At 57.9% G+C, this 57,671-nt stretch carries 48 protein-coding genes and 1 pseudogene (2 of these 49 cut by a window edge); 36 read left to right on the forward strand and 13 right to left on the reverse strand.

The genetic code is table 11. From position 1 onward, the window contains the following. From aroE to N7220_RS13225, 8 genes are all read left to right on the forward strand, one after another. Positions 1 to 160 carry the 3' end of a shikimate dehydrogenase gene (aroE, locus tag N7220_RS13190; protein WP_283147987.1) on the forward strand. Its footprint begins 662 nt before the window's first position, so the window shows 160 of its 822 coding nt (coding positions 663–822); the start codon falls outside the window, past its left edge; the stop codon is at positions 158 to 160. Between the two features lie 112 nt (positions 161 to 272). Beyond that, complete coding sequence (gene mtgA / locus N7220_RS13195) at positions 273 to 974, forward strand: monofunctional biosynthetic peptidoglycan transglycosylase (protein WP_283147988.1); 702 nt, start codon at positions 273 to 275, stop codon at positions 972 to 974. A 355-nt stretch (positions 975 to 1,329) separates the two neighbouring features. Next, positions 1,330 to 2,154 carry a Stp1/IreP family PP2C-type Ser/Thr phosphatase gene (locus N7220_RS13200; RefSeq protein ID WP_283147989.1) on the forward strand — a complete coding sequence of 275 codons (825 nt, stop codon included), beginning with the start codon at positions 1,330 to 1,332 and terminating at the stop codon, positions 2,152 to 2,154. Positions 2,155 to 2,236: 82 nt separating this feature from the next. Then, entirely contained in the window at positions 2,237 to 2,872 is a 636-nt protein-coding gene (locus tag N7220_RS13205; protein WP_283147990.1) for an FHA domain-containing protein, read from the forward strand. A 60-nt stretch (positions 2,873 to 2,932) separates the two neighbouring features. Then, complete coding sequence (locus N7220_RS13210) at positions 2,933 to 5,137, forward strand: CHASE2 domain-containing protein (RefSeq protein WP_283147991.1); 2,205 nt, start codon at positions 2,933 to 2,935, stop codon at positions 5,135 to 5,137. Positions 5,138 to 5,234: 97 nt separating this feature from the next. After that, positions 5,235 to 6,002 (forward strand): 3',5'-cyclic-nucleotide phosphodiesterase, encoded by a 768-nt coding sequence (locus N7220_RS13215; protein ID WP_283147992.1) that lies wholly within the window; start codon positions 5,235 to 5,237, stop codon positions 6,000 to 6,002. Between the two features lie 388 nt (positions 6,003 to 6,390). After that, positions 6,391 to 8,214, forward strand: coding sequence for a glutamine--fructose-6-phosphate transaminase (isomerizing) (gene glmS / locus N7220_RS13220; protein WP_283147993.1), 1,824 nt, complete (start codon positions 6,391 to 6,393; stop codon positions 8,212 to 8,214). A gap of 856 nt (positions 8,215 to 9,070) precedes the next feature. Further along, positions 9,071 to 10,960 carry a methyl-accepting chemotaxis protein gene (locus N7220_RS13225; protein WP_283147994.1) on the forward strand — a complete coding sequence of 630 codons (1,890 nt, stop codon included), beginning with the start codon at positions 9,071 to 9,073 and terminating at the stop codon, positions 10,958 to 10,960. A 229-nt stretch (positions 10,961 to 11,189) separates the two neighbouring features. On the opposite strand, the gene N7220_RS13230 is transcribed toward N7220_RS13225, so the two are convergent. Beyond that, positions 11,190 to 13,400, reverse strand: coding sequence for an OsmC domain/YcaO domain-containing protein (locus N7220_RS13230; protein WP_283147995.1), 2,211 nt, complete (start codon positions 13,398 to 13,400; stop codon positions 11,190 to 11,192). A gap of 227 nt (positions 13,401 to 13,627) precedes the next feature. Here N7220_RS13230 and N7220_RS13235 point away from each other — a divergent pair, with 227 nt between their 5' ends. Then, the gene (locus tag N7220_RS13235) at positions 13,628 to 15,058 is read left to right on the forward strand and encodes an MFS transporter (protein ID WP_283147996.1); all 1,431 of its coding nucleotides are present in this window, start codon (positions 13,628 to 13,630) and stop codon (positions 15,056 to 15,058) included. Between the two features lie 145 nt (positions 15,059 to 15,203). On the opposite strand, the gene N7220_RS13240 is transcribed toward N7220_RS13235, so the two are convergent. From N7220_RS13240 to N7220_RS13265, 6 genes are all read right to left on the reverse strand, one after another. Next, positions 15,204 to 15,947 (reverse strand): FadR/GntR family transcriptional regulator, encoded by a 744-nt coding sequence (locus N7220_RS13240; RefSeq protein WP_283147997.1) that lies wholly within the window; start codon positions 15,945 to 15,947, stop codon positions 15,204 to 15,206. Between the two features lie 45 nt (positions 15,948 to 15,992). Continuing rightward, complete coding sequence (gene arfA, locus N7220_RS13245) at positions 15,993 to 17,525, reverse strand: arabinosylfuranosidase ArfA (RefSeq protein WP_283147998.1); 1,533 nt, start codon at positions 17,523 to 17,525, stop codon at positions 15,993 to 15,995. 96 nt (positions 17,526 to 17,621) lie between these two features. Then, positions 17,622 to 18,956 (reverse strand): extracellular solute-binding protein, encoded by a 1,335-nt coding sequence (locus tag N7220_RS13250; protein WP_283147999.1) that lies wholly within the window; start codon positions 18,954 to 18,956, stop codon positions 17,622 to 17,624. A 63-nt stretch (positions 18,957 to 19,019) separates the two neighbouring features. Continuing rightward, a complete protein-coding gene (locus N7220_RS13255; protein ID WP_283148000.1) occupies positions 19,020 to 19,862 on the reverse strand; it encodes a carbohydrate ABC transporter permease in 843 nt (280 codons plus the stop codon). Further along, positions 19,859 to 20,779 carry a carbohydrate ABC transporter permease gene (locus N7220_RS13260; protein WP_283148001.1) on the reverse strand — a complete coding sequence of 307 codons (921 nt, stop codon included), beginning with the start codon at positions 20,777 to 20,779 and terminating at the stop codon, positions 19,859 to 19,861. The genes N7220_RS13255 and N7220_RS13260 overlap by 4 nt, the downstream gene beginning before the upstream one ends. Positions 20,780 to 20,790: 11 nt before the next feature. Beyond that, complete coding sequence (locus tag N7220_RS13265; RefSeq protein ID WP_283148002.1) at positions 20,791 to 21,873, reverse strand: ABC transporter ATP-binding protein; 1,083 nt, start codon at positions 21,871 to 21,873, stop codon at positions 20,791 to 20,793. 505 nt (positions 21,874 to 22,378) lie between these two features. Between N7220_RS13265 and N7220_RS13270 the strand changes: the two genes are divergently transcribed. The 3 genes from N7220_RS13270 (at position 22,379) to N7220_RS13280 (ending at position 26,646) form a co-directional block, all read left to right on the forward strand. Further along, complete coding sequence (locus N7220_RS13270) at positions 22,379 to 24,067, forward strand: SulP family inorganic anion transporter (RefSeq protein WP_283148003.1); 1,689 nt, start codon at positions 22,379 to 22,381, stop codon at positions 24,065 to 24,067. Positions 24,068 to 24,173: 106 nt separating this feature from the next. After that, a complete protein-coding gene (locus tag N7220_RS13275; protein ID WP_283148004.1) occupies positions 24,174 to 25,559 on the forward strand; it encodes a GGDEF domain-containing protein in 1,386 nt (461 codons plus the stop codon). A gap of 193 nt (positions 25,560 to 25,752) precedes the next feature. Beyond that, entirely contained in the window at positions 25,753 to 26,646 is an 894-nt protein-coding gene (locus tag N7220_RS13280; RefSeq protein ID WP_283148005.1) for a DMT family transporter, read from the forward strand. Positions 26,647 to 26,737: 91 nt separating this feature from the next. Here N7220_RS13280 and N7220_RS13285 read toward each other — a convergent pair whose 3' ends face one another. Further along, on the reverse strand, positions 26,738 to 28,003 hold the full coding sequence (locus N7220_RS13285) for an MFS transporter (protein ID WP_283148006.1): 1,266 nt from the start codon (positions 28,001 to 28,003) through the stop codon (positions 26,738 to 26,740). Between the two features lie 178 nt (positions 28,004 to 28,181). On the opposite strand from N7220_RS13285, the gene N7220_RS13290 reads away from it, so the two are divergent. Further along, positions 28,182 to 29,066 carry a LysR family transcriptional regulator gene (locus tag N7220_RS13290; protein WP_283148007.1) on the forward strand — a complete coding sequence of 295 codons (885 nt, stop codon included), beginning with the start codon at positions 28,182 to 28,184 and terminating at the stop codon, positions 29,064 to 29,066. A 91-nt stretch (positions 29,067 to 29,157) separates the two neighbouring features. On the opposite strand, the gene N7220_RS13295 is transcribed toward N7220_RS13290, so the two are convergent. After that, the gene (locus tag N7220_RS13295) at positions 29,158 to 30,852 is read right to left on the reverse strand and encodes a chitinase (protein ID WP_283148008.1); all 1,695 of its coding nucleotides are present in this window, start codon (positions 30,850 to 30,852) and stop codon (positions 29,158 to 29,160) included. Positions 30,853 to 31,196: 344 nt separating this feature from the next. Between N7220_RS13295 and N7220_RS13300 the strand changes: the two genes are divergently transcribed. From N7220_RS13300 to N7220_RS13330, 7 genes and pseudogenes are all read left to right on the forward strand, one after another. Next, positions 31,197 to 31,823 carry an MlaC/ttg2D family ABC transporter substrate-binding protein gene (locus N7220_RS13300; RefSeq protein ID WP_283148009.1) on the forward strand — a complete coding sequence of 209 codons (627 nt, stop codon included), beginning with the start codon at positions 31,197 to 31,199 and terminating at the stop codon, positions 31,821 to 31,823. Positions 31,824 to 32,248: 425 nt separating this feature from the next. Then, entirely contained in the window at positions 32,249 to 34,636 is a 2,388-nt protein-coding gene (locus N7220_RS13305) for a HAMP domain-containing protein (RefSeq protein ID WP_283148010.1), read from the forward strand. A 69-nt stretch (positions 34,637 to 34,705) separates the two neighbouring features. Continuing rightward, a complete protein-coding gene (locus tag N7220_RS13310) occupies positions 34,706 to 35,071 on the forward strand; it encodes a response regulator (protein WP_283148011.1) in 366 nt (121 codons plus the stop codon). 579 nt (positions 35,072 to 35,650) lie between these two features. Next, positions 35,651 to 35,917, forward strand: a pseudogene (locus N7220_RS13315) (methyl-accepting chemotaxis protein); the annotation flags it as partial. Between the two features lie 3 nt (positions 35,918 to 35,920). Next, the gene (locus N7220_RS13320) at positions 35,921 to 36,493 is read left to right on the forward strand and encodes a hypothetical protein (RefSeq protein WP_283148012.1); all 573 of its coding nucleotides are present in this window, start codon (positions 35,921 to 35,923) and stop codon (positions 36,491 to 36,493) included. Between the two features lie 335 nt (positions 36,494 to 36,828). Then, positions 36,829 to 36,981 carry a hypothetical protein gene (locus tag N7220_RS13325; protein WP_283148013.1) on the forward strand — a complete coding sequence of 51 codons (153 nt, stop codon included), beginning with the start codon at positions 36,829 to 36,831 and terminating at the stop codon, positions 36,979 to 36,981. A 136-nt stretch (positions 36,982 to 37,117) separates the two neighbouring features. Continuing rightward, positions 37,118 to 37,636, forward strand: a complete 519-nt coding sequence (locus tag N7220_RS13330) for a hypothetical protein (protein ID WP_283148014.1) — start codon at positions 37,118 to 37,120, stop codon at positions 37,634 to 37,636. 103 nt (positions 37,637 to 37,739) lie between these two features. Here the strand turns inward: N7220_RS13330 and N7220_RS13335 are convergent, their stop codons facing one another. From N7220_RS13335 to N7220_RS13345, 3 genes are all read right to left on the reverse strand, one after another. Beyond that, positions 37,740 to 39,008, reverse strand: a complete 1,269-nt coding sequence (locus tag N7220_RS13335) for a cytochrome-c peroxidase (RefSeq protein ID WP_283148015.1) — start codon at positions 39,006 to 39,008, stop codon at positions 37,740 to 37,742. 87 nt (positions 39,009 to 39,095) lie between these two features. After that, positions 39,096 to 40,427, reverse strand: a complete 1,332-nt coding sequence (locus N7220_RS13340; RefSeq protein ID WP_283148016.1) for an alkaline phosphatase family protein — start codon at positions 40,425 to 40,427, stop codon at positions 39,096 to 39,098. A 233-nt stretch (positions 40,428 to 40,660) separates the two neighbouring features. After that, positions 40,661 to 42,055 carry an FAD-containing oxidoreductase gene (locus N7220_RS13345; protein WP_283148017.1) on the reverse strand — a complete coding sequence of 465 codons (1,395 nt, stop codon included), beginning with the start codon at positions 42,053 to 42,055 and terminating at the stop codon, positions 40,661 to 40,663. A gap of 279 nt (positions 42,056 to 42,334) precedes the next feature. Here N7220_RS13345 and N7220_RS13350 point away from each other — a divergent pair, with 279 nt between their 5' ends. The 8 genes from N7220_RS13350 (at position 42,335) to N7220_RS13385 (ending at position 48,353) form a co-directional block, all read left to right on the forward strand. After that, the gene (locus N7220_RS13350) at positions 42,335 to 42,907 is read left to right on the forward strand and encodes a flavodoxin family protein (protein ID WP_283148018.1); all 573 of its coding nucleotides are present in this window, start codon (positions 42,335 to 42,337) and stop codon (positions 42,905 to 42,907) included. Positions 42,908 to 43,025: 118 nt separating this feature from the next. Beyond that, complete coding sequence (gene ypfH / locus N7220_RS13355) at positions 43,026 to 43,646, forward strand: esterase (protein ID WP_283148019.1); 621 nt, start codon at positions 43,026 to 43,028, stop codon at positions 43,644 to 43,646. Positions 43,647 to 43,699: 53 nt separating this feature from the next. Continuing rightward, positions 43,700 to 43,909, forward strand: a complete 210-nt coding sequence (locus tag N7220_RS13360; protein ID WP_283148020.1) for a DUF7661 family protein — start codon at positions 43,700 to 43,702, stop codon at positions 43,907 to 43,909. Between the two features lie 261 nt (positions 43,910 to 44,170). Further along, positions 44,171 to 45,040, forward strand: coding sequence for an HDOD domain-containing protein (locus N7220_RS13365; RefSeq protein ID WP_283148021.1), 870 nt, complete (start codon positions 44,171 to 44,173; stop codon positions 45,038 to 45,040). A gap of 60 nt (positions 45,041 to 45,100) precedes the next feature. Continuing rightward, positions 45,101 to 45,442 (forward strand): FKBP-type peptidyl-prolyl cis-trans isomerase, encoded by a 342-nt coding sequence (locus tag N7220_RS13370; protein ID WP_283148022.1) that lies wholly within the window; start codon positions 45,101 to 45,103, stop codon positions 45,440 to 45,442. Continuing rightward, entirely contained in the window at positions 45,435 to 45,845 is a 411-nt protein-coding gene (locus tag N7220_RS13375) for a nuclear transport factor 2 family protein (protein ID WP_283148023.1), read from the forward strand. Before N7220_RS13370 ends, N7220_RS13375 begins: the two co-directional genes overlap by 8 nt. A 133-nt stretch (positions 45,846 to 45,978) precedes the next feature. Beyond that, the gene (locus N7220_RS13380) at positions 45,979 to 46,512 is read left to right on the forward strand and encodes a GrpB family protein (RefSeq protein ID WP_283148024.1); all 534 of its coding nucleotides are present in this window, start codon (positions 45,979 to 45,981) and stop codon (positions 46,510 to 46,512) included. 221 nt (positions 46,513 to 46,733) lie between these two features. Then, entirely contained in the window at positions 46,734 to 48,353 is a 1,620-nt protein-coding gene (locus N7220_RS13385) for a methyl-accepting chemotaxis protein (protein WP_283148025.1), read from the forward strand. Between the two features lie 41 nt (positions 48,354 to 48,394). Here the strand turns inward: N7220_RS13385 and N7220_RS13390 are convergent, their stop codons facing one another. Next, a complete protein-coding gene (locus tag N7220_RS13390; RefSeq protein WP_283148026.1) occupies positions 48,395 to 49,480 on the reverse strand; it encodes a CAP domain-containing protein in 1,086 nt (361 codons plus the stop codon). A 596-nt stretch (positions 49,481 to 50,076) separates the two neighbouring features. On the opposite strand from N7220_RS13390, the gene N7220_RS13395 reads away from it, so the two are divergent. From N7220_RS13395 to N7220_RS13430, 8 genes are all read left to right on the forward strand, one after another. Further along, positions 50,077 to 51,198 carry a methyl-accepting chemotaxis protein gene (locus N7220_RS13395; protein WP_283148027.1) on the forward strand — a complete coding sequence of 374 codons (1,122 nt, stop codon included), beginning with the start codon at positions 50,077 to 50,079 and terminating at the stop codon, positions 51,196 to 51,198. 69 nt (positions 51,199 to 51,267) lie between these two features. Then, positions 51,268 to 51,636 (forward strand): response regulator, encoded by a 369-nt coding sequence (locus N7220_RS13400; RefSeq protein WP_283148028.1) that lies wholly within the window; start codon positions 51,268 to 51,270, stop codon positions 51,634 to 51,636. A gap of 9 nt (positions 51,637 to 51,645) precedes the next feature. Continuing rightward, positions 51,646 to 51,969 (forward strand): STAS domain-containing protein, encoded by a 324-nt coding sequence (locus tag N7220_RS13405; protein WP_283148029.1) that lies wholly within the window; start codon positions 51,646 to 51,648, stop codon positions 51,967 to 51,969. Positions 51,970 to 51,971: 2 nt separating this feature from the next. Beyond that, entirely contained in the window at positions 51,972 to 54,149 is a 2,178-nt protein-coding gene (locus tag N7220_RS13410) for a chemotaxis protein CheA (protein WP_308446551.1), read from the forward strand. 13 nt (positions 54,150 to 54,162) lie between these two features. Next, on the forward strand, positions 54,163 to 55,800 hold the full coding sequence (locus N7220_RS13415; protein WP_283148030.1) for a methyl-accepting chemotaxis protein: 1,638 nt from the start codon (positions 54,163 to 54,165) through the stop codon (positions 55,798 to 55,800). Positions 55,801 to 55,811: 11 nt separating this feature from the next. Beyond that, positions 55,812 to 56,348: a chemotaxis protein CheW gene (locus N7220_RS13420; RefSeq protein WP_283148031.1), complete on the forward strand. Its 537-nt coding sequence runs from the start codon at positions 55,812 to 55,814 to the stop codon at positions 56,346 to 56,348. Positions 56,349 to 56,473: 125 nt separating this feature from the next. Beyond that, on the forward strand, positions 56,474 to 57,046 hold the full coding sequence (locus N7220_RS13425; protein ID WP_283148032.1) for a chemotaxis protein CheW: 573 nt from the start codon (positions 56,474 to 56,476) through the stop codon (positions 57,044 to 57,046). A gap of 56 nt (positions 57,047 to 57,102) precedes the next feature. After that, positions 57,103 to 57,671, forward strand: partial view of a CheR family methyltransferase gene (locus N7220_RS13430; RefSeq protein ID WP_283148033.1) — the 5' portion only. 256 nt of this gene lie beyond the right edge of the window; only the first 569 of its 825 coding nucleotides appear in the window; its start codon is at positions 57,103 to 57,105; its stop codon lies beyond the right edge, outside the window.

Genomic DNA, 57,671 nt, shown 5'->3' on the forward strand with positions numbered 1-57,671 from the left:
GCCGTTTCTGGCGCAAGCCCGCGAAGCTGGCGTGCCGCTGCGGGTAGATGGCTTGGGTATGCTGGTTGGGCAGGCGGCCGAAGCTTTTCGCTTGTGGACCGGGCATCAGCCGGATGTGGCGCCAGTGCTGGCTGAAATGCGCGCTGGCCTGGCGGCGTAATCAGAACGTCTGGGCAGATCATAAATGTGCGCAAAATCAGGGTTCGCGGTTGCCGCCTTGTAAGGAACGCGCCTAGAATCGCGGCACCTTATTGAGTCAGCCGTAACCCTCTGTGAAAAAACGTTCTTTTGGCTGGTGGTTTGGCCGCATTCTGCTGGCGCTGCTTTTGCTGTTTCTGGCGTGGAATCTGTGGATTTTCGCCCACGTCTGGTGGTGGAAAGACCATAACCCCAGCGACACCGCCTTTATGGAAGAAGGTTTGTCACGTCTGCAAAAAGACGACCCGGAAGCCGAGCTTCGGCACAAATGGGTGTCCTATAGTCAGATTTCCCCGAATCTCAAACGCGCGCTGGTGGCCTCAGAGGACGCCAAGTTCCTCGATCATGATGGCTTTGACTGGGAAGGCATCCAGACTGCCTGGGAAAAGAACCTGAAGAAGGGGCGGATTGTGGCTGGCGGTTCCACCATCAGCCAGCAACTTGCCAAGAATCTGTTTTTATCCAGCCGCCGTACGCCGTGGCGCAAGCTGGAAGAAGCCATCATCACCGTGATGCTGGAGCACATGCTGGACAAGCGCCGCATCTTTGAGCTGTATCTGAACGTCATCGAATGGGGCAACGGCATTTACGGCGCCGAAGCCGCATCGCGCTATTACTACCGCACTGGCGCGGCTAATCTGGGTGTGGCCCAGGCAGCCAAACTGGCGTCAATGGTACCAGATCCGCGTTATTACGATTTGCATCGCAACGACCGGCGCTTGCTGCGCAAAGCCAGCATCATTGCGCGGCGCATGCCTTACGCGGATATCCCCTAAAGCGGTTTGCAGATGGATGCGGGCGGCCACTGCTCAGGTGGGCCGCCCGTTTTGTTTTGTGAGGCCGTGGTGCAGGCCAATTCGCCTGTCCCGCAACAAGGTAAATTCTTTCTGTGACGGTAATGCAACGGTCGTTGCTTATGTCAACGGAATCATTTGGTGTTGCCAGGTCAAACTTCTAGAATGCAAGACCGCATTGAGCGCTCATACTCAAATCACAACAAACAACTCCCGTGCGATAGCCACCGGGCGAAAACAGGGGACGACATGAGTTGGTCGGGAGTAACGCGCGCTGATCGATCCGGCTGGCCTTGCGCTGGGCGGCCGGTGATCAGCCAATTGGCAGAGACAAGGCATGCCTGATTTATCGTTGTCATTGGCGATGGTGGGACAAACCGATACCGGTTTACAGCGCGCGCATAACGAAGATGCGATTGCGTGGGATAGCCGCATCGGTCTGGTCGTGCTGGCTGATGGCATGGGCGGCTACAACGCTGGCGAAGTGGCAAGCGCCATTGCGGTCAAGCATGTGAGCGATTTCATCCATCGCGCCCAAGCCGTGCGCCCGCCCTTGCCACCTGAGCCAGAGCGACTGGCTGCGTTGCTGACCCAGGCGGTCTGGCAAGCCAACGATGCCGTTTACACCGCAGCGAATAGTCATCCGCAATATGCAGGCATGGGCACCACCATTGTTGTGGCCTTCTTCCAGCAAAACCGGCTAGCGGTGGCGCATGTCGGCGATTCGCGGCTTTATCGCTTGCGCGCTGAAACTCTCACACAGCTCACCCACGATCACTCGTTTTTGCAGGAACAGATTGATCTTGGACTGATGACCGAGGCTGAAGCCGATGAGACCGGCCAGCGCAACCTGATCACCCGTGCCGTGGGCATCGGGCCAGAGGTCGAGGTTGAAGTCCATGTTCATGACATTGAGGTCGGCGATCTGTATTTATTGTGCTCAGACGGGCTGACCGACGAAGTTGACGCACCAACCGTTGTGGATGTGCTGACTTCAATGCGCACCAATCTGCCCATGGCTGCCGCATATCTGATCCAGGAGGCAAACAATGGCGGAGGCAAGGACAATATCTCGGTTGTGCTGGCCGACATCAAACGCGCGTTGCCGGGCGAGGGTGGCTGGTGTAGCCGGATTATGGAATGGCTGCGAAAAGACGGCTGAGAACCGCTTGGGCAAGACGTCACGACTTTAGCGCGGGCGGCTCTGTAAAACAGGAAAGCAAGAAGGGGTTTTGGGAAAGAAGATGGCGAAATTGATACTCAGCCTCTCTGGCAACTACATCAACGAGTTCAAGCTCAAGCCAGATGTAACACGCATCGGGCGGCGTCCGCACAACGAAATCCAGGTGGATCACCTGTCGATTTCAGGCGAGCACGCACTGATCCGCCTGATGGGTGGCGAATACATCATTGAAGACCAGCGCAGCACTAACGGGACTTCGGTGAATGGTCAGCGCATCGTGCAGTACAAGCTGAAGGATGGTGACCAGATCCGTATCGGCAAGCATGTGTTCACCTTCCGGGTAAGTGATGCGGTCGCGCGTCCGCCCAGCAACGATGGCTTCGAAGCCACGCAACTGCTGGTGCCTCCCACCAGCGCGGCCCGCCCCGAAGGCAAACGGACTGGCGTGGTGCGAGTGCTGACTGGCACCAGTGCCGGGCGAGAAGTCATTCTGGCCAAAGCCAGCACCACGCTAGGCAAGGCCGGGGTGCAAGTGGCCTCCATTGGCCGACGCAGCGAAGGCTATGCGATTTCTCACGTGGAAGGCCCCAAGCGCCCGCTGGTAAACAACCGCGAAATCGGCAGCACGCCACACCCACTCAAAGAAGAAGACCTGATTGAGCTGGCCGGTGTCAAAATGGCGTTCTTCTATCGCTAGGTAAGTGCTGGACCAGCAGGCGTTGGCGCAGCGCGAAATGGGTGGTTCTTGAGGGCGCTTTTGCTGAGGAAACACTGGCCGCAGATCATTCTGGGTCTGCTTTGCTTCATGCTGCTGGCGGCGCATATCACCAGTGTGTTGCGGCTGCCAGCGGTAGAGCGGCTGGACGCCTATCTCTACGACACGCGCGTGCGCTTCTCCGCCGCCAGCGCTCCCGACCCGCGTATTGCCATTATTGATATCGACGAAAAAAGCCTGGCCGCGCTGGGCCGCTGGCCGTGGCGACGCGACTTGCTGGCGCGACTCGTCGATCAGGTATTCGACCATTACCACGCGCAGGCGCTGGGGTTCGACGTGGTCTTTGCCGAAGCCGACGACAGCACCGGCCTTGCCACGCTGCGCCGCCTGGCCAGTGGCGAACTGGCCGACATCCCCGAATTTGGTGCCACGCTGACCCGTATTGCCCCGCGACTGGATACTGACACCCGGCTGGCTCGCGCCCTGGCCAAACGCAATACCGTCCTGGGCTTCTATTACAGTAGCGATTCGCACGCGGTTTCCGCAGGGGCCTTGCCCGCGCCCGCGCTGGACGCCGGGACACTGGCGCCAGTTGCGGCCAATATCACGCCAGCATCACACTTCGGGGCCAATCTGGCGCAACTGCAAACCGCTGCGGCAGCGGGCGGACATTTTGTGCCGTCGGTGGATCAAGACGGCGTAATTCGGCGGGTGCCACTGCTGGTCAATATTGGCGGCCAGTTCTATCCGGCGTTATCGCTCGCACTGGCACAACTGGCGTTGGGCCACCCACCGCTGGAGCCGGTGATCGAGGTCGGTGGCGGCGTACCGCAACTGGAAGCGCTCAAGCTGGGCAAGCTGACGTTGAGCGTGGACGCCAATGGCCGCGCCACCGTGCCGTATCGCGGACCGGCACGCTCGTTCGCTTATGTGTCGGCAGCGGATGTACTCAAGGGCACGGTTCCTGTCGACCAACTGGCGGGCCGCATCTTGCTGCTGGGGGCCACCACACCGGGTTTGAACGACTTGCGCGTGACTCCGGTCGGAGAGGCTTATCCTGGTGTGGAAATCCATGCCAATTTGTTGTCGGCCATGCTGGATGGTGCCCTGCCGCAACGTCCAGGTTATCTGTTGGGCGCGGAATTGCTGCTGCTGGCGGTGCTCACCCCAATCCTGGTGTGGGTGCTGGCCCGGCGTCCGCCATTTCAGGCCACGGTGACCGTGCTGACTTTGCTGGTGGCGCTGGCGCTGGCGGATATCTGGCTATGGCGGGTGCATCATGTGGACTTCCCGTTTGCCGCCACATTGACGCTGATGGTCGCGCTATATGTGCTGAATATGGCGTGGGGTTATATCTTCGTTACCCGGCGGCAATCCCAATTACGTCAATTGTTTGGCCAGTACGTGGTGCCTGAACTGGTCGATCGTATGAGTGCGGACCCTGGCAAATACACCATGGTGGGTCAAAGCCGCGAGTTGTCGATCCTGTTTACCGATGTGCGCGGCTTTACCTCGATCAGCGAAAGCATGGCGCCAGCCGAACTGACGCAATTCATGAATGCGTTTCTGACCGAAATTTCCACAGTCATCCGCAGTGGCCAGCCCGGCACCATCGATAAATACATCGGTGATTGTGTAATGGCATTCTGGGGTGCGCCGTTGCCCGACACCCTGCATGCCCACAATGCGGTGCTGGCTGCACTCAATATCCACGCCGCCATGCTGCGTTTGAATACCACTTTTGCGGCCCGTAACTGGCCGACGCTGGTGGTTGGCGTGGGCGTGAATTCCGGCGTAGTCACAGTCGGGGACATGGGGTCAAGGTATCGACTCACTTACACAGTGATGGGTGATGCGGTTAATCTCACCAGCCGGATCGAAAGCCTGACCAAGTTCTACGGCGTGCCGATTCTGGTTACTGCGGCCACCCGTGATGCCGCGCCAGGCTTTGTTTACCGCGAGATTGATCGGGTGCGCGTAGCTGGCCGCGAAGACGCGGTGACTTTATATCAGCCGCTCGCGCTAGCGGGCGACGAAGCCGCGACGCGATATGTGGATGCATTCGCGCCTGTGCTGGCGCACTATCGGTTGCGGCAATGGGCGCAAGCGCAACAGCAATTGGCGACGTTATTACAAGCCGAGCCTGATTGCGTGTTGTACCGGGTTTGGCGTGATCGCGTGGCGACCATGCAGGCCAATCCGCCAGCAGCAGATTGGGATGGCGTGCACGTGTTTGTGCGCAAGTGAAGCAGCAACTGAATAAAAACTGAATAAACAATAGAACACACGGGCGGGGCGGCAGCAATATGCCCAAGGCCAGCAAATGGACAGTAAAGAGGGCGGCATGAAATTGCAGGTACTGGGATGCAGTGGTGGCATTGGCGCGGGAAATCGCACCACTTCGCTGCTGCTCAATGACAATCTGCTGATCGACGCCGGTACAGGTGTGGGTGACCTGGGTTTTGACGCGCTGGTGAAAATCGACCACGTATTTCTGACCCACGCCCATCTGGACCATATTGCGTGTTTGCCATTGCTGCTGGATACCGTGGCGGGCAGCCGCAATCGCCCGGTTACGGTTCACGCCACCCAAGCGACTATCGAGGTGCTGCAACGGCACATTTTTAACTGGCAAATCTGGCCAGACTTTTCCACTATTCCCGATTCGGCCAATGCGTTGTTGCGCTACCAGGTTCTGGAAACCGGTGACGAAGTGATATTACCGGGCGTGACAATCCGCGCGCTCCCAGCTTTGCATACCGTCCCGGCTGTGGCTTATCAGCTGGATAGCGGGACGGCCTCGGTCGTTTTTTCTGGCGATACCGACGATTGCACGCCGTTCTGGGAATCCGTCAATGCCATCGCGAACCTGCAAACGCTCATTATCGAAACCGCATTTGCTGATCATGAAGAAACGCTGGCCCGGGCCTCGCGCCATTTCACCCCGCGTCGCTTGCTGGCCGCGCTCGGGCAACTGCGCCATCAGGTCGATATCCGCATCACGCATCTGAAACCGGCAGACCACGAACAAATCATGCTCGAACTGTTGCGTGATAACAGCACAAACTTTGCAATATCGCGCTTGCAAACCGGTCAGATCATCACTTTTTAAGCCAGAAATGGCGCCGGGTGGAGCGAACGCCGCGCCGTTTGGTCGCTTGAACCAGACAAAAATACCCTCGCAATCGGGCAGAAAAATCCACTCGTGCAACCAGGCAAAAGCCAGAGCCGGCAAATGCCCGAAAAAAAGGTATGGCCCGAACGATATAAACCGGGGTACTGACGATGTTAAAAATCTTGTTGGAGATGAGCGGAAAGCCAGGCGGGATAAGGCTTGTACCGGTTTAGGCGGTGCGTTTTGTAATGTAACCATTGCAGCTACATCGGCACAAAGTGGTTTCAGGGTTTTTGTGTAACGACGATACCACTGCCGACGCGTAAATTTCAGGGCTCTTCCATGCCTTGTGCATGGCAACAAATCGCGGAACAGGAACTATCTCATGTGTGGAATCGTTGGTGCAATCTCGGAACGTAATGTCGTGCCCATGTTGCTGGCCGGGCTGCAACGACTGGAATACCGGGGTTACGATTCCAGCGGTCTGGCTTTGGCGCAACGCGGCGAGTTTTCCCGGGTTCGCGTAGCCGGGCGCGTGGCTGATCTGGCTGCCAAAGCGGCGGGACAATCTGCGCTGGCGGGCCTGGCTCACACCCGTTGGGCCACTCACGGTGCGCCCACTGAACTGAACGCTCACCCGCATCTGGGTGGGGACAGCGTCTTGATCGTGCATAACGGCATTATCGAAAACCATGCCGCCCTGCGAACTGAACTGCTGGCGCAGGGATATCAGTTCACTTCGGAAACCGATAGCGAAGTCATCGCGCACCTGGTGCATCACTATCTGGAACGCTCCAACGATCTGCTCTCTGCCGTGCAAGCCACCATTGGCCGTCTCACTGGCGCTTTTGCCATTGGCGTACTGAGCCGGGATTATCCGGACACAATCATCTGCGCTCGTCGCGGTAGCCCGCTAGTGTTGGGTCTGGGTTTTGGTGAACAGTTTTTTGCTTCAGACATTGCGGCGCTGCTGCCAGTCACCCAACGGATGATCTATCTGGAAGAGGGCGATCTGGCCGAACTGCATCGCGGTGAAGTCCGTATTTTCAACGCCGCCGGTGAGCCCGTTACCCGCCAGGCGCGCACAGTGGATGTGGCTGCCGATTCGGCTGATCTGGGCCACTATCGCCACTACATGCAAAAAGAAATCTTCGAGCAGCCAGTGGCAATCACCAACACGCTGCAACGGGTGATCGAGTTGGGGTGCCAGCCCGCGCTGTTTGGCCCAACCGCCGAAGCGCTGTTTGTCGCGGCGCCGGCCATCCGTATCGTGGCTTGTGGTTCCAGCTACCACGCCGGTCTGGTGGCGCGTTACTGGATTGAAGAATGGACTGGACTGCCGGTTAGCGTAGATATCGCCAGCGAATACCGCTATCGCAAAGGACGCGAACAAGATGGCACGCTGATCGTGGCGATCTCCCAGTCTGGCGAAACCGCCGACTTGCTGGCCGCCATGCGCTCCGCTCGTGAACGCGGCGACGTTAAAGTGCTGGCCATCTGTAACGTGCCGCACTCCACCCTTACACGCGAATCAGACCTGCTATTCCTGACTCAGGCCGGGTTGGAAATCGGCGTGGCATCCACCAAAGCATTCACCACCCAACTGGTGGCGCTGTACGTGCTGGCCGCCGCCTTGGCCAGTAGCCGCAAAACGCTCAGCGCTGCCGCCGAGCGCGAGATCAGCGAATCGCTGCATCGTCTGCCGGTGCTGGTGGAAGAAGTGCTGGCCATGGACGGGCAACTGGAAGAGTGGGCGCAAGAACTGGCGCATTATCACAACGCCTTGTTCCTCGGCCGTCACACCTTGTTCCCGATCGCCCTGGAAGGCGCGCTCAAGCTCAAGGAAATCGCCTACATCCACGCGGAAGGCTATGCTGCAGGCGAACTCAAGCACGGCCCGCTGGCGCTGGTGGATGAAGACATGCCCGTCATCGTCTGCGCCGCCCGCGACGAACTGCTGGAAAAACTCGTCTCCAACATGCGCGAAGTGGAAGCGCGTAGTGGCAAAGTATTCTTGCTGGCGGAACCCGGCTGCGAATCTGCCCACCCCGGAGCGCATCGCGTGCTGACGCTCCCCGCCGCCAGCGGCCCACTCGCCCCGGTGGTCATGACACTGCCACTACAAATGCTCTCCTACCACACCGCCTGCCGCAAAGGCACGGATGTTGATAAGCCACGTAACCTGGCAAAATCAGTCACTGTGGAATAAAAAACGGCGCTTCGGCGCCGTTTTTTTATGCAATTAAAGTAGAAAACTACTGCCCCTTGGCGGTGTCGCCGGTTGCGGGAGGCCATTTTGCAAGCTATTCCAGCCTAAAGTCGAACACTCCAAAACTATTGATTCACATTCCGGGTTCGCAAAGCCCTAAACAGCAAAGTACGGCCTTTCAGAATTAGCACTTAAATGCGATATCGGGGATTCCAATATCACGCGCTACCCGGCGCGGGTTGAAGGCGGAATCTACACAGAATGGTTTGTGATTTTTATCAAATTTTCCCGAGCTTTCATGTTTTGCTCAGATTTGCTCAGGAATGTTGCCCTCATACTAACCGGCCCGGCGTTGGGAGTTATCGTGCTGATATGGGGCCTTCGCGATTGAAGTTCGTCTTGTGGCCTTGGTGGAGTTGCAGCATTCCGCTGAGAGAGATTACTAAGGAATCAGTAAACGCGCCCAATGGGCATGCCAGTCCGCGTGTCCGGATCCAGACCCAGAATTGCTTTTGCTGAGACCGGGACAGTTGCCCTCGCATAGCCCGTGGGTCTCTCGGCCCCACGACTGGCCAAAAATTATATACAGTGCCAAACCCCGGAGTCTATTTACTATTTTTCACGCGCCCAGCCAAAGGTTGGCTTGGGACTTGGCAAGCTGGTTGCGTTGCGCCGGGTTGCTGGGTCCTGTCGTGGCATGGGTAATTGCGGATATGCCGTGTAGCCCATTGGGCAAGATAATTCAGGCGGTTCGAGCATCGCTAGCAGACCAAAACCAGACAAAACTCCGGCGGCGACGGTGTCGCGCTTAAACCACCTCGCAGTAGAGATAATATTCAAAAGAGTGAGCTAGCCCGTGTATTTACGAAGTCTACAAAGCAAGCTGGTGCTTGCTGTCAGTGTGATCGTCATTGTGACCGGTGTGGTTGTTGCCGGTGCCGGATATCAGTTCTCGGCAAAACAGCAGGAAGAAGAGTCCAGAGCCCAAATCAGTACCGTGGGCAGTGTGCTAGGCGTTCATATTGGCAACTGGATTGGCAGCCGGGCCCACGTGCTCAATGCCTTCAAGCCGGTTCCCCACGATGCCGGGCTCGTACCAATGATGGGGTACGTGCGCGATGCAGGCGGATTCGCCAACGTGTTTCTGGCCTATCCGGATGGCACGCAACAGAACGCCAACAATGTCGTATTGCCGCCGGATAATAATGATCCTCGCAAATGGCACTGGTGGGGCCGCGCAGAAGCCGAGCAGACCGGCACCTTTGTCGAAATGCCTTCTGTTGCCGCCGCGACTGGCGCGGCTGTTTCCAGCTTTGCGCATGCTGTAGTCAGCAATGGGCAGGTCGTGGGCGTGCTGGGCGCGGATGTCGAAATCTCGGTCATCATGCAGGAACTCAAGCGCACCCAACTCCCGGGCGAGGGTTATGCCTTTATCGTCAACAAAGATGGCCAAATCTTTGCGCATGGTGACCCTGCTCGCCTGAATCAACCTGCTTCCGCACTGGGGGCCACGCTGACACCGGCGCTGCTGGAATCCACCTTCAATGGCAAGGTTTTTTCCGAAGTAGACATCGATGGTCGAACCAAAATGGTTGCGGTGTTCCCGGTGCAAGGGACGGAATTCCGTCTGGTTGTGGTCAGCGACAAATCCGCATTGCAGAGCGCCAATCGCGAGTCGCTGTTGAGAAATGCCGAGTTCCTGGCTGTGCTGCTGGTATTGATCATCGGTACAAGTGTGTTCTATTTGCGCTGGCGTCTACGACCTTTGCTGAATATTCGCGATGCGATGCGTGAGATTTCTCAGGGCGATGCGGATCTCTCGCGCCGTCTGCCCGTACTGGCCAACGATGAAGTCAGCCAGACCAGCGAAGCGTTCAACCAGTTCATTGGTCAGTTGGGCGGGACGATTGCCGCCGTGCGTCAGCGCAGCCAGCAACTGGTTACCGGAGTCGAGAATGCCCGTAACGAAATCCAGCGTATTGCGGGCGATGCTAACTCGATTTCCGATTTTGCCGGCCAGAACGCCGCGGCCATCGAGCAGGTGACAGTCAGTGTTTCGGAAGTGGCATCGTCCGCCCAGGAAGCGGACACCTTGGCGACTGAGACTGCCGAGCAAAGCAATCATAGCGCACGCGATCTGGAGCAGATTACCAAGGAAAGCGGGCACACCCTGCAAACGGTGCAGGCCGTCTCCGGCATGCTCGACACTCTGGCGCAACGTGCCAGTGAGATCCGTTCCATCACGACAGTGATCGGCGAGATTGCCGGACAAACCAATTTGCTGGCGCTGAATGCGGCCATCGAAGCGGCTCGTGCCGGGGAACAGGGACGCGGGTTTGCGGTAGTGGCAGATGAGGTTCGTAAACTGGCGGAACGGACTAGTTCAGCGACCCACGAAATCACCGAAATGCTTGAGTCGATCAGTACCGAAAGTGCGCATGCGGCAAGCAGCATGCAAGGCACGGTGGATAGTGTGAATGCGAGTGTGGGCCTCACCAATACTGCCAGTCAGCGCATGTTGGCGGTTTCGGGCAGCATCCAGGATATGGTAGGGCGCGTGGGTCACATTGCCGATGCGACCTTGGAGCAACGCAATGCTACCAATGCGATGAGTGAAAGCACCGAGCGGATCAACCAGCGCATTGCAAAGACCGATGCGGAGTTGCAGGCTACTTCTCGCAATCTGTCCGATCTGGAGCAACTGGCCCAAGCCATCAACGCGGACTTCGAACGGTTTCGCTTGTAAGCCCCGTATTGCCAGGAAACCGAACCGCTGAGCCGGTTCAGTTTCCTGGCATCCAATGCAGAGCTGATCCCCGGTGTTTGCGCGGGTTACCCGTCTAGCAATTTGCTCCCACCGCTGCGAAAGCCATCGCCATGCTCCGCGCGAATCGTACTTGTCGGGCAGTTGGCTATTTGACTCGCCCCGGTTTTCCTGAAGACCGGGACGGTCCAAACAAGCCCGACAATAACTCCTAACCTTGACTGGAAATAGCCGCCGCCGTGGCCCGTGCTACGTGCAGTTTCTTGTAGCTGTCGATCAGGCGGTGGTGGCGGTCAAGCCCTTCCAGTTTCATGCTCGTTGGCGTCAAACCAAAGAAGCGTACGCTCCCATCCACGGACCCAAGCACTGCGTCCATGCGTTCATTACCAAACATCCGGCGGAAATTGGCGACGTAATTGTCCAGTTCCAGCTCGTCGTCCAGCAGCACTTCCAGCACCACATTCAAGGCCTGATAAAACAAGCCGCGCTCGAGTGTGTTGTCGTTGTACTGCAAGAAGGTGCCCACCAGCTCTTGCGCGTCTTCAAATTGTTTCAAGGCCAGATTAATCAACAGCTTCAGTTCCAGAATGGTGAGCTGGCCCCAAGCCGTATTCTCGTCAAATTCAATACCGATCAATGTGGCGATGTCGGAGTACTCATCGCGCTCACTGTTATCCAGGCGTGCCAGCAATCGTTGCAGGCTGGCATCGTCCAGGCGATGCAGGTTCAGGATGTCTTCGCGGAACCACAGCGCAATGTTGGTGTTGTCCCAGACCAGATCGTCGACCGGATAAACCTCTGAATAACCCGGCACCAGAATGCGGCAGGCCGTGGCGCCTAGCTGGTCGTACACCGCCACGTACGCCTCTTTACTCATGTCTTGCAGGATGCCGAACAAGGTTGCGGCTTCCTCTGCATTGGAGTTTTCACCGTGGCCGGAGAAATCCCACTCCACAAATGGGTAGTCCGCTTTGGCGCTGAAAAAGCGCCAGGACACCACACCGCTGGAATCGATGAAATGCTCAACAAAGTTATTCGGCTCAGTCACGGCGTTGCTTTCAAAGGTGGGCTGAGGCAAATCATTCAGGCCTTCAAAACTGCGACCCTGCAGCAGTTCGGTCAGACTGCGTTCCAGCGCCACCTCCAGGCTTGGGTGCGCGCCAAACGAGGCAAACACGCCGCCAGTTCGCGGGTTCATCAAGGTGACGCACATCAATGGGTACACGCCACCTAGCGATGCATCTTTCACCAGCACCGGAAAGCCTTGTTCTTCAAGGCCTTTAATGCCAGCCACAATGCCGGGATATTTGGCCAGCACTTCTTGCGGCACATCCGGCAAGGCGATTTCACCTTCAATAATTTCGCGTTTTACCGCGCGCTCGAAGATTTCCGACAGGCATTGCACCTGCGCTTCGGCCAGCGTATTCCCGGCACTCATGCCATTGCTGACGTACAGGTTTTCAATCAGATTGGATGGAAAATACACCACCTCGCCATCCGACTGGCGCACATACGGCAACGAACAGATACCGCGCTCGACATTGCCGGAGTTGGTGTCGATCAGGTGCGAGCCACGTAACTCGCCATCCGGGTTGTAGATGTCCAGACAATATTCATCGAGGATTTCAACCGGCAGTGCATCTTTGGGGCCAGGCTTGAACCAGCGCTCGTTCGGGTAATGCACAAAGGCCGCGTTGGCGATGTCTTCGCCCCAATAAGAACCGGCGTAGAAATGGTTGTTGCTGAGGCGCTCGATATATTCGCCCAACGCCGACGCCAACGCGCTTTCTTTGGTCGCGCCCTTGCCATTGGTAAAACACATTGGCGAGTGCGCGTCGCGGATATGCAGCGACCAGACATTGGGAACAATATTGCGCCATGAGGCGATTTCAATCTTGATACCCAAGCCCGCCAAAAGGCCCGACATATTGGCGATGGTTTGCTCTAGCGGCAGGTCCTTGCCTGGAATAAAGGTGCGGGCATCGGAGTCGGAATTGAGAGTCAGCAATGCCTGGGCATCGGCATCCAGGTTTTCGACCTCTTCAATCACAAACTCGGGCCCGGCTTGCACCACTTTTTTCACGGTACAACGGTCGATGGAGCGCAAAATGCCCTGGCGATCTTTGTCGGAGATGTCCGCTGGCAATTCGACCTGAATCTTGAAAATCTGCTGGTAACGGTTTTCCGGATCAACAATGTTGTTCTGCGACAGGCGGATATTCTCGGTCGGGATATTGCGGGTGTCGCAGTACAACTTCACAAAGTAAGCCGCGCACAAAGCCGATGAGGCCAGAAAGTAGTCGAACGGGCCGGGAGCCGAACCATCGCCTTTGTAGCGAATGGGCTGATCGGCAATGACCGTAAAATCATCGAATTTGGCTTCAAGACGAAGCTTGTCGAGAAAGTTGACCTTGATTTCCATGGGGCGAATTCCAGAATAATGCGCAAAATGATTTGGCCGCTATTATCCGGGTTTTTTCCGCCCTGAACCTGGGCTTCGCAGTAATGGCTGCTGACCGGGTCCACGCCCGCTCTGCGCAGCAAGCAAAGTACGCTCTCGCGCGGATACGAAATTCGGCTTATGGGTGCCATGGTCTGGACGCGTTAGTATCGATATGAAACCCGGCAGTGCTATCAGGTAAGAAACAGATGTCTACGAATTCACAAGCCCTCACCGCAGCAAGCCATCGGGGTGTGGTCTGGTTGGTGGCGGGCGCATTTTTTATGGAGTTGCTCGACTCCACCGTCATCACCACCGCACTGCCACAGATGGCGCAGAGTTTTCATACGCAACCCATTCATCTATCCATCGGCGTCAGCGCTTATATGCTGGCGCTGGCGGTGTTCATTCCTTTAAGTGGCTGGATGGCTGACCGGTTTGGACCACGCGCAGTGTTTGGTGGGGCTCTGCTTTTGTTTACGCTGGCTTCGCTGCTCTGCAGCGTCAGTACCAGTCTCTGGTTTTTTACCGGCGCGCGTATTTTGCAAGGATTGGGCGGGGCGATGATGGTGCCCGTCGGGCGCATGGTGGTGCTGCGTAATACGCCTAAAGAAAAGCTTGTGCATGCCATCGCCACGCTGACCTGGCCCGCACTAGGGGCGCCGGTACTCGGGCCGCCATTGGGTGGTTTCATTACCAGCCACTGGAGCTGGCACTGGATTTTCCTGTTGAATCTTCCGTTTGGTTTGATCGGTTTCGGGTTGGCGCTGTGGCTGATCAAGGGCGAGCCGGGCGGACGACGGCCATTCGATATCGTGGGTTTTCTGCTGAGTGGCCTCGGCTGTTGCGGGTTGATGTACGCGTGTGATCTGGCCAGCCACGCACCATTTGATCCGCTACAGATCGGTGTATCTGCCAGTGCTGGTTTGGCGGGGCTGGTCGGGGCGGTCCGTCATTTGCAGCGCACGCCTCACCCCCTGGTCGATCTGGCGGCCTTGCGTATTCCGACGTTTGCCGCAGCCATGCGCGGGGGCTCGTTTTTCCGCATGGCAATCAACAGTGCGCCGTTTCTGATGCCGTTAATGTTCCAGCTTGCCTTCGGCATGGATGCCGTCACCTCCGGCCTGCTACTGCTGGCACTGTTCGCCGGCAACATCTGCATGAAACCGGCGACCACTCCCTTGATGCGAGCCTGGGGTTTTCGCACTGTTTTGCTGATCAACGGGATCATGGTGGCACTGGGCTTTCTGCTGTGTGTGGGTTTGACGGCGCATACGCCTGCCTGGCTGATCATGCTGGTGCTGTTCTTTACCGGGCTGAGCCGCTCCATGCAGTTCACCGGCCTGAGCACGTTCAGCTTTTGCGATATCCCGAACGAGCGCATGAGCGGCGCCTCTACGTTGAGCAGCATTCTGGTACAGATGAGCGCCGGTCTGGGTGTGGCATTGGCCGCAATTGCGCTGCGGCTGGCTTCGATCTGGTTTCCAGCGCCCGGGCAGACTTTGTCGGTGGCGGCTTTCCAGATCACTTTCGTGGTGATGGCCTTGCTTTCGGTAGCGGGCCTGCCCGATCTGTACCGCTTGCATGCAAATGCGGGCGCGCAAGTCAGCGGGCATCGCCCGGTTGCCCAGGCGGTGTAACCCCGCCATCCAGTGTTGTGATGCTGGTGGATATCGAGCGCTGGTTATGCAGATAGTCTTACCTGCCAATCACCGTTGGTATGGCCACATCCGCTATTTGATTCAACGAGATTAATGGCCAGTCCAGGTCTCGAAAGATGCCAAATCAAGGCTGATGATGCCCGCCAAGTCGTTGTTCATCACCCACGGCCAAGGGCAAAACTCTGGCGTGTGAGACCGTCAGCAACTTCACCATGGCTTCGGCGGCGACTGCGGGCGAGCGGGCGGCGATGGCTTCATGTACACCCAGGTAATACGGAAGATCTTCGCCCGGATTTGAGCCGTGCCGGTGCAGCATGCCGGAAGAAACCCGCAACGCCGCTTTGATGGCGCCGCCAATGGTAATGAACATGCCATTGCGTGAGGCGTTGATGATGGCCATGTGAAAGTCCAGATCGGCCTGCGCCGCCATACGGACGTTGGTGCCCGCGTTGGCCAGCTCGCCATAGCCGCGGGCAATCAGACGCAGGTCATCAGGCGTGCCATGCAACGCGGCCAGATGGCTGGCGCGTGGCTCAAAGCACAGCCGCATTTCGAAGATGTCCTCGACGATGTCGCGGTCAAACTGGGCGTCGAGCCGCCATGCCAGCACGTCGCGGTCCAGCAGGTTCCAGTCGGTAAACGGCAATACCCGCGTACCGATTTTGGGCGATACCTCGATCAGCCGCTTGCCCGCCAGGCTTTTGATGGCCTCACGGATCACAGTGCGGCTGACACCGTAAGCGGCGCACAGATCAGCCTCGACCGGCAGCACCTCGCCGGGGCGAAACTCACCCCCGACCACGCGCATGCCCAGGATGCGGGCCACTTGCGAGCTCATGGTGCCGACCAGCTTTTCACGTTCGAACACGGTGGTCTCCTCGCGACGCACGGCAAGCGGCCCGTTGCCCGGGGTTCAGGACGTTGCGCCGCAACGGTCAGCAGCGCGGGTCACGATCACGTTCCATGAGCCCGGCTTGAGGCGCGCGATCAGCGTTTCGCCATCGGCGCGGACATCCGGGTTGATGGCCGGAGCCACGGTGTCGGGCGCTTCCTGGGTGTTGGTGGCTTTCATATTGGCGTGATGCAGCTCCAGCGCCGTTTCAATATGCCGGTCACGCCCAAGCCCGCGCAGTTCAATCTTCAGCTCCATGTCTTCTGACAAGTGCCGGTTCAGGGCAAAGATCACGGTCTGGCCGGTCGCCTCGTCGTCGACCACGCTGGCACACAGGTAGGGGATTTCTGCGAATGACTTAGCACTGTAGCTGGGCGATTCCACGACTGAGCGCAGCACCCGGCCATGGGCGAACTTCGAGGCTTGGGCAAACGGGTAGAAAATGGTTTGCCGCCACGCCGCACCGCCCGGCTCGGTCATGATCGGGCCGATCACGTTCACCAGTTGCGCCAGGCACGCCGTTTTGACGCGGTCGCAATTGTTCATCATGACGATCAGCGCGCCGCCGTTCACCAGCGCATCTTCAAAGTTGTACACCTCTTCGATGAGCCGTGGCGCTTGCGGCCAGCCGGGCTTGCGCAGGTCGTCGATGCTACGGGCTTTGTACCAGACATTCCATTCGTCAAACGACAGCATGATGCGTTTGCGCGAATGCTTGCGTGCCGCCACGCCATCGGCCACGGCCACGATCTCTTTGATGAACTGGTCGGTCTGTTCGATGTTGCCGAAAAACTCCTCGGTGGAGTCATAGCGGTTGGTGAAATAGGTATGCAGCGAGATGAAGTCCACTTCGTCAAAACAGTGGTCGAGTACGGTGTGTTCCCACTCGCCATAAGTGGGCATATCCCATTGGGATGATCCACATGCCGCCAAGGTAATGGTCGGATCAACCTGGCGCATGACCTTGGCGGTTTCCAGCGCAATGCGCCCGTATTCCTCTGGCGTTTTGCGGCAGATTTGCCACGGCCCGTCCATTTCATTGCCCAGACACCAGAACTTGATGTCATGCGGCTTTTCAACGCCATGTTCACGGCGCAAGTCGCTCAGCGCGGTGCCGCCGGGGTGATTGCAGTACTCCAGAAAGTGCCGGGCTTCATCCGGTCCGCGCGTGCCCAGATTGACCCCAAACATGGGCTCGATATCCGCCTTGGCCGCCCAACGCATGAATTCGTTGGTGCCAAACTGGTTGGTTTCGGTGGAATACCACGCCAAGTCGAGGCGCACCGGGCGTTTTTCTTTCGGGCCAACGCCGTCTTCCCAGTTGTAGCCCGACATGAAGTTGCCGCCGGGATAACGCACGATGGTTGGACCGAGTTCGCGCGTGAGTTCCAGCACGTCCTGGCGAAACCCGTCCTCATCGGCAGTGGGGTGGCCCGGCTCGAAAATACCGGTGTAGACGCAGCGGCCCATATGCTCGACAAATGTGCCAAACAAACGACGGTCCAGGTCGGCAATTACAAAATCGCTGTCGACGATGAGGCGCGAACTGATCATGGCAAAACGTTCCTGAAAGAAAATATCCGGTTTCGGAAAGGGCCGTGGCCGGGAAGCCACGGCATAACCGACGGGTAGATGGGCGATGGCTGCGCGTTACTTCACACTGGCCAGCAGCGTATTGACGCGTTGTTCAATGGCATCCTGCACGGCGGGAACGGCTTTGCCGGACAGCATCATGCTGGAGATTTCTTCACCGATAATCGCTTCAATGGCGCGCTGACGCGGCACATTGCTAGGCGTGGTGATACCGATCTGCGTGATTTCCAGGATGTTCTTGCGGAACGGCAACGCCTGGTACTGCGCGCTCTGCGCCACCTTGTTGTTGGCAGGCAGATGGCCGGTGCGTGACCAGTCATAGTCGTGTTCCCACAGGAACTTCATGAAGCTCAGCGCGGCCTTTTTCTCGGCCTCGTTGTGCGTGCCACCCTTGATCATTACCCAGCTATGACCGTCGGCGAACACGGCTTTCTTGCTGTAAAGGTTGGGGAACGGCACCACGTCGTAGCCGTTATGCAGCGGCGAATCCGCTTTGTCGGCAGCGGTCATGAAGTCGTCAATGGTCCAGTTGCCGACCACATCCACGGCCACATCACCGTTGGTGAACGCTTGCTGGGTCGCGCCGTAATCCAGGCCCTTTTTGATGTAGCCGTCGGTCCACAATTTGTTCATCAGATTGAGGGCATTGGTGGCAGCAGGCGTGTGCACGTTGATCTTGCGGCCATCTGCACTGAATACCTGCGCATTTTGCTCATACAGCAGCGTCAGAAAGGTGCGGGTTGGTGCGGCAGTTTCATTGGCGGTGGTCCAGGAGAAATACGGCTTGCCGGTGGCGTCCTTGATCTTTTTGGCCTGTGCCAGCAATTCGTCGGGCGACTTGGGCAGAATCGGCGTGCCGTCGGCGCTGGTCAGGCCGGCTTTCTTGAAGTCATTGACGTTGATGTGCCACAGCCACGACCACGTATCAAACGGCAACGCATAAGTTTTGCCGCCAATGATCACGCCACGGCGTGCTTGCGGTGTGAAGTCGGCAGTGTTGATGCCCACGCTCTTGAAGCTGTCGTCGAGTGGATCAACCAGCTTGCGCGAGACAAAATCGCCCAGCACGGATTGGTGCATGACCGCGATGGTAGGCGTGTTGTGAGCGACGATGCGCGAGGTCAGCTGATCGTAGTAAGGCCCCCATTCGGCCACTTCGGGCTTCACCACCACGCCATCCTTGTTGGTGGCGTTGTATTGGTTGACCAGCGAAGTGATGATGCCGCACTCGCCCTTGGCCTTGCTCACGTCGGTTACCTTGCCGTAATCGGCCTCGCACGCGCCGAAAAAGCGCGCCAGAGTGATTTCCGTAGCGCCATGTGCGGTGGTCAGCGTTGCGCCCAACAGCAGTGCAAGCCACGGTTTGATCTTGTTGATTCCTGCAGTTTTCATGGGTTCTCCTCTGAAGCTTATGTAAGAGCGCCGGGCGGGCAGCTTGGCAGCGCTGCCGCGCAATTAGCGCACGGTGGTACCGGCCACGGCCGAAACGATATGTTTCTGGAAAAACAGGTAAATGATGAAAATCGGTAACCCGGCAAATACCGCCTGCGCCATCAGGTAACCAATACCTTCAGACTGGGCAAAGTTGCTTTGGGTGGCCGCCAGCCCGAGCGTGAGGGTGTACATCTCGGGTTTGGAGGCAGAAATCAGCGGCCACAGATAATCGTTCCAGGCCGTGAGGAAGGTGAAGATGCCCAGCGTTGCTTGCGCCGGAATCGACAGCGGCAGGACGATGCGCAGAAAGATCTTCCAGCGCGGTGTGCTGTCGAGCAGGGCGGCTTCTTCGATATCTTTGGGGATGGCGCGGAAATACTGCGTCATCAAAAACACCCCGAACGGTGCGGCCAGCCGCGGCAGGATTAAACCGCTGTAGGTGTTGTGCAGATCCAGATCGGCAAACATGCGATGCAATGGAATAACCACGGCTTGTTCCGGCACGGCCAGCCCGGCCAGCACAAAAACATACAGCCACTTTTGCCCCGGAAACGACGTGCGGGCAAAGCCATAACCAGCCAGCGAGCACAGCACCAACGTCAGCAGCGTCTGGGTAATCGACACAATGGCGCTATTCAGAATCCAGCGAAAAACCGACGAGGTGCCCAGAATGTCGGTGTAGTTTTTCAGCGTGAATGGCGCGCCGATCAACACATCGGTGTGCTGCGCCAGAAAGGCATTGGGTTTAAATGAGAGCGCCAGCACCCAGGCCAGCGGCGCAATCCATGCCAGCGCCAGGATGACCACCGCCGCCAGGATCAAGCGGTTGCCCCATTGCCCGCCACGATATTGACTGGTGCTCATGGCTGCCCCCGGCTGGAAACCCACATCTGAATGGCTACGCCGATCAGCATCAGGCCAAACAGCACCTGCGCGGCTGCCGCGGAATAGCCCAGCGCCCATTGCTGGAAGCCAGCTTCGTAAATGAATTGCACGATTGGGCGTGAGGCGTTGTTGGGGCCGCCGTTAGTCATCAACTGCGCCTGGCCGAACAACTGAAATTGCAAGATCACTTCAATGATGGCTACCAGCGCAACCGTGCGGCGGATCGAAGGCAAGGTGATGGCCCAAAAGGTGCGCCAGCGCCCGGCGTTGTCCATGGCGGCGGCCTCGTAGATTTCTTCCGGAATCTGTTGCAGCGCGGCCAGAAACAACATCATCGGCAAGCCGATAATCCACCAGACCGTCACCATGCCAATGGCCGGTAATGCCAGCGCGCTACTAGTGAGCGGGTTGATGGATTCCAGCCCGACGGCGTGCATCAGATTGGCCAGCAAGCCTTTGTCAGTCATGAACACCAGCCGCCAAACCAGCGTGACGATGGTGACCGACAGCACGGAAGAGCCAAAAAAGATGGTGCGCAAAACGGTGCCGATGCGGTCTTGCCGGTTCAGCGCCAACGCCAGCAGCAAACCCAGCGCCACAAATGCGGGCGTGGTCATCAGCACAAACAGAAAGGTATTGCGGATGGCGCCGCGGAAAATATCGTCGTGCCACAGGCGGACAAAATTGGCCAGGCCCACGTAAACGCGATCACCAGACAATACGTCGACTTCGTTCAGGCTCAGCCAGAAACCATTGAAGACCGGCACCACCAGCAGCGCGATATAAACCAGCAAAAAGGGCAGGACGAACAGGGCGTTGGACCAGTGTCGCACGCCCCGGCTTTTCAACCGGACAAGTGCAGGCGCGGTGACCGGCGTGGGCAGCGAACGTGTCATGGCAACCTCGCTCATGCTGCGTGCCAGCCGCGACCGGCTTCGTCAAACAGATGGACGTGGCTGGCCTCGAAATGCAGACCCACGTTGTCACCGCTGCTGACCGGGGATTCACGATGCGCTTGTGCCACCACGATATCGCCACTGCCGAGCGTGACATGGACTAGCGTGCGCTCGCCGAGGCGTTCGATCACATCGGCCCGGCCGCGTACCGGCGATGCGTCATCCAGCGTGAGCGACTCGGCGCGCACACCCGCCACCAGTTTTGCGCCGCTCTGAATCGGCGCCGCCGGCACACCGGTTTGCAGTTCGGTGCCATCCGCCAGGCGCACCCGGATACAGTTATCCGCAGCGGCAACTGGCGTAGCGTCGATGAAGTTCATGGCCGGAGAACCAATGAAGCCCGCCACAAAGCGCGTGGCCGGGCGGCGGTAGATTTCAATCGGGCTGCCCATCTGCTCAATGCGGCCGCGGTTGAGCACCACAATGCGCGTTGCCAGCGTCATGGCTTCAACCTGGTCGTGCGTAACAAACACCATCGTGGTTTTCAGGCGCTGATGCAGCCGCGCCAGCTCTACCCGGGTGCGGTTACGCAGGGCCGCATCCAGATTGGACAACGGCTCGTCAAACAGAAACGCTCCGGGTTCTTTCACCACGGCGCGACCGATGGCGACGCGCTGGCGCTGGCCACCGGAAAGCTGTATCGGCTTGCGGTCCAGCAGGCTTTCCAGTTCCAGCATGCGGGTGGCTTCGGTAATGCGCCGGGCGATATCGGCTTCGGGCACGTTCACGTTGCGCAGGCCGAAAGCCATGTTCTCGCGCACCGTCATATGCGGATATAACGCGTAATGCTGAAACACCATCGCCAGATCACGCTCGCCAGGCGCGAGCGGGGTCACGTCTTTGTCACCAATGCGGATTTGGCCGCCACTGACGGGTTCCAGCCCGGCGATCATGCGCAACAAGGTGGATTTGCCACAGCCGGATGGTCCGAGAAAAACCAGGAACTCGCCGGATTCCACTTCGAGATTGAATTCGGGAATGATCTCTGTCGTGCCATAGCGCTTGCTCACGCCAACCAGTTGTATGCCTGCCACTGCCGCGCCTCCATGTCTTGTTTTGGTGCTTTGGTATTATGAAAGGCATCATAAAGGGGCAAGTTATGGCGCTGGCATGGGGTGGCTGGCTGGGTTTCTGGATAATCCGGCTATGGATTGTCTTGGAAATGACCCCAACCTGAAGAACTGACTTCTTGAAAGTCTTTGCAGGTTTATCGATGCGGATTGGTGTGGCGGCATACCGTGCTGTGACGTTCACAATGCCGACTCAGTGGTCAGTAGATGTCCGTCCCCGTAACGCGGACTAGTCACGAGATGGTAATCGTGCGCCTTAGCTTCTAAGCTAAAACAACAATTGCTTCTAAATAGTTGCGGTTACCAGCAGGCTGGATACGCCAAATAAAGTCGCCACGCGTGGCGGAACAGTATTCCGAGGGTATTCACGCGAGGGACGTAGCAAATGGCGGAGTGCCCCCCGCGAAACTTCCCCAGCAAAAAAACGCCGATCTCAATAGCTATTCAAGTTAATTGCGGACCCATTCCCATGAATGCACAAGCCAGCAGCGGTATCGCAACGCTATTACCGGAGTGGCTGCGGCGTTACCAGTCCGCCTGGTTACAGCCTGACTTGCTGGCAGGCGCAACCGCCGCTGCGGTGGTCATCCCCAAAGCGCTTGCTTATGCCACCGTCGCCGGGCTCCCGGTTCAGGCGGGCTTGTACACCTGTTTTATCCCGATGCTGATTTATGCTTTCGCGGGCTCATCCCGGCCGCTCAGCGTGAGCACCACCACCACGCTGGCGATCCTGGCCGGTGCCGCCTTGCTGCCTTTTGCCAGCGCGGATGCCGGGACGCTGGCATTGGCCTCCGCTGCATTGGCGTTTCTGGTTGGCGTGATTTTGTTGCTGGCAGGCGTATTGCGCTTGGGCTTTGTCGCCAACTTTATTTCCGAACCGGTATTGATTGGCTTCAAGGCCGGTATTGGCGTGGTCATTGTGCTGGATCAGTTGCCTAAACTGATTGGCGTTCATATCGACAAAGGCTCGTTCGGTCACAACGTACTGGCGACGCTGGCGGGCATCCCCCATGCGTCTATGCCCACGGTGGCCGTCGCAATTTGCATGCTGGTTATTTTATTGGGCATGGAGCACTGGGCACCGCGCTGGCCGGCGCCGTTGATCGCCGTGGCCGGGGCAATTCTGGCGACAAAGCTGCTGCATCTGGATCAGCACGGCGTGAGCATTGTCGGGGTGGTGCCCACCGGCTTGCCGCCCGTGACGCTCCCGGATTGGCATCTGTTTGCTGGTCTCTGGCCCGCCGCCACCGGTATTGCGCTGATGAGTTTTACCGAAAGCATCGCGGCAGGCCGGGCCTTTGCCGACAGCGACGAACCCGTGCCACGGCCTGATCGCGAGTTGTTTGCCCTTGGCCTGGCCAATATGGGTGGTGCGTTGCTCGGTGCAATGGCTGCGGGTGGCGGCACCAGTCAGACCGCGGTAAATCGTCTCGCTGGCGCACAGTCACAACTGGCTGGGTTGATCACCGCGCTGCTCGCGTTGGTCACCATGCTGGTTTTGGCCCCGCTGATCGGCCTGATGCCTCACGCCACGCTGGCTGCGGTGGTGATCGTGTATTCAATTGGCCTGATAAAACCGGCGGAATTCGCCAACATCCTCAAAGTGCGCCGCACAGAGTTTGTGTGGGCATTGGTGTCGATGGCGGGCGTCATGCTGCTCGGCACGCTGCAGGGCATTGTGGCGGCAATCATTGTGTCTTGCGTGGCGCTGGCGTGGCAGGTCTCCAACCCGCCAGTGCATGTTCTGGGCCGCAAACCCGGCACAAACGTCTTCCGGCCGCGTACCAACGAACATCCAGAGGATGAAACCTTCGCCGGTTTGTTATTGCTGCGCCTGGAAGGTCGCCTGTTCTTTGCCAATGCCGAACATATCCGCTTGAAAATCCAGCCGCTGGTGCTGCAAAGCCAGGCCAAGGTGGTCGTCCTGGATTTACGCGCCGTATTCGATCTGGAATATACCGCCCTGAAAATGTTGATCGAAGCTGAACAGCATCTTCGCCAGTTGGGCATCACGCTGCTACTGGTTGGGCTGAATCCCGGCGTGCTCGCCGTTGTGATGCAATCCCAACTCGGCACAACACTCGGACGTGAACGCATGCTGTTCAACCTGGAACAGGCCGTGACACGGTATACAGCGCGGGTGGACGATTCAGGCTGAGGTTTGTTGTTGCCAGGGTTACTAGTCCATTCTGTGATCGCATATTGTTTCAGACAACTCATTATTGCCGCACCCGGACGCTTTTCAGAATTGAATGGAGCCCGCTATGTCCCGGCAGTTGACCCAACCCGCTATCGCCTGGCATGACATGCTGGGCAGCGTTTCTGTCCAGGCACGCGAAGTGGTTTGCCAGATGGCCGCGCAGCATCGGCGTGAACTGGCGACCCATTTTTATGAACAGATGCTGCAAGACGAAGAAGCGTCGCGGCTGATTTCGCATGATCAGGTCAAAACCTGGCTGCATAGCGCCATGATGCAGTGGATCGCCAACCTCTTCGCCGTAAAGTCGGGTGATGATGTCCAGCCGCTGATCGAGCAGCAGACCCGCATCGGCGAAGGTCACGCGCGGATTGATGTCCCAGTGCACTTGGTATTGCGCGGTGCCGGCCAGTTGAAAGTGGCGTTTGTTGCCTTGCTGCGGCAATCGCCCATGCTTGATGCAGGCCAGCGCCTGGAGGCGCTGTGGTTGGTGTCGCAAGCCATTGATATGGCCATGCAGATCATGAGCCAGGCGTATGGCAAATCGCATGACCGTAACTCGCGTGCCGAAGAGGCGTATCGGCTGTTTTCGGTGATCCAGAACGCGGCGGCCGAGCAAGAACGCCAGCGCGCGGCCATGCTGGATTGGGAAAACCTGTTGATGTTTGAGCTGGCTATCAATCCGGAAGGAACCAGCTTGCCGCAGATACGCGCTTCGGAATTCGGTTTGTGGTTCCGCCACAAAGGCGCGCATGCGTTTGAAGGTGCACGCGAAACGGACATCATTTTGCAGGCGATGGACGCAATCGACATGGCGTTGTTGCCTGGTTTTGCTCCGTTGCAAAATGCGGCGCCTGAAGTCAGGGTGCAGCAATTGCGCGATCTGCGTGAGCAAACCAGCAATATCGGTTTCAGTCTGGAAGCCTTGTTCCAGCAAAGTGGCGAGCTGGAGTCCGGGCGCGACGTGCTCACGCGGTTGTTGAACCGCAAGTTTCTGCCGGTGGTGCTGAGCAAAGTGGTTAAGGTCGCGGTTCAGCAGGCCAGTTATTTTGCAGTGCTGGCCATTGATATTGATTACTTCAAGAAGGTGAACGACACCTACGGGCATGAGGCGGGCGATATGGTGCTGCAGCAATTGGGCTCCATGCTGGTCAGCTCCTGCCGTGGCGGCGATTACACCTTTCGCCTGGGCGGTGAAGAGTTTTTGATGATAGTGGTGGATGTCACCGCCGCCAACGCGCTGAAAGTGGCCGAAAAATTGCGGCAGCAGGTGCAGGATTTCGTCTTCAACTTACCAGGTGAACAGACGCTGAAATTGAGTATCAGCGTGGGCGCTGCGCTGAACGATGGTCACCCCGATTACCAACGCACATTGAATCAGGCGGACGAAGCGTTGTACAAGGCCAAACACAATGGGCGCAATCGGGTCGAGGCTGCCTGGAGCGCTCACTGAGGCTGTACTGATCATGCCCCAGCCGATCTGACCCTCTGCCAGTCAACGGCAAGTAGCCAGACTGGGGAGCGCGAACGCTTCCTTTTTTGCCGGGCGGCGATCCGGAATGCGCGCCGCCTTGCGGTAAACGGGCATTGCCACAGGTCAAGAAACCCGCTTATTGTCTGGCGATTGCCTGTTAATCCGGTTTCTCATGAAGTCCCTCTCTTTGCTCCCCTCTCGTCAGGAACTGGCGCTCATTCTGGTCACCGTATTCTGGGGCGGTACGTTTTTTGTAGTGCATCTGGCCATGCAGCATGCGGGTCCGCTGTTCTTTGTCGGCGTGCGTTTCTGCACGGCTGGCGTGATGGCGTTGCTGTTTTGTCGTGGGCATATGCGCGGGCTGACCCGTAAAGAGGTGATAGCCGGGGCGTTGATTGGGGTGTCGATCTTTCTGGGTTACGGCTTGCAAACCTATGGCTTGCAGACTATCCCGGGCAGCCAGTCCGCGTTTATCACCGCGATGTATGTGCCCATGGTGCCGCTGGTGCAGTGGCTGGTCTTGGGTCGACCTCCGCATCTGATGGCATGGATCGGCATTCTGCTGGCGTTTGCCGGTTTGATGTGCCTGTCCGGGCCGGACGCCGGATCGCTCAGCTTTGGGCCTGGAGAAATCGCCACCTTGCTGTGTGCCGTGGCCGTGGCCGGCGAGATTCTGCTGATCGGGCGCTTTGCCGGGCGGGTGGATAGCCGCCGGGTGACTGTGGTGCAGTTGCTGGTGGCCGGTCTGTTATCCCTGTTGATCATGCCGGTGGCGGGTGAGCAAATCCCGGATTTCTCCTGGTATTGGGCGCTACCTGCGATCGGCATGGGTTTGATGAGCATGGTGATTCAACTGACCATGAACTGGGCGCAGAAAACCGTTTCGCCTACCCGGGCCACAGTGATCTACGCCGGTGAGCCAGTCTGGGGCGGCGTGGTCGGGCGCATTGCCGGTGACCGCTTGCCCGCGCTGGCCATTGTGGGCGGCGCGTTGATTGTGGCCGGGGTTTTGGTCAGCGAACTCAAATTCAAAGCTGCCCCGGCGGTTGAGACTGCCAAACCCTGAGCATATTGATTGCGCTGTCAGGCCAGATACCGCTTGAGCGGCATCTGGCCTGATCTTTCGAGTACAACTGGTGGCCAGGCTGTCACAACGGTTATTTCCGGGTGTGGCGGGTTTTAGCTGCCCAGTAGCGCACGCCGAAGGCAGCCAGCGAGGCCAATGTGGCCATGCCTGTCACTGCCATCCAGCCCCATTGGGCCAACAGCGCACTACCGAGCGCTGCGCCCGCTGCCATGCCGATAAACATGCTCACAAACAGCACCGCGTTCAGGCGGCTACGGGCGCCGGGTTCGATCCCGTAAACAATGCTTTGATGGGCTATAAGCGTGGTCTGTACACCCATGTCAAAGGCAACCGTGCCGACACCCAGCAGCCACAGCTGACCCACTGGCGAGAAAAACGGACTCAGGCACAGCAGCGCAAACGAAAGCGTAGTAATGCCAGTGCCAATGCGGGTAACCAGTTCCGGGCCTTTGCGATCGGCCAGGTGCCCCGCCAGTGGCGCTGCCAGCGCGCCAGCCGCCCCGGCCAAACCAAAAGCACCCGCAACAGCACTGCCCAGATGAAACGGTGCGGCGTGCAGCATGATGGCTAGTGTCGACCAGAAGGCGCTAAAGCCCATAGACAATAGCCCCTGTGCCAATGCCGCGTGGCGCAGTGCGCGATGGCGGCGCAACAAGTCACGCAAGGAAGCCAGCAAAGCGGCGTAGGACAAACTGGTGGTTGGGGCAAACCGCGGTAAGCCACGCCAGATTGCGATGCCAATGAGGGCCACACCCATCGCCGCAGCGATAAACATCGCTCGCCAGCCAAAGTGTTCTGCCACAAAGCCGCTCACCACGCGGGACAGCAATATGCCCATCAGCAAGCCGGTCATGACCGTACCCACCACCTTGCCGCGCCGGGTTTCGTGCGCCAGGGTTGCTGCTGCGGGCACAATATCCTGTGCCAAGGTGGCAGATAAGCCGATGACCAGGCTCGCGCCCAGCAGCAGGGCCAGAGACGGAGCCAGCCCTCCAGCGAGCAACGCCACCATCAGCACGACCACCTTGATCAGGATGATGCTGCGCCGATCATAACGATCCCCCAGCGGAGCCAGCAGCAAGATGCCCAAGGCATAGCCTAATTGCGTCAGCGTGGGCACAAAGCCAATGGCCCGATCGCTGGCGCCAATGTCTGCCGCGAGCACACCCAGCATGGGCTGGCTGTAATACAAAGAAGCAACGGCCAGGCCAGCCCCGCCAGCCAGTAGCAGTGTTAGCGGCCTTGAGGGGCCATGATGCGCGGCAGTTCCCGCAGTTGTGGCTGCGTGGGTAGCCGTTAATGACGTCTGGTTATACGATTTATGGATGTCAGACATGATGCGATCTCCGCTGTAATCAAGTGATGCAGAGTGTGATTGCGAACGGGTAGCTGCGGTAGTACCGTGAATTGCACAGTTGTTATACATTGAACGTATGAAGAAATCAGTCATTGCCCTTCCAGCCCGTGCCCCCATGCCATCGCTGCTTTCTGAAGCGGGAGACCGGATTGAATTGATGCAGACGTTTGTACGCATCGTCGAGGCGGGCAATCTTTCCATTGCCGCTGTGCAGATGGGCACCACCCAGCCCACAATCAGCCGCCGCTTGCAGGCATTGGAACGCTCGCTGGGAGTGCGGTTGCTACAACGCACCACCCACACAATGCGCCTGACGGTAGATGGTCAGCGCTGTTACGACCGGGCCAAAGAGCTGCTGGCCAGCTGGGCCGCATTTGAGTCGGACATGCGCGGTATTGGTGATGAACCGGAAGGCGTATTGCGGGTGGTTGCGCCGCATGCATTTGGCCAGGAGCGCATGGTCAAACCGCTGGCCCGGTACCTGGAGCGTTATCCACGCATGTCCGTCGAATGGCTGTTGCATGATGACAGCGCCATCCAGGATCTGGTGAGTGCTGGTATCGATTGTGTTATCCAGTTGGGCGAAGTGACCGACTCCGCGCTGGTTGCCATCAAACTGGCTGAAGTACCGCGCATTGTTGTGGCGGCGCCTTCGGTTCTGGCAGGCGCGGCAGTACCCCAGCATGCGGCTGATCTGGCCCGGTTCCCGTGGGTGGCGTTGCGCACGTATTACCGCAACGAGATTACCTTGCAGCATATGGAAACGGGCGAAGAACAGCATATTGCGCTTGCCCCGCGCATGAGTACCGACAGCCTCTATGCCTTGCGCAGCGCCATGCTGCTGGGTCTGGGGGTCGGCGTGGGGTCGGCTTGGGTACTGGCGGATGATCTGGCGGCCGGTAACCTGATTCAACTCACACCACAGTGGCAAGCGACGCCGCTGCCGGTGAGCCTGGTTTATCCGTATGCCCGTTTCTACCCGGCCCGATTGCGCTGTTTTGTCGAGATCATGCGGGCGGCGGTGCCTGGCGTGGTGGTGTAGTGCATCGGGTAATTTGGCCATTGCGTTTGACCTGACCAGCCGCGTCCCGATCACGGCGACGCGGCTGGTGTGATGCAGCGTTTACTCTCGTTTATTGCCCGTATTGGTTCAGATAGGTCCGATACGGTTGCGAGAACGAGAAGTTGCTATAAGCATCCCAGTTGATCGACCACGTCATCAAGCCGCGCAACGTCGGGCTGACCTGGTGCGGCGTGTAGGTGCCGCAACCTGTTCCCTTCATCAGGCAATCCAGCGCAGATTCAACGCCGGTGGTGTCCACAAAGCCATTACCCGCATTGGCGTTGGCAGGGATACCGACCGCAATCTGGTCTGGTCGCAAGCCTGGCCACACTTTGCCGCTATTGTTGGCCACGGCAAAGCCCGCGATCTCCATATCGGTCATCGCGGTGAGGAAGTCCGCGCCACCCATGGTGTGGTACTGGCCATCCAGTCCGGTGATCGGCCCGGAGTTATAGTCCTGCACCATCAGCAATGTAAGCTGATTGCGCATGGCGTAGATCACCGGCAGGAAAGCACCAGAACGCGCGTCGGCCGAGTTGTTCGGACCAGGGCCATAAAAGCTGCGGCCCAACTGTACGAAGAAGGTTTCCGGCGCCATGGTCAGGACAAAATTGCTGCCATAGTGGCCGGTAATCTGCTGCAGGGCGCTGATCAGATTGACCACGATGGGAGTGGTAGGGGCCGTGAAGTCCGTATCACCCTGATTCAGTGACAGTGACTGGTTTTCAAAGTCGATATCGACGCCGTCCAGACCCCACGTATCAATGATGTGTTCGACCGAACTCACAAAATTGTTCACCGCCGTGGCGCTGGTAAGTTGCACCAGCCCATTGGCGCCGCCCACAGAGATAATCACTTTCTTGCCTGCCGCCTGCTTGGCCTTGATGGCGGCTTTGAAGTCGGCATCGCTTTCCACGTTCGGGCATTCGCTCGGTTGGCAACGGGTGAAGGTGATATTGCCGCTGGTATCCGAATCACCGAAGGCCAGGGCGATCACGTCCCAATTGCTGGAGACATTGGCCATCGGGATATAGCCGGAGCCATTGGCAAAGCTGGAATGCAGATAACCCACCAGCACGTGCTTGGGCAAGCTGCCCGACGGGGTCGGGGCGGGTGTCGGAGTGGGGGTAGGCGTCGGCACCGGAGTTGGCGTTGGTGTGGGAGTCGGCGTTGGGGTAGGTGTCGGAGTCGGAGTCGGAGTCGGAGTTGGTGTGCCACCGCTGCAGTTACCCACAACCAGCCACGGCTGGCCGCTGCCTGCAGCGCCGGAGTTGGTGGCCGGGCTCTGGTTTTGAGTCCAGAAGTTGGCTTTGTAGTTGACGCCATTCAGGCTGACCGTGGCGCCACCGTTATACGCCGTGGCGGCGCTCCAGGTGCTGTAGCAACCCGACGAAGGAGTAGGGGCTGGCGTTGGGGCCGTCGTTGGTGTCGGTGTTGCGGTCGGAGCAGGCGTTGGTGTTGGCGTAGGCACCGGGGTGGGTGTCGGGGTAGGCGTTGGTGTCGGTGAGGCGCCGCCAGTATCTACGCCCAAATCCTTCCACAAACTGGGCGTAGAGGCCGGGTTCCAGCCCGCGCCAACGTAATCGGTCTGAGTTACCAGCGCCGAATAATCGTGGCCGTTGTAATAGACAACGGTACCCGCGCTGTAGGTGCCACCATCTTGCCAGACCGGGTAAGCGGCAAAGGCCATGGTAGCGGCAAAGGTGGCTGGCAGCGCGGCGAGCGCAAGCCGGCCCCGTCCGCGTGCGAACAAAGGTCGTTTCATATAAGTCTCCATCCATCCAGTATTGGCTTATTCGTTTATTACGCCCGCTTGCCTGCCGGGTCGTGCTCGTATGATAACGGCATTGTTTGACGAATCAAGGTGTTGATTGAAATAGAGAAAGTCAGATGGGAGGAGTCTGGTTTTACGGTGGAAACGGGCAGATCGGCGGCTGCGAGAAGCAATTGCCGGGCAATTCACCGCATTTTCTGGCAAAACACCTCACAGGCGTTGTCGACATGGTCATGTTAGGGTCATGCAACTGCGGCATTGTTACGTTTCAAGTTGCCGTGCCAGGCAGATTTGCTACCCACCCTCGGCCCACCGCCCACTAGAGAGACCCCTACATGACTCGTTTTACGCAATGGATTGTTGCGGCCTTGCTGCTCGCCTTGTTGCCGGTTTCTGCCATGGCGCTGGAGTCCGATCCGGCTTCTCCTGAAGCCATCGTGCGCGGGGTGAGCAAGGATGTGCTGGAAATCATCAACGACAACGGACAAGACCCGGCGCGTCAGCACACGCTGGCGGATGCCCGGTTGGTGCCACTGGCCGATTTCAATCGCATGACCGCGCTGGCGGTGGGGCGTTACTGGCGCAGCGCTACGCCCGATCAACAACAGGCGCTCACCACCGAGTTTCGCGCCATGCTCGTGCGGACCTGGGTGGCCGTGCTCAGCAATCACAAAGGGGCGCAGGTTGATGTCAAAGGCGCTCGCCCCGGTGATTCTGCCGATGAGCAAACCGTGCATAGCGTGGTGAACCAGCCTGGCCAGCAAGCCATTGCGCTGGATCTGAACTTTGAAAACACCGCTGCGGGCTGGAAGGTCTATGACATTTCGGTCGAGGGCATCAGCTTTATCAATAGTCACCGCAACCAGTTCGGCACGGTTATCCAGAAAGATGGCGTAGATGGTTTGATCAAGCAGTTGGCCGCCAGCAACGCCAAAGCCGCCAGTCGCAATGCCACGAAATAACCTGGTCGCGCAGATGTCGCGGTAAAACAGCGGCACCTGCCCAATCTGGCCGGACCCACACTGTTCAGCCCCAAAAAAAGCCGCCCACGAGGGCGGTTTTTTTTGTTCCCCATTCGGCGTGCAACGCGTCATCAGCTTGAACTGGAGCTCAACAACATCGCCGTTTGTCAGTGAAAATGTAATTTTGTGTCAGCATTCGTCCATAAATGGTTAATGAGAACACTCTAATATAGTGCGCTGATGAACACCTCGTGATGTTGTTACGTGTGTGTTACAGGCGATTTTTAGAATTTATATAATTGAATTGTATGAATTTTATTGATGATCACGATTCAGTGGGCTGGTGGGTCAAGCCCGGCAGTGCCCTGGATGGCAAGTTGCAACAAAAGCCGAATTCGTAAGTAAACTCAGAAGGGATTAGTAAGATGACTATCCGGCAACGCATCATCCTGCTTGTGGCGCTGACCTTTGCCGCAATCATGGCGATTGGCGGCTACGCGATCATTCAGTCTCGTGCCAATGCTTCTGAAGTCAAAATCGTGACTGAAGGTGTGGTGCCCAGCACGCTGGCCTCGGCGGATCTGGTCGCGCGCCTCAAAGACGTACAGCAAGCCACCATGAGCCTGGTGTTTGCGCCTGATGACAACGTTGCCGCTCAGGCTGCCGACAAGCTCAAACAGCAGCAGGCACTCCTGCAAAAGAGCCTGGAATTGCAACGCCAGCAAGCTAATAGCGACACCCAGAAAGCGCTGGTGCAGCAGGCCACGCAAAGCATGGCCAGCTACTTTGGCGCTATTGATGACACCGCCAAATTCAAGGCGGCCGGGCAGCAAGACGTGGCCGCAGCATCGTTGTTTGCCAGCGTCGCGCAGTATCAGGGCGAGCTGGAACAAATTGTCGAGACCCTGCGGGTAGAAAAAAACCGCACCAAAGACGCCGCCATTTCTGGCCTGAACCAGAACCTGGCGCGCACGGTATCGACCATTTCTGTGGTGACTGCGCTGGCCGTGATTGTGCTGACCGCAATTGGCATCTTGTTGTATCGCCAGATCGCCCGCCCGATTGGCCAGATGCAATCCATGATGAGCGGCATCGCTGCCAGCCAGGATTTCACCCAACGCCTGCCGGTTGAGCGCAAGGATGAAATTGGCCAGTCCATGACCGCGTTTAACGTCATGATCGAGCAGATTCAACAAAGCTCGGTCTTGCTGCGCCAGAAAACCAACGACATCCAGTCCATGCTGCAGAACATGCCGCAGGGGATTCTGACCGTCACCGCAGATCAGAAGATTCATCCGGAATACTCCGCTTACCTCAGCACCATCCTCGAAACCGCCGACATTGCCGGGCGCGACGTCATGGATGTGCTGTTTACCCATACCAATCTGGGTGCCGATGCGCTGTCGCAAGTGAACGCCATCTGGGGCGCGTGTATTGACGAAGATGTGATGAATTTTGAGTTCAACCAGCACTTGATGGTGGGCGAAATCGAAAAGACCATGCCTAACGGCAAGGTCAAGATTCTGGATCTGAACTGGTCGCCGATCACTGACGAAAACGACACCACAGTGCGCCTGATGCTGTGCGTGCGTGACGTGACCGAACTGCGCCAACTGGCGGCAGAAGCCAACGACCAGCGGCGTGAACTGGAAATGATTGGCGAAGTGCTGGCAGTGAGTCAGGACAAATTCCATGAGTTCATCATCGGCACCATCCGCTTTGCCGATGAAAATGAGATATTGATTCGCGAATCGCAGGCGATGACCGAACACGTGGTGGCGCAGTTGTTCCGCAACATGCACACCATCAAGGGCAATGCGCGCACCTACGGCCTGCATCATCTGACCAACGTGGTGCATCTGGCTGAACAAAGCTACGAACAACTACGCAAACCGCACGCTGCCATCGTGTGGGATCAGCAACAACTGCTGGATGAACTGGCACAGGTGCGCGCCACGGTGACGCAATATGCGCGCATCAATGAAGTGAGTCTGGGTCGCAAGGGTTCCGGTCGCAACGATCAGGCCGAGCGTTATGTGATGGTCGATAAACACCAGATTCAGGAAACGCTGCGTCGCCTGGAAAACATCAATACCAACAATCTGCATGAACTGGTCGCCGCCCGCGATGCCGTGCGCAAGACCTTGCGTTTGCTCGGTACTGAACCGCTGGCGCAAACGCTGGCTGGTGTGCTGGACTCGCTACCGGCGCTGGCCACCGAGTTGGGCAAAGCTGTCCCGCAAATCAGGATTGAAGATGAAGGCTATGCCATCCCGGCGCATGCGGCTTATCTGTTGAAAAACGTGTTTATGCATCTGATGCGCAATGCGCTCGATCACGGTCTGGAAGATCAATCAACCCGCTTGGCGCAGGGCAAAGCGGCGGCGGGGACGCTGGCGCTCAAACTGGCTGTGACCGACGGCAAGCTGCAGATCGCCTTGCAGGACGATGGTCGCGGTCTGGCGCTGGCGCGGATTCGGGCCACTGCCATGCAGAAAGGTTTGATTGCCACAGATGTCACGCTCAATGACGAACAAACCGCACAACTGATCTTCCATCCGGGGTTCTCCACTGCCGACAAAGTGACCGAAATTTCCGGGCGTGGCGTGGGCATGGATGCGGTGCAGGACTTTATCAAACGCGAGCGCGGCGATATTCGCATCCAGTTTGTCGATCAAGCCGAGGGCGCCGATTTTCGGCAGTTTGCCACCGTGGTTGCGTTGCCGGAGTCGTTTGCCGTGCATATCGACGCTCCGGTGGCGCCGGTGTTGATTCACGCCGCTGCAGTACCGGCGCAAGCCGCGCTGGTTTAACCGTTTACCCAATCTTCAATTTAATCGAGGCGCCGCAGGTGGGCGCCTCTCTTACCTGGAAATAATCCAATGGCACAAGTACTGGTCGTCGACGATTCAAGCACCGTTCGCAATGAAGTCAGCGAGTTTCTCAAATCCAGCGGGCTGACCGTGGCCGTTGCGGTAGACGGCAAAGATGGTCTGGACAAGCTCAAGGCCGACAGCGGCATCAAGTTGATTGTCAGCGACGTCAACATGCCCAATATGGATGGCCTGACCATGGCCGAGAAGATTCGTGGCGATCTGAAAAACAGCGCGGTCAACATCATCATGCTGACCACCGAAAACAGCCCGGTGATGAAAGAGCGCGGTAAAGCGGCTGGTATCAAGGGCTGGATTGTGAAGCCATTCAATGGCGCTTCGGTGGTGGCGACATTTAAAAAGCTGGCGAGCTGATCGTTTGCTGGCCGTTAAACCCGCGGCGCACCGATCTGCGCTGCGGTATCAAGGAACAAGTTTTCAATGAATGTATGGCTTTATGGCGTGGCGTTTACGGCGGTGGGCTTTATCTGTGGCGCCGCCGTATTCTGGTTGCGTGCGCACACACATCAGCGCGATTTTGATCTGCTGCAACGCGCCCAGGCGCGGCGTCTGACCGAACTGGAACAGCGGCCAACTGCTGCCGTGCTGGATGAGCAGTTGCGCCCGCTGCGTGACGAGATCAACCGTCTGACGCAGCAATTGGCCGAGCAAGGTGCGGCCCACGCCGTGGCGCTGGACGTTGCCGCACAGCAAGCGCTCGCCGAGCGCGACCAATGGCTGGTGCAAACGCAACGCGACCATGCCACGCAATACGAGCGCCTGCACATGGCGCTGGCGGATGAACACGCCACGCTCAAGCAGGATATCGAGTCATTGCTGGGAATCGTCAAGGTGGTGGAACGGTGGCATGACGAACTGCAAGGCATTCTGGCCAACAACCGCCATCTGAAAGCGCAAAACGAAGAGTTTGCCCGCATCGTCAAAAACGTAGTGATGCTGGCGCTCAATGCCGCTATCGAGGCGGCTCGTGCAGGCGAGCATGGGCGCGGTTTTGCGGTGGTGGCTGATGGCGTACGCAATCTGGCGCTGACCTCCTCGGACGTGGCTCGTCAGTACCAGCAGAATCTGGATAAAAACGATTTGATCACCACCACCACATTCCAGGACATGCAAGCCAGCGGCAACATGATCCGCAACGCGGTGTTCGGCCTGCGGGCCACGGCGGACAAGATTCACGCCACCATGGAAGTGACCGGCTAATTTATGTTTACCGCAAAAGCTGTCACCGCCATCAACGGGTTATTTGAAACCGCCATCCAGAACCACGCCCGGGCCGATGCTGCTGAAGCGTGCGTGGTTGACTATGTGGCCCAGGCGCCAGCGCCATCGAAAGATGGCAAAGGGCTGCTGGTGGTGCTCAATATTTCGTCTTACCTGTTTCGTATTGTCGCGCTGTTTGATTTCGGCACTGACCAGGCCAGCACGGCGCATCTGGCGCGCCTGGTGCGTAGTAACGAGAGCACCTTGAGCGGCCAGGCGTTGCACGATGCGTGTTCGGAGTTGGTGAACATGATTTGCGGCACGGTGAACCGCAGCGTGTGCAGCAGTTTTCGCCATGCGGGCATGTCCACGCCATTTATTCTTGAACGTAGTTGCGCGCAGTATCTGGCCGAGATCAACCCTTCGGCCACACAGGCCTTTGCGGTAACGGTCAACAAAACCGTGCGCTTCAATGTCACGATCTGTTTGTGCTGTGCGGCTGATACCGAGGTGGATTTCTCGGTAGAAGAAACCCAGCTAGAAGAAGCGGAATCGGGCGAGCTGGAGTTGTTTTGATCACCACCGGCGTCTATCAAGTCATGCAAGTTGAAAGCGTAGTCACCGCGTAACAAGCGCACCACATACTTATAGATGAAGCACGATGTCACTCAGAAGCCGCCTGCAAGGGCGGTTTTTTTTGCCATTTCGCGCTCCCCCGCAACGACTGCGCGCCGGCGGAAGGGTGTGGAATGCACTGAAAAAAGACGACAAATCGACCACTGGTCGGGGCGCTGCCAGCGCGGCCAGAGAATGCGGGCACATCAGTTTTTGCTGTTTTTAATCTTTGTGGTGCTGCAGCATAATCACCTCGATTCTTTTCGTTTGAGCATGAACAACGCTAGGACATGACCATGAATGATCTATCCAGGACCATCGTGCCAGCCAACTCCCGCCGGCCTGCCGCCGCGCCGGAATTGCCCAAGAAAAAACGCCGCCAGACCTTTGAGCAGCGTAACCCGGCCGGATTTGCCTGGCTGATGCCGCAAGACGAACCCAGGAAGTAAATCCAGTCCTGCGTCCTGAGAATCGGCGCGCGCAGGGCCGAAGGCATTATTGCCAAGTGCCGTAAGGATGGTGTCGTGTTTCTGATAAAACTATATATACTGTATATATTATTTTTATCAAAAAGTTGAGGGCGCCATGAAGAAAGCCGCAGTAAATGTTCCAGTGACCGAAGTCGCAACCGCACCCGCCAAACCCGCCGCTACTCCCCGCCGCCGTCCGCTCTCTGCCAAATCCGAAACTTCTGCTTCTGCCGCACCAGCCGCCAAAAAAGCTGCTGCCACGCCAGTCGCGAAGAAGGTCGCTGCTGCTCCGGTAGCCAAAAAGGTTGCAGCTGCGCCAGTTGAGGTGGTGGTGGTGGAAACCAGCAAGAAAAAGAAGAAACCCAAGGTCATCCGCGATAGCTACACCATTCCGGAATCGGACTACGCCAAGCTGGCTGAACTGAAAAAGAAAAGCCTGGAACTGGGTATTCACGTCAAGAAGAGTGAACTGCTGCGCGCTGGCCTGCATGCGCTGGAAGCCTTGCCGGTGGCTCGCCTTAAAACTTTGCTGGGCAAAATTGAGAACATCAAAACCGGGCGCCCTGCAGCTGAAAAACCGGAAGCCCTGGCCAAGACAGACAAAACTGCTGCGCCAAAGCAACCCGCCAAATAATTGAGGATTGAACTGGTGCTGACTTGTGTCGGCCACCAATAAAAACAGCCCCGGACTATGTGTCGGGGCTGTTTTTATTGGTGGCTCCAGTTCAAATGAGTGCTTATTTTTTCGCCATCTGGGCATCCGCATCGTTCAGCGTTTTGAGAAAGGCGATGACATCGTCAATCTGCTGGTCGTTCCACGCTGGATTGCCGCCACGCTTGCGCGTCAGTGGTTCGTCGTTGGTATCGACGTTGTCGCGTAATGCGGTAGGCAGATCGTTGAACTTGTCGATCTTGCCCTTGTGTACCGGATACCAGCGTTGCGGCTGGGTGTCGCGCTGTACGTAAAACTGCAGCGCGGTTTTCAGGTCGTGATACTGGCCATTGTGAAAGAACACCTGGCGCGTAGCAACGTTGCGCAAAGTAGGCGTGCGGAACATGCCGCACCAGGTTTTTTGCTTGCTTTGATCCTGACGCAGCGGCCCGCACAGGCCCATGTCAAAAAACTTTGGATCACGGTTCACTGCCAGCTTGCTGTTGCGCGGTACGCCCAATACTTCAAATTGATAATCGGTAAACAGCGGGTGAGTGCCATCTGCCCCTTTGGTATCAAAGTGGCAAGAAGCGCAGTTGCCGCTTTTGGGGTCATCAAACAATTGCTTGCCGTGCAGTTCCTGGTGGGTGAGCGTGGCTTTGCCATCCATCCAGGCATCGAACTTGCTGCTGTAGGGATGAAAACTCGCGTCGTTCAGCTGGAATTGCGCCAAGGCGACACCGGCAAAGTGCAGGGCGTCCTGATCGCCTTTCAATGCCTGCTCGCCAAACACTTTTTTGAATGCGGCGGCATTGGGGCTACGGCGCAAACGCGCGGCGAAATCAGCTGGCGAGGTATTGGCCATTTCATCCGGGTTTAGCAGGGGAAAGGCGGCCTGGTCATGCAAGGCGTCAAAGCGGCCATCCCAGGTGAAGCCGCCCGTTGGCGGTAGTTCCTGCGATTCCAGTCTTTCCATCAGGCTGGATGGCGATTCCACATGCCATGCCGGTGTGCGATTCAACACGTAACGCAGTGTCGGCACTGCCCGCATGCCCTGGTGTTGCATATCCGGGCCGCCAGGTTGTACCGAGAGCGCATTGGGCGGGCCGTAGGCCTGACTGGCAGAGTGGCAAGAGGCGCATGCTTGCTGGCCAGATGCCGACAAGCTGCGATCAAAAAACAGTTGTTTGCCCAGGTCGGCTGCACCTGGCCATTGTTTAGGGGTTGTACTCACCGCGCTTTGCGGCTGGCTGGCAGTGGGCTGGGTGTGGCTGGTGGTGACCAGGGCAGTGGCGCTGGCCACGCCAGCCACCAGTAGCAACAGCCAGGCTTTACGTTGGATGAGGGGATTCATTGTGCTTTGGGGTGAAAGCACCGAACCGCGCTCATCTTGCCGGCGCGGTTCGGTGTAAAGGTCAATAAGAGATCAATCAGCCATCAATCAATGCAGATTGGTGAAGATGTCGCTGCCAAAACTGGCCAGCCCGGTTTGCCCGGCATATCCCAGATGACCCAGCTGGAAGATGTCTTCAATCGTGCGCAGCATCGAATAGTGGTTGTAGCCAGTGCTGGTCACCGTGCCGCCCTTGATGAACGGCGACAGCAGAACCGCACCGGTGTTGTCACCACCAAAGCTGTTGTAGGTAATGTTGACCTGGAAGGTAATGCCGTGAGTCAGATACGAACCCAGCGCTTGCGTTTGCGGGTAAGACGCCAGGTTCGGGCCTGGTTTCTGGCCGCAGCAGGTTGCGCCGGTGTAGATCGCGGTCAACGTGCCCGTAGTGGCGCTGGTCATGACTGTGGTGCTGGTCGCTGCCGAGCTTTCGTCAAAGTTGATGATCAGCAAACCGTCTTGCTTGAAGGCTGGCGACGCCATGATGATCGGCACCCATTTCTTCAGGAAGGCATCGGCGGAAACCAGACCGCCAGTCTCACCGGTGACGCAGGTGCCGGAGCTGCCGCCGCCGCCATCGTGGCCGTCATGGCACAGGTTAGGCGTAATGAAGTTGAAGTTGGAAGTGGTCGAGATCGACTGCAGATCGGTCTGCAGATGAGCCAGTTCCACCACATTGGCCGCGCAATCAGACGAATCAATGATCGAGTGGAAATACGCAAACGGATTGTGACGTGTCGCGTACTGGTCGCCATTGGCCACGGCCACGCTGGACGCTTCCGGGCTTTGCGTCATGTCTTGTGTGCCAATCACCGGATGGCCACAGGTTGCGGATTCACGGGATGGATCGTTACCCATGTCTTCCATGTAACCGTGCCAGGTCAGATTGGCTGCTTTCAACTGGTCAGGCAGGGTTTTGACTGTGGCGGGGTAAACGCAACCGTGGCCGATGGCCTGGCCATCAGCATCGGTGCCGGTTTGCGCGAAGTCGCTGTAGGTCTGGCAGTCGGTATTGGTATCCGGATTGCCTGCCTGACCCGAGATCATGGCGATGTAGTTATCCAGACTGACGTGGCCGGTGCCGAAGTACTGGGTCAACAACGCGCCCTGGGTCGGCAGAGTCTGCGATAGATAGGTTGCCGGGCTGCTCGCACCGAAGGTGGTGGTGTAGTTTTCGTTTTCCAGCGTAATCACAAAGACGTGCTTGATGCTGCTGCTGATGGTCGGCGCAGGAGTCGGCGTCGGGGCTGCAGTAGGTGTTGGGGTCGCTGTCGGCGTGCTGCTGCTATCGCTGCTACCGCTATTACAGCCCACCATCGCGCCCATGACGATAAACGAGCCGAGTAATGCGGCAAGCCACCGGTTCGATCTTGATTTCATTATTGATGTTCCCTGATCCAGTTTTTTGGGTTCACGCCAACGCTCGAGACGGCGCTGGTCGCTGCTGCATCAGAACATACATGTATGTATTTTTTATGAAGCCAAGGTTGCAGTGGGGGGTGCAACCAGGCACGCCCAAGTGAGATTCACTGCAACGAGTGGTGGGGGTAATCAGGAAGGGAGGGTGCCGCTGCCACTGGTCAAGGCAGCAGCCACCCCGCGGGTCGGTGAACTCAAACCAGTGGCTTTAGCCCATCCAGCAAAGTGGGCACCAGCTCGCTGATGGTCGGGTGGATATGCAGCGCGTATTGCAGCGTAGGGTAGGGCGCGCCAGCGGTCATGATGTCGATGATGCTATGGATGGCTTCGTCGCCTTCAATCCCCAGAATGCCTGCGCCAATGATCTGGCGGGTTTGGGCATCGACCAGCACTTTCATCATGCCGTCGGTTTCGCCGCGTTCACGGGCGCGGCCGACGCGTGACATGGGCATGGTAGCGATCAAGGCGTCGCGGCCGCTTTTGCGCACATCGGCTTCGGACATCCCGACGCGCGCCAGTGGCGGGTCAACAAACACCGCATAAGCCATGATCCGTGAGTCGACACTGCGTGGGCGGCCATCCAGCAAGTTGGCGGCCACGATCTGGAAGTCATCATATGAGGTATGGGTGAAGGCGCCGCGCCCGTTGACGTCACCAATCGCCCAGATGCCGGGCACGGATGTGCGTAGCTGGCCATCCACGGTGATCAAACCCTGCTTGTTGGTGGTGATGCCAGCCGCGGCCAGGCCCAGATCGTCCGTGTTGGGTTGGCGGCCAGTGGCAAACAGCAAATGTGAGGCATCCAGCGGCTCGTTGGCGTTCTGCAAAGTCAGGCGCACGCCATCGTCAGGCAGCGGGTCAACGCGGGCGAGGTCAGCGTTGAACAGAAAATTGACGCCTTCGCGCTGCAATACGCTTTGGATGATCAACGCCAAATCTTCATCTTCTCGCCCCAGCACGCGTTCGCCGCGCACCAACACCGTAACGCGGCTGCCAAAACGCCGGAAGATCTGCGCAAACTCCAGCGCAATATAACTGCTGCCGACAATGACCAGATGCTCAGGCAAGTCAGTTAATTCCAGCAACGTTGCGTTGGTGTGGTAGCGGATATGTTCCAGGCCAGCTACCGGCGGCACCATCGAACGCGTGCCGGTATTGATGAAAATCTCGCTGGCTTGCAGCTCTTGGGTTATCTGGCCATTCGCGTTGCTGATGCTCAGCGTATTGGCACTGGTAAAGCGGGCGTGACCGTTGAAAATCGTCACGTTGTCTGCGGTGCGCAGCCATTTTTCTACGCCATCGCGCGACTGGCCGATGATCTGGTCTTTACGTGCTTTGACCCGCGCCAGATCAACACTGATCGTGCCGGAGATATCGACACCCAGCGCGGCGGCATGGCGTGCGACATGCGCGGCGCGAGCGCTCGCAACGTAGCTTTTGGTCGGCGTGCAGCCAACATTAACGCAGGTGCCACCAAACGTCGCCCGCTCGATTACCGCGGTTTTGCGCCCGCTGGCGCCCAGCCGCACTGCCAGCGGCGAACCGCCTTGGCCGGTGCCAATGACAATTGCATCAAACTGATCGGGCATGACTGGTTTTCCTGTGGCGAGCGTCAGCACAAGCGGCGACGGGCTTTGTGAGCATAGACGATGCCACCGGGGAAGAAAGCCGCGTTGCCGCCAGCGGCGCTGTCACGTGTTGACTAGACCAGTCGTGTACTTCTCCCCATCACTTTTCCATCCTATAGTGGCGGCTGGCGTCCCGATCCGGGTGGTGTGTTTGTGGCTCGGGTTCGTGCTGTCTTGTCTGTGCAATGCCCGCTTCAAACCGCGTTTATTCCCCTTTTCTTATGACCAGGAAGGTTACCCATGACGAAGATTGCCATTGTGTTTTTCAGCGGCTACGGCCACACCGCCAAGCAGGCGCAAGCAGTACACGAAGGTGCGGATTCGGCTGACGGCGCGCAAGCCACGCTGTATCAGATTGATGCCAATGGTGATTTGCCTGAGGGGGCATTTGAAGCCATCAGCGCGGCGGATGCCATCATTTATGGCAGCCCGACCTATATGGGCGGCCCGGCATGGCAGTTCAAGAAATTTGCCGATGCTTCATCCAAACCATGGTTTACCCAAGCCTGGAAAAACAAGGTTGCCGCTGGCTTTACCAACTCCGCCTCGGTGAACGGCGACAAGTTTTCTACCATTACCTATTTCTGGACGTTGTCGCAGCAGCACGGGCAAGTCTGGGTCGGCACCGGTTTGATGCCAGCCAACACCAAGGCCCATGGCCCGAACGATGTGAACTGGACTGCCGGCTCTGGCGGTGCGCTGGCTATTTCGCCAGCGGATGCTTCGCCGGACGAAGCACCGCGCGCTGGTGATCTGGAAACCGCGCGCCTCTTGGGCAAGCGCGTCGCCGAGTTTGCAGCGCGTCTGAAGTAATCCGCAGTAATCAGTCTGAGTATGAGCGGGGTACGGTGCGAAAATTGCACCGCCCCGCTTTTTGGTCGCCGGGGTGGGCTGTCCATACCGGCAACGATGAATATCCAGTGAAAAGCGAATGAACAGTTCAATCATCATCCAGCAACCGCAAGGCTCGGCCACGCAACTGATTTTGTTGTTTCACGGCGTTGGCGCCAGTCCGGAACATATGGTGCCGTTGGGTGAACAGTTGGCAGCCCGGTTTGCGCAGGCGTTTGTTGTCAGCGTGCAAGCATCCCACGCATCCGATCTGGGGAGTGGTTATCAGTGGTTTTCAGTGCGCGGCGTCACCGAAGAAAACCGCCCGGCGCGGGTGGCGGAGGCGCTACCGGTTTTTGTCGACCACGTTAAGCATTGGCAAACGCAAGCTGGGGTTAACGCGACCGCCACGGTGCTGGTCGGATTCTCGCAAGGTGCCATTATGGTGCTGGAATCAACTCAGCTGGCGACACCCATCGCTGATCGCGTCATTGCTTTGTCCGGCCGTTTTGCCCTGCCGCCACGGTCTGCGGCGTCAGGCGTCAAACTGCATTTGATCCACGGTACAGCCGATGCCATCATGCCGTATCAGCAAGCCGAGCAAGCTGCCCGACAATTGAATGACCTGGGCGCCGAGGTTACGCTGGACCTGATTTCAGGCCTTGGCCATGGCGTAAACGGTGAGGTACTGGCGCATTTGCTACAGCGATTGACCAGCTAACAGCGCGGTTCATGGCGGGCCGGTCAATTCGCTATTTGCCTTGGTGTTTTTCAGTGAGATTCGATATCTACGGCAGATTCCAGCTGGAAATACGGCGCGAGCAAAACCAATGGGCTATTTATCGCCCAGGCGTTGGCACATTGCTGGCAGATCACAAAATCGTGATTCCGGCCGATTTGCCCGAAAGTGAAATCACCTTGTTTCTGAATGACATGTTTCATGAAGTGGCCGATGGATCGCGCGATATTGTATTAATGCCCTAACGCTGAAGTTACAGCCCAAACGCAGATATTTTTTTATTAGTATTCGCTTAAATACGCCTGCACATTGTTTGGGCAACACGGCACAAAAAAAGCAGATTCAAAGCGGATGTTGCCGAGGCTTTTGCCGCTGTATTCATGCCAAACGCCGTGCATTGTGGTTTTGTTGCGGACAGAACCAGCGGGGCTGGCCAATTGCGGCTGCACCCTCGCGCCCGTTGAACTAGAATACAGCCATCTTGTTGGAGGCCCATTTTTACCATCATGTCTGAACATCAATCTCCGGATTTGGCTGGCCAAAAGCTCAATGAGCAGCGTTTTCATATTCTGGAACGCATTGCCAATGACATGGGCGGGAATATTGTTTTTCCGGTTTGCTTTGAAATTACCGCCAAAATCAGTTTGGTGATGCGCAGTAATTCTGCATCAATCCAGAAAATTGCCGTTGAAGTACAAAAAGACCCGTTGGTAACCACCAAGTTGCTGAAACTGGCTAATTCGGTGACGTATAACCCGACCAATGCTACCACCGTCGATTTGCACACGGCGCTGTTGCGGGTCGGCATGGAAGCGACGCGGGCTTTGGCGCTGGCCTGTGCCATGGAGCAAATGTCGCAATCCAAAGAGGTTTCGCCTTTTGAAGCGTTTTCTCGCGAAATCCTGGCTCACAGTCTGAAAACGGCGGTCATTGCCAAGCTGCTGGTGCAGCGGTTGAATGTGCGGTTGAATGCCGACACCGCATTTCTGGCCGGTCTGGTACACGATCTGGGTGCGTTTTATATCCTGCATCACGCCGCACGTTATCCAGAACTGGTCGAACGCCCGGACTCGGTGAAGTACCTTGTGGCGCAATGGCATGAAAGCATTGGTGTGATTTTGCTGGACGCGTTGGGCCTGCCAGCCGAGGTGGTGGAGGCCGTGGCAGATCACGATTTCCCGCGCAACCGGGTGGAAAACCTGCGCACGCTTTCGGACGCGGTCTATGTCGCTAACCTGTTTGCGGACGGTTTTGGCGAAATGAACAAGCTCGATACTCCCGATCTACACTTGCCCGACGAGTTGGCAGATCCCAAATACGTGGATCTCAAACCGGAAATGGATGCGGCCTGCGAAGAAATCTTGAGCACCTGGTAGGCTTGCGCCACACGTGAATGGATTGCGCGGGCAATACAAACGAAGAACGGAACTTGTTGAATGAGCACTGAATTACAAATTGAAGATATCACCGTGGGTGACGGCAAGGCGGCGGTCAAGGGCGCGCTGATTACCACGCAGTACAGCGGGTTTCTGGAAGATGGCACCTGTTTTGATTCGTCGTACGAGCGTGGTCAGCCGTTTCAGTGCGTGATTGGCACCGGTCGCGTAATCAAGGGCTGGGATCAAGGCTTGATGGGCATGAGGGTGGGCGGCAAGCGCAAGTTGTTTGTACCAGCCCATCTGGCCTATGGCGAAAGGCAGATCGGGACGCATATCACGCCCAATTCGAATCTGGTTTTTGAAATTGAATTGCTCGAAGTGCTGACTCGCGATGACTGAGCCTGCCGAATCCATTAATGTCATGCAGCAAGTGGCGCAGACGCAGATTCTGGCGGCAGAAGAACAATTGCGCCAGGCCATGCTCGACTCCGACATCGCCACGCTCGAAGCGCTACTGGCGCCCGAGCTGATTTTTACCAATCATCTGGGCCAGCGGGTCAGCCTGCAAGATGATCTGGATGCCCACCGTTCGGGACAATTACAGATTCATACGCTCACCCTGAGCGAGCAGCAGGTGCACACGCACGGCGATATGGGCGTGGTGTCGGTGCGCGCCCAGATAGCCGGGATTTACGCGGGTCAACCGGCCAATGGTGATTTCCGGTTTACGCGGGTTTGGGCCTTGACTGCCGACCGCACGGCCTGGCGAGTTGTCGCCGCGCATAGCGGGCTGGTAGTGTGACGGGTTGATCGTAATCCCGGAAATGCCAGATGACACTCCTGTTTGCCGTTCGCGTCCTGGCGCTGCTAGTCTGGCTGGAAGCGCTGTCCTGGGCGTCGGTGCGCTGCAATCCAAAGTGGTTTGAACAACAGCAATGACGCCCGAAGAGTCATTGCACCAGGCCATCAATCAGCAGGTGGCGCTGGTGCCTTATGACCCCAACTGGCCGCTATTGTTTGCCCGGGAGCAGGAACGGCTAAGCCAGCTGTTCGGCCCGGTATTCCTCGATATCCAGCACATCGGCAGCACGGCCATCCCCAATATGCTCGCCAAACCGGTGATCGACATCCTCGCCGGAGTCGAGCCCATGCCGGTCGCGGTGGGACTGAACGGGCCGCTGTGCAACGCCGGCTACACCACCTCCGCGCAATTCAACGCTTCACTCACCGATCGGCAATGGTTCATGCGCTGGTCTGAAGGCGTGCGTACCCACCATTTGCATGTGGTCGTGTACAGCTCGACTCAATGGCAAGAGCGTCTGCAGTTTCGCGACACACTGCGCCATGACCCCCAACTCGCCGCGCAATACGCCGCGCTCAAGACGCAACTGGCGCAGCAGTTCGGCGATGACCGCGAGGCCTATACCGATGCCAAAGGCGAGTTTGTCCGGACAGTGCTGGGCAGCTAAGCACCGACACCCCCTCCGGGCTAGCCCTCCAGAATGTGCCACTCCGGATTCCAGGTGCGAACGCCATCCACCTGCTAGATTGCAGCAATAACGGTGCAAAACCGAACGTCAGCCGCCCTTGCAACGCCTGTTCTCTCTCGCCACGACTTGCAGTCATATGTCACGTGTCGTCGGGTTTGAGCATGCGCATTACAAAAATCAGATATGCCAGGAGCAGGCTCATGAATATCAGCACCCGCATTGCGTCTCTTCTTGCCCTTGCCGTGATTGGCCTGGTGGTGCTCGCCGCCTGTGCTTTTGTTTCTTTCAGCCGTCTCACGGGCAATCTGCAAGACATTGCCGATAACACGCTACCCAGCGAAGCCACCATCGCTGCCATTCAGCTCAACATCAGTCGTACCAAACTGGCTGTAGAAGAATTGCTGCGGCAAGACGGCGGCCAACAGGCGCAGGATGCGCACGTGACGGAACTGCGCACCCAGGTGGCCGCGCTTTTCAAAAAGTACAATGACAGCATGATCTCGGATGAGAAAGACAAGGGTATGCTGGAGGCCAACCTGGCGTTGTTCAACCGCTGGCTGGGTGGCGTGGACCAATACATGGCGTTGGCTAAGGGGGGGCAGGCTGACAAAGCCCGGCAACTACTGACTGAACAAGTGCTGCCACTGGACAAACAACTGGACGATGGTCTGGATGCGTGGACCAAATACAACGACGGGCTGGGTGAGCAAGCCAAGCAGGCGGCGTACAGCACTATTTCGGCATCGAGGATCACGCTGATTATGGTCAGCCTGGTGACCATTCTCGCGGTCTTGGGCATTGGCATCTGGTTGTATCGCGGCATTACCGGACCGGTTTCCAGCTTGCGTACTTTGCTGCAAGACATCTCGCAAAGTCTGGATTTCACCAAGCGCTCGCCCGCCACCTCAAAAGACGAAATTGGGCAGACGGTCACCGCAGTCAATCACTTGCTCGAGACGGTTGAACGCAGCATGCAGCAAATTCTCTTTGCCACCGGCGAGGTGTCCACCATGGCCAGTACCATGTCTGGCACTGCCAACGAGGTTGCCACCAGTTCCCGCCGGCAAAGTGACGCGGCCAGCAATATGGCTGCGGCGGTCGAAGAGGTCACCGTCAGTATCAACCACGTGGCAGATCAGGCTCGCCAGGCGGCCAATGCGTCGTCACGCTCGGGCGAACTGGCATCTGAAGGCGAGCGGGTTATCGGCCAGACCACCAGCGACATCCGCGAAGTTCAGCGCACCATTGAAACCGTCGCCACCAAGGTCGAAGAAGTAGAAGGCAGCAGCTTGCAGGTCGACTCAGTGCTCAAGGTCATCAAGGATGTGGCCGAGCAGACCAATTTGCTGGCGCTGAACGCGGCCATTGAAGCCGCCCGTGCGGGTGACGCGGGTCGTGGTTTTGCCGTGGTGGCCGATGAAGTGCGCAAACTGGCCGAACGCACAGCATCTTCGACCGTAGAAATTGGCAAGATCATTCAGCAGATGAAGGACACCAGTCTGGATGCCAACAAACAGATGTCTGGTGCAGTTGAAGTTGCCCGTTCAGCCGTAGGCCGTGCGGCGCAGGCAGAAAGCTCAATCGCCACCATCCGCGAGTCATCCAGCGTGGCGGTGGATTTGGTCGGGCAGATCACCAATGCCATTGCCGAGCAAAGCACCGCCAGCAATGTCATCGCCAATCAGGTTGAATCGGTCGCACAAATGACCGAACAAAACAGCGAGGCGGCACAAAGTACAGCCAGATCGGCGGACGAACTCAAGCTTATTGTGGCGCGCCTGACCGCCGAAATTGGCCGTTATCGCCTGGTGCCAGCCTGAGTCGGGATCATCCGCTCAGGCCAGACAAGCGCCCAGGGAGCTCAGGGCTGCACAAAAGTCACGGCGTAACTGAAGCTGCGCGTGCTGCCGCCGATCATGACATTGGCGATGCTCACGCTCAGTTTGGTGTCGGCAGGCAAGCGTGACCAGCCGCTGGCGGAAGTGCTTAGCGACCAGCTCAGGGTGTTGTCACCGTAACCATTGGGTAATTGGCCGACACCGGTCAAAGCCACTGGATTGCCCGCATCATCTTGCACCGTGACGGTCGCCGCCGAGAAATCGGCGCCTGGATAAGAAAACGACCATTGCATAGCGGGATCAGCAATGTGGCTGTCTACCGGGACGTAACCAGCCGGTGGCCACGCCACGCCATTCGCAAGCGTCACTGCCGGGCCATCATTGCCGAGCACCCACAGCGCGTTGGCACGTGGGGTATCGCCAGGCCCGACGATGGCCAGACGCGAATACAGTACCCAGCGCCGATGCCCCAGCGAACTGACGCCGGAATCCTTGATGTACAAGCCCGGGCCGCCAATGCCGCTATTCAATGTGGGCGAGCCGAGCGCCAGATTGGAACTACCGGCGGCAGTGGCGCCATCTGCGGTGTAACAAGTCCAGCTGGTGGGTGGCGAGTGATTGAGCGCGCTGTTGGCGTCCATCATCAGTGCGGCTTGCTGCGCCTTGGCGGCCAGCGGCAAGGACAAGGTGACATTGCCGCTTTCACCGGCCATGGCGCGGTAATAATTCAGCAGGCGGACTTCGGCGTTTTTATAGGCCAGGGGCGTGTCGCCAGCCAGGCAACTGCCGACATTGCCGGTCCAGCTGAAAGCGGTTTGCTGCAATGGCAAAAACGAATCCTGATACCGTGCGATGACCTCGGCCCGGTTGCTGGTATCGATCGGGGCGAAAGCGGTACCGCTGGCATTGCCCACAGGCGTTGGTGTTGGCGTGGGCGTTGCAACGGGTACTGGCGTCGGCGTGGCTGTCGGCGTCGAAGTTGTTGAATCCGAACCACCACCGCCGCCGCAAGCGGCGAGCAACAAAGTAGTTTGCAGGGTTAAAGCCAAAGCCAGTTGGCGGGATTGTCGAGCGGATCGGGTCGGCACAAAGGGCGTTGAATATTTCATCATGTATCCGGTTCTGGTTTGGGCGCCATAGTAAATGCCGCGCGTCGCCAGGCCTGACGTCGGTGATGATTGGTGGGCTTCAAATCCGTCTTCAGGTGGCACAAGAAATGGGGCAAGCCGCTTTACCTGATCCGCAGAAAATGGTGACTAACTTTTAACGCGTGTCAGCAAAAGCGATACGCCGTGATGTCTGCAGCTTGTTGGTTCGCAGCTGGCTTGCTAGTTTCAATTACTGCAATCAGGACCAGCGGTAGACGTCGGTAGATGCTTTTTTATCGATTTATTTCATTGGCTTACTTGTTGCTCAATGGGCGGCTGGAAACAATATTTACCGGTGTTCCTTGCTTTATCAGCGCGCCTGATTACTCTCATAAATACTGCCGTACAAAATTACAAAACCATGATGCGCTGATTGAGTTTTCCTGTTCAGGCTTACGGATGATGTCTGCTGCAGGAGTCTGGTTGCGCAATCAACCGCGCACTAATTACGGCGTGCCAGCGTGTTCGTGATCGATGTAGATCAGTCACCAGTGTTGCCGCCGCCAAGGCGCAAATTGGTCCGACGGAGCTGGGTCTGGTGCAGAAAGGGGGGCAAGGTGAAACAACAGCACATCGCATTATTGGCGCTCGGTCTGATCAATCTGGCCGTGAGCTGTTTGATCGCCAGTATCTGGTGGTACGGCTTGATACTCGGGCTAGTGGTTGGCGCACTAGCCTGGCTGCTGGTCAGCCAGCTATCCAGCCTGGCCGCGCGTGAGGTTCGCAGCCTGGAACCCATTGTCCAGGTTGATTCCGAACTCACCCGTTATGCCCAATTGCCTGATCTGGTCACCGGTGTGGTGCCGTTGTGGTGCCGCAATATCGAGCTGGCGCGGGGCCAAACCCGCGAGGCCGTAGATAACCTGGTGGTGCGCTTTGCCGGAATCAACCAACGTCTCGGCGGTACGGTTGAGCTGGCATCGGCCAGTGGCGGCGGCGCCATGGTGCGCATGATCGATGAATCCCGCACCCAACTGGATGGCATTGTGCGTGCGCTGGAACAAGTGCTGCACGCGCGTGAATTGCTGCTGCATGAAATAGAAGGTCTGGGCGAATTCAACGCCGAACTCCAGAAAATGGCCGCTGACGTGGCGCAAATTGCCGGGCAAACCAATCTGCTGGCACTGAATGCTGCCATTGAAGCCGCGCGTGCCGGTGAGGCTGGGCGCGGATTTGCGGTGGTGGCCGATGAAGTACGCAAGCTGTCCAATATGTCGGGCGACACCGGCAAGCGCATTGCCACCAAGATTGAATCCATCAATCACACCATCGAAGCCGCGCTGCACTCCGCCAGCGAAATCTCCAAAGAAGAAGCCGTGATGATTGCCAACTCGCAGCATGTCATTACCGGCGTGGTGGAGAACTTCCAGCAAGCCGCCGAGCAACTGGCGGGTACGGTGGGGCAACTGGAGGCCGAAAGCCGCTCGGTGGAACAAGAAGTGCAGGAAGTGCTGGTTAATTTGCAGTTTCAGGATCGCATCAGCCAGATTCTGGAACACGTCACGCTGGATATGCAAAAGCTCGCCAGCCTGTTGCAAGGCCAGCAATTGCTGCCAGAACAGCGCGCATGGCTGGCCGAACTGGAGCGCTCTTACACCACGCTGGAACAGCGCTCTGTGCATCACGGGCAGCAAGCGAATGCGGCGGCGGCCTCGTCATCGTCCATTGAGTTCTTTTAGCCTGGCCCGGTTAATCCGGCCACTGAACCCCCTGATTACATTGACTGACCTTCTCCCAAGGACCTCTTCATGGCCAAGACCATCCTCATCGTCGATGACTCTTTCAGCTTGCGCCAGACATTGGGTATCGCCCTGAAAAGTGCTGGCTACGACGTGGTGGAAGCGGTCGATGGTAAAGACGCGCTGACCAAACTCGATGGCCGTAAATTCAATCTGATCATCTCTGACGTGAACATGCCCAACATGGATGGCATCAGCTTTGTCAAAGCGGCCAAGTTGCTGCCCAACTACAAGTTCACGCCGATCATCATGCTCACCACCGAAGGCGACGAAACCAAGAAGGCCGAAGGTCGGGCGGCGGGAGTAAGGGCGTGGGTGATCAAGCCGTTTCAGCCGCCGGTGCTGCTCGATGCCGTCTCCAAACTGATCATGGCTTAAGAGCCAGCGATGACGCCAGTGGACTCCGCCGGGCCAGTTGCCACCTGCAAATTTGAAGGTGAGATCACCATTTTCCGGGCGGCTGAACTCAAAGATACCTTGCTGCAGGCGCTGGCGCTGCCCGAACCGGCACTGGAAATCGATCTATCCAGCGTTGAGGAAATCGATAGCACCGGCATTCAGTTGTTATTGGCCTTGCAGCAAGAAGCCCGCCGCCAGGACAAAACGGTGATCTGCACACAGCCCAGTCCGCAATTCATGGCGGTGGCGCAATTGCTGAATGTGGCCGACCGCCTGCTGGCCGGGCCGACTGTGCTGGTTGAGGAGGGCTGAGCATGGATATGGATATGGCCCGTGACGCGCTGGTGCAAGAAGCGCGCGAATTACTCAGCGCAATGGAAAGTGCGCTGCTGCAAATTGAAACCAGCGGTGCCGACAGCGAGGCCATCAACGCCATTTTTCGCGCCGCGCACACCATCAAGGGCTCCGCCGGGCTGTTCGCATTCAATCGCATCGTCAGCTTTACCCATGTCGTGGAAAGCGTGCTCGACCGCGTGCGCAACGGCAAATTGCCAATTGATGGTCCAATGTTGTCGCTGCTGCTCAATTGCGGCGATTACATCGCGCAATTGGTCGATGCCATTGCTGATCGCACTGAAGAAATTGAACCCGATGAAACACGCCGCGCCGGGCTGGAACAACAGCTGAATGGTTTGCTGGGAGAGATTCCTTCGGTAGCCGCGGCGGCTGAAACCGCTCCGGTAGAGGCCGTCGACGATGTATTGCCAGAGGTGGTGGCTGTTGATGGCGTGGCCAACGACAACTGGCATTTGTCGCTGCGCTTTTCGCCCGACGTGCTGCGCATGGGTCTGGACCCTCTGTCTTTCCTGCAATACCTGGGCAACGTCGGCACCATCGTTAATCTGCATACCTTGACCGAGGGTGTGCCCGCGCTGGCTGAACTGGACCCGGAACAACATTATCTGGGGTACGAGCTTGATCTGGTTTCCACTGCCGATCGTGCCAGCATCGACTCGGTGTTCGATTTTATCCGCGATGACGCAACCATCCATCTATTGCCCCCGCATGCGCCAATTGCCGAATATCGTGCGTTGCTGGCCGAGGTTGTCGAGCCGGAACGGGTGGCAGAGCTATTGGCGCAAGGCAGTCTGACCGCCGACGAACTGGCACAGGCGCTGGCGCCTGAGGCCGGGGTGGAGATCGTCACTGCCACGCAAGTGCTGGCGGTGGATTCGCTCCTCAAGGCCGCTGTGCCGACCAATCGTCCCGGCGAAGAAAAGCGGGGCTATGAACAGAAGTTCATCAAGGTTGAGGTCTCCAAGCTGGATCAACTGATTGATCTGGTCGGAGAGTTGGTGATTGCCGGGGCCGGGGCTTCGCTGATTGCCAGCAAGCGCAAGGATTCGCAGTTTGAAGAGGCCGTGCAATCGATCTCCGAACTGGTCGAGCACATCCGTGACGCCGCGCTCAACTTGCGCATGGTGCCCATCGGCGAAGTGTTCCAGCGCTTTCCGCGCGTGGTGCGGGATATCTCGCTGGAACTGGGAAAAGAGATTGAACTGGTGGTAACCGGGGCGGATACGGAACTCGATAAAAGCATGGTGGAACGACTGGCCGATCCGCTCATGCATATTGTGCGCAATGCCATGGACCACGGCATTGAAGCCACCGAAGCGCGTATTCAAGCAGGCAAAGCGGCCGCGGGCACGCTGCGGCTGAACGCCTATCACGAGTCCGGCAGCATTGTGATCGAAGTCTCGGACGATGGTCGCGGCCTGAACACCGCGCGCATTCTGGCCAAGGCGGTGGAGCGCGGGCTGGTCGCGCCGGAGCAGATTCTGGCCGAACACGAGATTTTCCGGCTGATCTTTGAACCGGGTTTTTCCACTGCCGAGCAAATTACCAACTTGTCTGGCCGCGGCGTGGGCATGGACGTGGTGCGCAAGAACATCGAGTCGCTGCGTGGCGAAGTGGAGATTCTCAGCACCGAAGGCGTCGGCACCACCGTACGCATTCGCCTGCCGTTGACGCTGGCCATTATCGATGGCTTCCAGGTCATGGTGCATGACGCGGTGTTTGTGATTCCGCTGGATCTGGTCATCGAGTGCATCGATCTGGCAGGCCAGGACGGACATCACGATATCGTCAAACTCAGAGGTGAGCCGCTGCCGTACTTGCGCTTGCGCGATCTGTTTGAAATGCCCCGGCTGGAACAGGGCCGGGAAAGCCTGGTGGTGGTGCAGTTTGGCCAGCAACGCGCCGGGCTGGTGGTTGATCGCCTGCTGGGCGAATTCCAGGCGGTGATCAAACCTTTGGGCGAATTGTTCAGCAGGATAAAAAGCATCAGCGGTTCCACCATCCTGGGCGATGGCAAGGTGGCGCTGATTCTGGATGTACCGAATCTGGTGCATCAAGCCATGGTGCAACAAGCTGTACCGCACCCCGGCAAGGCCGCCAATGGCTTTGCTTCCCCCCAGAAAAGCAACGGATGATCAGGGAGTTCTCATGAATGCCATCAATCAAATGCGGCTGGGCAGCAAGCTGCTGATCGGCTTTTGTATTGCGTCTTTATTGACGCTATTGATTGGGGTCTTTGCCCTGATCAACATCACTCGCGTGGGGGCCGGTGGCAGCGCCATCTATACCGAAAACCTGCTGGCCATCAGCAACCTGGGGCGGGCCAATACCGCGCTGAGCGCACACGCCCGTACCGTGGTGCGGATGATGACGCAACCCGACCAGACCGAGGAACTGCGCAACGCTGCGGTGCGTTATCAACAGTATGCGGACACGTTCAATAAATATTGGCCGCTCTACCTGCAAACAGCGTCATCAGAAAATGAAGGACACCTGCGCGAAACGCTCAAACCCATGCTGCAGGACTATTTTGCGGCCTCGGATAAAGCACTCAAGCTGATCCTGGATGGCCATGCCGAAGAGGCGAAGCCGTTGGTCAACAATGATCTGCGCAAGATGATCAGCAAGATGGACGGCGTTCTTAGCGATATCGCCACCGATAACGAGAAACAAGCGCACGACGCCAACGAGAACAACCAGCAAACCATCACCAATGTGCGCAACATGACCATCGCCATTGTGATTGTGGCGTTCGTGATCTCGATTGCCATGGGCATTTTGCTGGCACGTATGGTCACCCGCCAGGTCGGCGGCGAGCCCACTGAAGCGGTGCGCATTTTGCAGCAAGTGGCAGACGGCGACCTGACCGTGCGCGTAGATGTACGGCCCGGCGATACCACATCGATGCTCTACAGTATTCAACTCATGATTGAGAAACTCACTGGCGTGATGAGTGATGTCTCGACCTCGGCCAGTGCGCTGGCGTCGGCTTCAGAAGAAATCTCCGCCTCTGCCCAGGCGCTGAGCCAGAACGCCTCCGAGCAAGCGGCCAATGTGGAAGAAACCAGCGCGGCGGTGGAAGAAATCACCTCCACCGTTTCGCAGAATTCCGAGAACGCACGCGTTACCGACGGCATGGCGACCAAGTCTTCCAGCGATGCGGGCGAGGGCGGTGATGCGGTGAAACAGACGGTGCAGGCCATGCAGCAAATTGCCGGCAAGATCGGCATCATCGATGACATTGCCTACCAGACCAATTTGCTGGCGCTGAATGCCGCCATTGAAGCGGCGCGCGCGGGCGAGCACGGCAAAGGCTTTGCCGTGGTGGCCGCTGAAGTGCGCAAGCTGGCAGAGCGTTCGCAAGTGGCCGCGCAAGAGATCAGTTCGGTGGCGGCCAATAGCGTGATGATGGCGGAACGCGCCGGTAGCTTGCTGGATCAGATGGTCCCGGCGATCCGCAAAACGGCTGATCTGGTGCAGGAAATCTCGGCGGCATCGCGCGAGCAGGCCAGCGGGCTGGACCAGATCAACACGGCGGTATCGCAACTGGCTCAAACCACGCAAATGAACGCCTCGGCCTCTGAACAATTGTCGTCTACATCCGAGGAAATGAGCGCGCAGGCTATCCAGTTGCAAGAGTTGATCCGCTTCTTTCGCGTGGCCGACGGTGGCAGCAGTGCCAGTCATCGTCAGCCAGCGCGCCGGGCTGCAGCAGCAGTTCCGCGGGGCGGTTATGGCGGGCGTGGCAACGAAGCGGTCGATGAATCCGCCTTTACCCGCTTTTAGGGAGCGCCACCATGCTCAGTCCGGCAGCGGTGACCGCCGCCAGCGGCCCTCCGGCATTGTTGGCAGCAGAGAATCTGCAGTTTCTGACTTTCTCGCTGGAAGGCGAGCTGTTTGCGGTCGCCATTGAACATATCCGCGAAATCATCGAGTTCAATGGCTTGACGGCGATTCCGCTGATGCCCGCCTTTTTGCGCGGCGTGATCAACCTGCGCGGCGCGGTGGTGCCGGTGATTGATCTGGCCGCGCGCTTTGGGCGGGAAGGCACCACGATTGGTCGTCGCACTTGCGTGGTGATTCTGGAAGTGGAACTGGCGCAGCGCATGCTGCCGATAGGCGTGCTGGTCGATACCGTGAACGAGGTGCTGACCGCCGAGCGCCAGCAAATTGAGCCACGTCCGCAGTTTGGTGCACGGCTGCGGGCGGAATTTATCGTCGGCATGCTCAATCAGGATGAGCGTTTTGTGATCGTGCTGGATATCCAGCAAGTGCTGTCGGTGCAGGAGATGTCTGATTTGATCGGCCTGAGCGTGGACGCGCATACCGGCTAGCGTGGTGCGGCTGGTTTTCAGATGCGCGTAGCTATGATGGATTGATGGCGGTTTTGCCCCGCCAATACGTGAGCTGCGGCGGTACTGGCGGTGATATCGCTCCCGGTGCAGTTCAGGAGAAAAACATGGTCAGTAGCATTGCGCCGGTTGCCAGGACCAGCCAGCCGGCGGCCAGCGAAGTCAGCCAGCAGTTTCTAACGTTCTCGCTGGCCGGGGAGTTGTTTGCCATCCCCATTGAACATATCCGCGAAATTATTGAATTCAACGGCCTGACCGAGATTCCGTTGATGCCGTCGTTTTTGCGCGGGGTGATTAATCTGCGCGGGGCCGTGGTGCCGGTGATCGATCTGGCCGCCCGTTTTGGTCGAACTGCGACCATCATGACGCGGCGTACCTGTAACGTGATTCTGGAAGTCGAACAGGCCGGGCGCATGCTGCCGCTGGGCATTATTGTTGACGCGGTCAATGAGGTGCTGACGGTAGAAGACCAGCAAATTGAATCGTGTCCGGATTTCGGTGCGCGCATCCGGGCCGAGTTCATTCTGGGCATGCTGCGACTGGGCGAACGCTTTGTGATCGCGCTGGATATCCAGCAGGTGTTGTCGGTAGAAGAAATCGTGCAACTGGTAGTGGATGACGCCCAGGCTGTGGCCGAGGCCGAACCCGCTGCCCTCGTCATCACCGATGAAGGGTTCTGACCCGCTTTGATACGCAGCCTTGGCCTGTTGGCAAAATCGACAACTCAGGAAGTGCAATGGCTGAACCCGTGACTTTGCCGCCGCCCGTGAGCGACGAAGAAATGCGCTTGTTCCGGGACTTGTTCATGCAGCAGATTGGCATGCATCTCCCCGAATCCAAACGGGCGCTGTTATCCAGCCGTCTTTCCCGACGGCTGCACGCGCTCGGGTTGCCCAGTTTCAAGGCATATCACACTTTGATTGCCGCGCCGGGCGAAGCGCAAGAACGGCAACGGGCAATCGATCTGATTACCACCAACGAAACGTTCTTCTTTCGCGAGCCCGCCCATTTCAAGTTCTTGAGCGAAGTCGTTTTGCCGCAAACGCCAGCGCGGGAAACCTTGCGCATCTGGAGTGCCGCCAGCTCCACTGGCGAAGAAGCGTATTCGATAGCCATGCTGCTGGATAACGAACGCCATGACGCGCCGTGGGACATCCTGGGTTCGGACATCAGCCAGCGCGTGCTGGATTCGGCGCGGCGCGGTGTATACCCGATGGTGCGCGGTGAAAACATCCCGCTGGCCGATCTCAAACGCCATTGCTTGCGTGGCACCGGCGAGTACGACGGCTACTTTCTGGTCGGCCG

The sequence above is a fragment of the Silvimonas soli genome (genome assembly GCF_030035605.1).
GTDB lineage: Bacteria > Pseudomonadota > Gammaproteobacteria > Burkholderiales > Chitinibacteraceae > Silvimonas > Silvimonas soli.

Excerpts from the sequence above, each read along its gene's own strand:
- N7220_RS13380 (WP_283148024.1), top strand. The coding sequence starts at position 45,979 with ATGACGCCCGAAGAGTCATTGCACCAGGCCATCAATCAGCAGGTGGCG.
- N7220_RS13290 (WP_283148007.1), top strand. The coding sequence starts at position 28,182 with ATGCAGACGTTTGTACGCATCGTCGAGGCGGGCAATCTTTCCATTGCC.
- glmS (WP_283147993.1), top strand. The coding sequence starts at position 6,391 with ATGTGTGGAATCGTTGGTGCAATCTCGGAACGTAATGTCGTGCCCATG.
- N7220_RS13365 (WP_283148021.1), top strand. The coding sequence starts at position 44,171 with ATGTCTGAACATCAATCTCCGGATTTGGCTGGCCAAAAGCTCAATGAG.
- N7220_RS13375 (WP_283148023.1), top strand. The coding sequence starts at position 45,435 with ATGACTGAGCCTGCCGAATCCATTAATGTCATGCAGCAAGTGGCGCAG.
- N7220_RS13415 (WP_283148030.1), top strand. The coding sequence starts at position 54,163 with ATGAATGCCATCAATCAAATGCGGCTGGGCAGCAAGCTGCTGATCGGC.
- N7220_RS13305 (WP_283148010.1), top strand. The coding sequence starts at position 32,249 with ATGACTATCCGGCAACGCATCATCCTGCTTGTGGCGCTGACCTTTGCC.
- N7220_RS13255 (WP_283148000.1), bottom strand. The coding sequence starts at position 19,862 with ATGAGCACCAGTCAATATCGTGGCGGGCAATGGGGCAACCGCTTGATC.
- N7220_RS13310 (WP_283148011.1), top strand. The coding sequence starts at position 34,706 with ATGGCACAAGTACTGGTCGTCGACGATTCAAGCACCGTTCGCAATGAA.
- N7220_RS13285 (WP_283148006.1), bottom strand. The coding sequence starts at position 28,003 with ATGTCTGACATCCATAAATCGTATAACCAGACGTCATTAACGGCTACC.
- N7220_RS13200 (WP_283147989.1), top strand. The coding sequence starts at position 1,330 with ATGCCTGATTTATCGTTGTCATTGGCGATGGTGGGACAAACCGATACC.
- N7220_RS13300 (WP_283148009.1), top strand. The coding sequence starts at position 31,197 with ATGACTCGTTTTACGCAATGGATTGTTGCGGCCTTGCTGCTCGCCTTG.
- N7220_RS13320 (WP_283148012.1), top strand. The coding sequence starts at position 35,921 with ATGTTTACCGCAAAAGCTGTCACCGCCATCAACGGGTTATTTGAAACC.
- N7220_RS13340 (WP_283148016.1), bottom strand. The coding sequence starts at position 40,427 with ATGAAATCAAGATCGAACCGGTGGCTTGCCGCATTACTCGGCTCGTTT.
- N7220_RS13335 (WP_283148015.1), bottom strand. The coding sequence starts at position 39,008 with ATGAATCCCCTCATCCAACGTAAAGCCTGGCTGTTGCTACTGGTGGCT.
- N7220_RS13235 (WP_283147996.1), top strand. The coding sequence starts at position 13,628 with ATGTCTACGAATTCACAAGCCCTCACCGCAGCAAGCCATCGGGGTGTG.
- arfA (WP_283147998.1), bottom strand. The coding sequence starts at position 17,525 with ATGATCAGTTCGCGCCTCATCGTCGACAGCGATTTTGTAATTGCCGAC.
- N7220_RS13230 (WP_283147995.1), bottom strand. The coding sequence starts at position 13,400 with ATGGAAATCAAGGTCAACTTTCTCGACAAGCTTCGTCTTGAAGCCAAA.
- N7220_RS13295 (WP_283148008.1), bottom strand. The coding sequence starts at position 30,852 with ATGAAACGACCTTTGTTCGCACGCGGACGGGGCCGGCTTGCGCTCGCC.
- N7220_RS13250 (WP_283147999.1), bottom strand. The coding sequence starts at position 18,956 with ATGAAAACTGCAGGAATCAACAAGATCAAACCGTGGCTTGCACTGCTG.
- N7220_RS13405 (WP_283148029.1), top strand. The coding sequence starts at position 51,646 with ATGACGCCAGTGGACTCCGCCGGGCCAGTTGCCACCTGCAAATTTGAA.
- N7220_RS13330 (WP_283148014.1), top strand. The coding sequence starts at position 37,118 with ATGAAGAAAGCCGCAGTAAATGTTCCAGTGACCGAAGTCGCAACCGCA.
- N7220_RS13385 (WP_283148025.1), top strand. The coding sequence starts at position 46,734 with ATGAATATCAGCACCCGCATTGCGTCTCTTCTTGCCCTTGCCGTGATT.
- N7220_RS13275 (WP_283148004.1), top strand. The coding sequence starts at position 24,174 with ATGTCCCGGCAGTTGACCCAACCCGCTATCGCCTGGCATGACATGCTG.
- N7220_RS13410 (WP_308446551.1), top strand. The coding sequence starts at position 51,972 with ATGGATATGGATATGGCCCGTGACGCGCTGGTGCAAGAAGCGCGCGAA.
- N7220_RS13280 (WP_283148005.1), top strand. The coding sequence starts at position 25,753 with ATGAAGTCCCTCTCTTTGCTCCCCTCTCGTCAGGAACTGGCGCTCATT.
- N7220_RS13260 (WP_283148001.1), bottom strand. The coding sequence starts at position 20,779 with ATGACACGTTCGCTGCCCACGCCGGTCACCGCGCCTGCACTTGTCCGG.
- N7220_RS13370 (WP_283148022.1), top strand. The coding sequence starts at position 45,101 with ATGAGCACTGAATTACAAATTGAAGATATCACCGTGGGTGACGGCAAG.
- N7220_RS13205 (WP_283147990.1), top strand. The coding sequence starts at position 2,237 with ATGGCGAAATTGATACTCAGCCTCTCTGGCAACTACATCAACGAGTTC.
- N7220_RS13400 (WP_283148028.1), top strand. The coding sequence starts at position 51,268 with ATGGCCAAGACCATCCTCATCGTCGATGACTCTTTCAGCTTGCGCCAG.
- N7220_RS13325 (WP_283148013.1), top strand. The coding sequence starts at position 36,829 with ATGAATGATCTATCCAGGACCATCGTGCCAGCCAACTCCCGCCGGCCT.
- N7220_RS13420 (WP_283148031.1), top strand. The coding sequence starts at position 55,812 with ATGCTCAGTCCGGCAGCGGTGACCGCCGCCAGCGGCCCTCCGGCATTG.
- N7220_RS13350 (WP_283148018.1), top strand. The coding sequence starts at position 42,335 with ATGACGAAGATTGCCATTGTGTTTTTCAGCGGCTACGGCCACACCGCC.
- ypfH (WP_283148019.1), top strand. The coding sequence starts at position 43,026 with ATGAACAGTTCAATCATCATCCAGCAACCGCAAGGCTCGGCCACGCAA.
- N7220_RS13425 (WP_283148032.1), top strand. The coding sequence starts at position 56,474 with ATGGTCAGTAGCATTGCGCCGGTTGCCAGGACCAGCCAGCCGGCGGCC.
- N7220_RS13270 (WP_283148003.1), top strand. The coding sequence starts at position 22,379 with ATGAATGCACAAGCCAGCAGCGGTATCGCAACGCTATTACCGGAGTGG.
- N7220_RS13345 (WP_283148017.1), bottom strand. The coding sequence starts at position 42,055 with ATGCCCGATCAGTTTGATGCAATTGTCATTGGCACCGGCCAAGGCGGT.
- N7220_RS13215 (WP_283147992.1), top strand. The coding sequence starts at position 5,235 with ATGAAATTGCAGGTACTGGGATGCAGTGGTGGCATTGGCGCGGGAAAT.
- N7220_RS13390 (WP_283148026.1), bottom strand. The coding sequence starts at position 49,480 with ATGAAATATTCAACGCCCTTTGTGCCGACCCGATCCGCTCGACAATCC.